Raw genomic sequence first — 57,671 nt, 5'->3', positions numbered from 1 at the left:
ATCAAGGAATCCCCATGGCTTTTACCGACCCGTTCATCCGCCGCCCGGTGCTCGCCACCGTGGTCAGCCTGTTGATTGTGCTGCTCGGCTTCCAGGCCTGGAGCAAGTTGCCGCTGCGCCAGTACCCGCAAATGGAAAACGCGCTGATCACGGTGACCACCGCCTACCCCGGGGCCAATGCCGAAACCATTCAGGGCTACATCACCCAGCCGATGCAGCAAAGTCTGGCGAGTGCCGAGGGTATCGACTATATGACCTCGGTCAGTCGGCAGAACTTCTCGGTGATTTCCATCTATGCGCGGATCGGCGCCAACACCGACCGCCTGTTCACCGAGTTGCTGGCCAAGGCCAACGAGGTGAAAAACAAGCTGCCGCAGGACGCTGAAGACCCGGTGCTGAGCAAGGAATCCGCCGATGCCTCGGTGCTGATGTACATCAGCTTCTTCAGCAAGGACCTGAGCAATCCGCAGATCACCGATTACCTGTCACGGGTGATCCAGCCAAAACTGGCAACCCTGCCGGGCATGGCTGAAGCAGAGATTCTTGGCAACCAGGTGTTCGCCATGCGCCTGTGGCTCGACCCGGTGAAACTCGCCGGTTTCGGTCTCAGCGCCGCTGACGTGACCAACGCGGTGCGCCAGTACAACTTTCTCTCCGCCGCCGGCGAAGTGAAAGGCGAGTACACAGTGACCAGCATCAACGCCAACACCGAGCTGAAGTCCGCCGAAGCCTTTGCGGCGATTCCGCTCAAGGTCGACGGCGACAGCCGCGTGCTGCTCAGTGATGTCGCACGGGTGGAGATGGGCGCGGAAAACTACGACTCGATCAGCTCGTTCGGCGGCACGCCATCGGTGTACATCGGCATCAAGGCCACACCGGGCGCGAACCCGCTGGACGTGATCAAGGAAGTGCGCAAGCTGATGCCGGAACTCGAAGCACAGCTGCCGCCGAACCTGAAAAGCGAAATCGCCTACGACGCCACGCTGTTCATTCAGGCCTCGATCGACGAAGTGGTGAAAACCCTGTTCGAGGCGGTGCTGATCGTCATCGTCGTGGTGTTCCTGTTCCTCGGTGCGCTGCGCTCGGTGGTGATCCCGGTGGTGACCATTCCGCTGTCGATGATCGGCGTGATGTTCTTCATGCAGATGATGGGTTATTCGATGAACCTGCTGACACTGCTGGCGATGGTCCTCGCCATCGGCCTGGTGGTGGACGATGCGATTGTCGTGGTGGAAAACATCCATCGACACATCGAGGAAGGCAAGACACCGTTCGATGCCGCACTGGAGGGCGCCCGCGAAATCGCCATGCCGGTGGTGTCGATGACCATCACCCTGGCGGCGGTGTATGCACCGATTGGCTTTCTCACCGGGCTGACCGGCGCGCTGTTCAAGGAGTTCGCCCTGACTCTGGCCGGTGCGGTGGTGATCTCGGGCGTCGTGGCCCTGACCCTGTCACCGATGATGTGCGCGTTCCTGCTGCGGCATGACCAGAACCCCAGCGGCCTGGCCCATCGTCTCGACCGGGTCTTTGACAGGCTCAAACGTCGCTATCAGAGCATGCTGCATGGCACGCTGAACACGCGGCCAGTGGTGCTGGTATTTGCCGTGATCGTGCTGTGCCTGATTCCGGTGTTCCTGAAGTTCACCAAGTCGGAACTGGCCCCGGATGAGGACCAGGGCATCATTTTCATGATGGCCAGCGCGCCGCAGCCGACCAACCTCGATTACCTGAGCACCTACACTGACGAATTCATCACGATCTTCAAGGAATTCCCCGAGTACTACTCCTCGTTCCAGATCAACGGCTACAACGGTGTGCAGGCGGGTATCGGCGGTTTCCTGCTCAAGCCGTGGAACGAGCGCAGCCGCACGCAAATGGAAATCCTGCCGGAGGTGCAAGGCAAACTCGAAAGCATTCCGGGTTTGCAGATCTTCGGTTTCAACCTGCCCTCCCTGCCCGGCACCGGCGAAGGGTTGCCGTTCGAATTCGTGGTCAACACCGCCAATGATTACGAGCTGCTGCTGCAAGTCGCCGACCGGATCAAGAAACGTGCGATGGAGTCGGGCAAGTTCGCCTTTGTCGATCTCGATCTGGCCTTCGACAAGCCGGAAGTGGTGGTCGATATCGACCGCGCCAAGGCGGCGCAGATGGGCGTGTCGATGCAGGACCTCGGCGGCACGCTGGCAACGTTGCTAGGCGAAGCGGAAATCAACCGTTTCACCATCGAGGGCCGCAGTTACAAAGTGATCGCGCAGGTCGAACGGCCCTACCGCGACAACCCGGACTGGCTCAACAATTACTACGTGAAAAACACCCAGGGCGAACTGTTGCCGCTGTCGACCCTGATCAAGGTGAGCGACCGCGCGCGGCCACGTCAGCTCAACCAGTTCCAGCAACTCAATGCGGCGAAGATTTCCGGTTTCCCGCTGGTGAGCATGGGTGAAGCCATCGACACCGTGTTGCAGATCGCGCGCGAGGAAGCACCCGCCGGGTTCGCCTTTGACTATGGCGGCGCCTCGCGCCAGTTCGTTCAGGAAGGCAGCGCCTTGTGGGTCACCTTCGCCTTGGCGCTGGCGATCATCTTTCTGGTGCTGGCGGCGCAGTTCGAAAGCTTCCGCGATCCGTTGGTGATTCTGGTAACGGTGCCGCTGTCGATCTGCGGGGCGCTGATCCCGCTGTTCCTCGGCTGGTCAAGCATGAACATCTACACCCAGGTCGGGCTGGTGACGCTGATCGGCCTGATCAGCAAACACGGCATCCTGATCGTCGAGTTCGCCAACCAGTTGCGCAAGGACAAAGGCCTTACCGCGCGCGAAGCGGTAGAAGAAGCCGCGGCGATTCGCTTGCGCCCGGTATTGATGACCACGGCGGCGATGGTGTTCGGCATGGTGCCGCTGATTCTCGCTACGGGCGCGGGGGCGGTCAGCCGCTTTGATATCGGCATGGTGATTGCGACGGGGATGTCGATCGGCACGTTGTTTACGCTGTTCGTGTTGCCGTGCGTTTATACCCTGCTGGCGAAACCCGACCCCAAGTAGTAAACATCTCCCCTGTGGGAGCGAGCCTGCTCGCGAAGGTGTGTCAGTCGCCATCAGTGCGACTGAGCCACCGCATTCGCGAGCAGGCTCGCTCCCACAGGGGTCTGCATTGATCGTTCCCACGCGCAGCAAAGGAATGCAGCCCGGGACGCTCTGCGTCCCATTGGAACGCGGAGCGTCCCTTGAGGCATTCCCACGCAGAACGTGGGAACGATCAATGTGTGAACCGATAAAGCCGGGCATAAAAAAAGGCCTCGCATCTGCGAAGCCTTTTATGTGGGCATCAATTTCAACTGGCTGGCCTCATCCCTTGAGAAAGCCCGAACATGAACAACAGCAAATCATGATCGGGCTGGGTCGCCACGGAGGCTTTCGCCACCCGTGGCAGTGTGCAATGAGCGTCCGTGGTGGACGCTCCGATGACCTGCATGCGTGGCTGCTCCCAGGCAGCCACCGCCAATGAAGCGACTGCCATGGCTCCGACCAGAAACAAACCTCGTGCAATTTCTAGTTTCATCGCTATAAACCTTTGATAGCGCTGCCAAACGCCGTCTCATAAAAATAGACGAGTTTTTTCCAGTCAGCATCGCGGAACGACGAATGGCGACGCAGTTGCTTCATGTCGTGCTGTGCGGCGCGATAGGCGGTCAGGCGCTGGCGGCATTTTTCCAGATCGATCAGTGCCACTTCGACCTTTGCCGACTCGCCTTCACCGGTCACCCGCACGAATACGTGCTTGATGTAGATGCAGCTGTGCTGCCAACGGCCTTTGTGCATGCGCGAGAGGTTTTCCGCCAGATCCTTGAGCACGCGTTCGTAGACCACGTCGCCACATTGATCGCGACCACCGGCAGCGGCCAGCCAGTGCTCCAGTTCCTGGAAACCGTCCAGGGACTTGGTCACCAGCAGCGCACGCCATTTGTGCTGCGGATCAGGCTGGGCGCCACAAAAAACGATTTGCGGCACACGTACACCGAGCTTGCTCACGCCAGTCAGCGCATCGAGTTCGCGCAATACGGTAGGACGACCGAACGGGTGCAACCAGCTGCGATAGATGTGTCCGGTCTGGCGCTTGGCGTACAGCAACTGGCCGTCGCGACCGACGATACGCTGTACTCCGCTTTCGCCACCGCGGCGCACGTTAGGTTCTTCAACCCATTCGCCACGCTGGGCCCAGTAATAATCGAAACCATCTTGCGAAGCGACGTTCGCTTCAACTGCTGCTTGCACTGCCATCCGTTACCTCTTGCGTAATACGTAAACCCGCCACATCGCATAGAGCGGTATAAAGTCCAGTTGTTCCTGAATGCGGAAACCGGCCTGTTCAAATTCTTTTTCGATCGTCGCCGCCGGAATCAGAAAACGATTCTGGTAATCACGATTCGGCCGGTCCAGCTCGGCGCGCTTGCGCTTCCAGGCCTTGAAATTGCCGTCTACCCACAATGAAACAATCACGCTGTCGCGGCTCACGCGCTCGAATTCGCGCAGGATCACCTGGCGATGCTCGGACTCACCGATGTGGTGCAGCAGACGCATGCAGAAGATGCTGTCGACCGAGTTGTCCGGCAAGGCAATGTCGAACGCCGAGGTGTGCAGCGGTTGTACCCGCTTGACCACGTCGGCCGGTTGACCTTGCATTGCCGTCTTGATCATCGACTCGGAATTGTCCGCGCCGATGATCACCCGGTTGGGTTTTTCCGCGAGCATTGGCCAGAAACGCCCGGCGCCGCAGGGTAAATCCAGCACCAGCCCGGGATCACCCGCTATCGACAACGCCTTGCGCGCCAACTGTTCATCGCGCCAATGCGACAGGCGACGGCCCAGACTTTCCTTGTGCTTGCGCAGATATCGCTGTGCGTGCTGGTCGTCATACTTCTCGGAAAAATCGAGCTTTATCGGGTCGGCCATGATCTGGACTCCTGAATGTCTGATGACGCCACCATAATCAGCGGCGTGTCAGCGTCAGGTCGTCCAATTGTGAAAAAAATGTCAGGTAAACCGGCAAAGTATTACAACGTTATACAGGATTTAGACAGGCAGGCGGGAGTAGCCTGAAGCGACTATTTGCGTCCATTAACGCCAAGATCTACTTCGAATCGGCAGCCATTGGGTTCCATCGTGCTCAAGTTGACGGTCCAGCCCTGGTTTTCACAGATGCGCTGCACCAGCGACAAGCCAAGCCCGAGGCCATCGCCGCGTTTTTCACTGCCGCGCACGAACGGTTCGAACATGGCTTCGCGTTTTTCCTCGGGGATACCTACGCCCGAGTCCTCGACGATAAAGCCGTGGGCCGTCAGGGTCAGGCGAATGAACCCCTCTTCGGTGTAGTGCAGGGCGTTGCGCAGCAGGTTGCCCATCACCGCATTCAGCAGGGTGGCGTTGTAGCGGTCGTCCGATGGGGCGCCAGGCTCGAAGTCCAGCGTCAGGCCCTTGCGCTCGATCGGCTCGCGCCACAGGCACAGCAGGCTTTGCGCCACTTGCGTGAGGTTGTGCTGCGGCGCCGCCCCAGGTTCTTCGTTTTGCGCGCGCGCCAGCATCAGGAACGTTTGCACCAGTTCGCGCATTTCCTCGCTGGCCCGGGCAATGCGCTCGACCTGCGAGCGACCGCGTTGATCGATGCCCGGATTCTCCAGCAGCAGCTCGCAGGAACTGGCCAGCACCATCAACGGCGTGCGCAATTCATGACTGACGTCGCTGGTGAACAAGCGTTCGCGGGTCAATGCCTGACGCAAGCGTCCCAGCGTGGCATCGAATGCCACCGCCAGTTCACCGACTTCATCCGCGGCATAATCCGGTGCCAGCGGCGGTGCCAGCCCGAGCAACTGATCGCGATGACGGACCTGCCTCGCCAGCCGTACCACCGGTGCCATCACCTTGCGTGCCAGCACCCAGCCGAGAAACACCGCCAGCGCCAGACTGAGCACAAAGCCCACCAGCACCACGGCAAACAGCACGCGCTCCCGCTCTTCGAAATCACTTTGATCCTGCAGCAGTACATAGCGGCGACCGTCGACGATCTCGACCATCGCGTGATACGACAGCTGCTCGCGGAACACTTCATGAAAACCGGCATCGAGGTGGCGCAGATCCTTGGGCAGATCGAAATCTCCCGGCCCGCCACTGAAATAGAACAGTTGATCCGGTTCAGGACGGTGGCTCCAGTCGGAAACGTTGTCCATCAACAGCAAACGTTGGAGGTCGCCGCCGAGTCCCGCCGAAATCAGTTTTTCCTCGACCAGATGCACGGTTGCGACAATGCCCATGGCAAACGCGCCGGCCACCAGTGCGCTCATCAAAGCAAAGGCAATGATGATCCGCTGCGAAAGGCTTTGCTTGAACTCCATTACACGTCGGCCAAGCGGTAACCCACCCCGTGCACGGTGTGCAGCAGTGGCTTGGCGAACGGCTTGTCGATCACCTGACGCAACTGGTGAACGTGGCTGCGCAGACTGTCGCTGTCCGGGCAGTCATCGCCCCACAGCGCTTCTTCGAGAATTTCCCGGCGCAACACGTGCGGGCTCTTCTGCATCAGTACCGCCAGCAGCTTGAGGCCGACCGGGTTGAGCTTGAGCAGCTTGCCCTCACGCGTCACCTCAAGCGTGTCGAGGTCGTAGCTCAGATCGGCGACCTGCAACGCGCGGCGGCCACCACCCTGAGCGCGACGCATCACGGCTTCGACCCGCGCCGCCAGCTCGGACAAGGCAAACGGTTTGATCAGGTAATCGTCGGCACCCGACTTGAAGCCCTGCAAGCGATCATCCAGTTGATCGCGCGCGGTGAGCATGATCACCGGCGTATCCCGCCGCGCATCTTCGCGCAGGCGTTTGCACAGGGTATAGCCGTCGATCCCCGGCAACATGATGTCGAGGACGATCAGGTCGTAATGCTCGGTGGCGGCCAGGTGCAGGCCCGACAGACCGTCCTGCGCGCAATCGACGGTGTAGCCCTTGAGGCCCAGGTAATCGGCCAGATTGGCCAGGATGTCGCGGTTGTCTTCGACCAGCAGAATTCGCATGGGCACCTCCTCCGAACGGGGTTACGGCCGTCTTGGCCCGCGCAGCTTACGGCCAAGTGTGGCTCACGGCTAGGCATGTGTCGGGTTGTTTGGCGATAAAAATGCTGATGCCGCCCGCCAACGTTTTTTTCACTTTCGATTAACGAATCGGCAACGCCTATGCGCGCAGACTCCGCGCGATTGCGCTCCCTCGAACACTCTTGCCGACCAAGGAATTGCCCATGGCGTTGACCTCTGCCCGTCCCGTTTCCCGGCCGCTGAACCTCTGGTTATGCCTGGGCATACCCGCGGTTGCGGCGATCATTCTGGTGTTGCTCGAATTGACCGACTTGGACATGGATCTGGCCCGATTGTTCTACGACCCGGTTGCCGGCGACTTCATCGGACGCCACAGCTACTTTCTCGAAGACATCCTGCATGACCGCGCCAAACAAGTGGTCATCGCCTTCTCGGTGTTCGCAATCCTTGGTTTCATCGGCTCGTTTTTCCTCGCCCGGCTCAAACCGTTCAAGCGTGAGCTGGGCTGTCTGGTGCTGTCGCTGGGCCTGGCCACTTCGTTCGTCACCCCGGTCAAAGCCGTGACGGCGGTGCAATGCCCGTGGAGCCTGGAGCAATTTGGTGGGCACGAAAAGTACAGCAAGTTGATGGACCATCGGCCGCCGACTGACAAGCCGGGGCGTTGCTGGCCGGGCGGGCATGCGGCGACGGGGTTCACCTTGTTTGCGTTGTTCTTTGTCCTGCGTGATCGTCGTCCACGTCTGGCGCGGCAGGCATTTGTGTTCGCCTTTGCCTTGGGCTCGGTGTTTTCGATCAGCCGGATGATGCAGGGCGCGCACTTCTTCTCGCATAACGTGTGGACGGCGATTTTCTGCTGGCTGATTTGCCTGGGGGCTTATTACTGGGTGCTGTATCGCCCGGCGGGCAAGGCTGCAACAGTTGTCAAAGCACGCCCCGTCAGCGCTTGATCGGACGCCATCGCTGGCAAGCCAGCTCCCACAGGGACTGAGAGTGTTCACACACTATGTGCCTGCCCTTGGATTCCTGTGGGAGCTGGCTTGCCAGCGATGGCCACACCTCGGTCTGTAGCCCACCCCAGAATTCGGGCAATAAAAAACCCCGCTGGCTCGCGCCGGCGGGGTTTTTCGTTACAGGGGTAAGGCTGGCTTACATCATGCCGCCCATGCCACCCATGCCGCCCATGTCTGGCATACCGCCGCCAGCCGAGCCTTCTTTCTTCGGTGCGTCAGCAACAGCTGCTTCGGTGGTCAGGATCAGACCGCCGATCGAGGCTGCGGCTTGCAGAGCCGAACGGGTTACCTTGGTTGGGTCCAGGATGCCCATTTCGATCATGTCGCCGTATTCGCCGGAAGCAGCGTTGTAACCGAAGTTACCCTTGCCGTTCTTCACTTCGTTGACGACTACGCTTGGCTCGTCACCGGAGTTGGCAGCGATCTGACGCAGCGGCGCTTCAACAGCGCGACGCAGTACAGCGATACCGACGTTCTGGTCAGCGTTGTCGCCGGTCAGTTCGGTCAGGGCTTCCAGAGCACGGATCAGCGCAACGCCACCGCCAGGTACCACGCCTTCTTCAACGGCTGCACGGGTTGCGTGCAGGGCGTCTTCAACGCGGGCCTTCTTCTCTTTCATTTCAACTTCGGAACCAGCGCCAACCTTGATCACTGCAACGCCGCCGGACAGCTTGGCCAGACGCTCTTGCAGTTTTTCACGGTCGTAGTCCGAGGAAGTTTCGGCAACCTGGGCACGGATCTGAGCGATACGGCCTTCGATGTCTGCCTGCACGCCAGCACCGTCAACGATGATGGTGTTTTCCTTGGACAGGGTCACGCGCTTGGCGTTACCCAGGTGCTCCAGGGTGGTGCTTTCCAGGCTCAGACCGATCTCTTCGGAGATCACGGTACCGCCGGTCAGAACAGCGATGTCCTGCAGCATGGCCTTGCGACGATCGCCGAAGCCTGGTGCCTTGACGGCAGCGACTTTAACGATACCGCGCATGTTGTTCACCACCAGAGTCGCCAGGGCTTCGCCTTCAACGTCTTCGGCAACGATCAGCAGCGGACGGCCGGCTTTTGCGACAGCTTCCAGTACTGGCAGCATTTCGCGGATGTTGGAGATCTTCTTGTCGACCAGCAGGATCAGCGGGCCGTCGAGCTCGGCAACCATGGTGTCCGGCTTGTTGACGAAGTACGGCGACAGGTAGCCACGGTCGAACTGCATGCCTTCTACAACCGACAGTTCGTTTTCCAGGCCCGAGCCTTCTTCAACGGTGATCACGCCTTCTTTACCGACTTTTTCCATGGCTTCGGCAATGATGTCGCCGATGGAGTTGTCGGAGTTGGCGGAGATGGTGCCGACCTGAGCGATGGCTTTGAAATCAGCGCATGGCTTGGACAGGGCCTTCAGCTCTTTGACAATGGCGATGGTCGCCTTGTCGATGCCGCGTTTCAGGTCCATCGGGTTCATGCCGGCAGCGACGGCTTTCAGGCCTTCGTTGACGATCGACTGAGCCAGAACGGTGGCAGTGGTAGTACCGTCACCGGCGTCATCGTTGGCACGGGAGGCAACGTCTTTGACCAGCTGCGCGCCCATGTTTTCGAAGCGATCTTCGAGTTCGATTTCTTTGGCGACGGACACGCCGTCCTTGGTGATGGTCGGAGCGCCGAAGCTCTTCTCGAGGATCACGTTACGGCCTTTCGGGCCCAGGGTCGCTTTTACCGCGTCAGCCAGAACGTTGACGCCTTTGAGCATCTTGGAGCGGGCGGCATCGCCGAACTTAACTTCTTTAGCAGCCATGATCGATATTCCTTAAATACTTTGTAGTAACGGGAAAATGAACGGGAGTATCAGCCTTCGATAACCGCGAGGATTTCGTTCTCGCTCATTACCAGCAGGTCTTCGCCATCGACTTTCACAGTGTTGCTGCCGGAGTAAGGACCGAACACAACCTTGTCGCCCACTTTCACGGACAGTGCGCGCACTTCACCGCTTTCCAGTGCTTTGCCCGGGCCTACAGCGAGGATCTCACCGTGGTTGGCTTTTTCAGCAGCCGAACCTGGCAGGACGATACCGCCAGCGGTTTTCTTTTCTTCTTCGCTGCGACGGATGACGACGCGGTCATGCAGAGGACGAAGCTTCATTGTCGATCTCTCCTAATTGTGGTTTTCATCGGCCGGTGTAGTCCCGGCGGGTTTAACAAATCCGGCCTGTGCCGGGTGCGGCTCGTCGAGCGAACCGCGCAAGTCTGTCCGGTGTAATCACCGGAAACCTTTCGGTGACCGATACATAGGGGCGTACAAGCTGATTACAAGGGCTGGGACAAAAAAAATTTTGACGCAGTCCGGCGATTTGGCCCCATAAACGAGCACGGCACCCGAAGGTGCCGTGTCGATGCTGACGTTACTTGTTGTCGCGATGTTCGTACTCGCCTTCGATCACATTCGGCTCACGGCCCAACGGCTCGCGCGGTGCCGGACCGCCACGCGGCTGCAGGTCGTCAGCGAAAGCGCGCTGGCGCATGGCCTGGTCTTCGGCGCGCTGGCGCATTTTGTTCGCCAGCAGACGTCGGGTGAACGGCAGCAGCATGACCAGACCGACCACGTCGCTGATGAAGCCCGGAATGATCAGCAGACCGCCGGCCAGCGCCAGCATCAAACCTTCAAGCATGGTCTGCGCCGGCAGTTCGCCGCGGTTCAGGCTTTCACGGGCACGCAGGGCGGTGGCGAGGCCGGCGACGCGCAGCACGAACACGCCGAACATCGAGCCGACGATAATCAGCAGCAGGGCCGGGAAAAAACCGATCGCCCCTGCCACTTTGACGAATACGAACAGCTCCAGCACTGGAAACAGCAGAAAGAGCAACAGAAAAGGGCGCATCAAAATTGTCCTCAACGCAAGAAATGCCTTGCAGTAAGCCTTAGATGACGTCGCCCTTGCGTGAATTCAACCTTAAGAATCCGCTTTTTTTGGCCAGACCTCGGCGTGAGCCAATGAAACCAAGGCTTCGCGCACTTGTGTCGGCGTATTGCAAGTACTTGGGAAGCCTAGCCAGTACAACGCCTGACCGATGCGCAAGTGCATGCCTTCGCTGTCGATCCCGGCCAGTTGCGCCGGCACGCTGTTCGGCAAACCGGCGAGTTCGACGTAATGGGCGATGGCCTTGGCGTGGTCGCTGTTCATGTGCTCGACCATGTTGATCTCGGCCTTGCCGGCGAACGGATTGGCCAGGGTCAACTGATCGATCCAGTGAATCGCACCGAAACCGCCGATATAGCGGTGACGCACCGGGTTGAGCACCCAGAAATCGAAATCGTGAGCCTTGTGATAGTTCTGCGAATCCGGGAAGTAGCGGTAGTAACGCTCAGCGGCGGCTTCGATGGCGGCAGTGTCTTCGAGCTTCTGCGCTTGGGCCAGATAAGTAAGACGCCCCACCGCTTGTACGTCATCGGCCTCGCGCTCGCCCACCAGCATCGAGCATTTCGGGTCTTTTTGCAGGTTGTGGGTGTGCTGGGCGATGCGGCTGATCAGGATCAGCGGCCGGCCCTGCTCGTCCAGGCAATAGGGGACCACGGAGCCGAACGGAAAACCGGGCATCGATCTGGAGTGGGTCGAGAGCACTCCACGGTATTCCTTGAGAAGCAATTCTCGGGCATTCTTCGCCACTTCAACGCTCAATTTATGACTCCTTGAATAGAATCCGTCGAAAAAACGGACAGGCGCGCGAAAACAGGTTTCGGCCACGCCATCGGGCAATGTTCCTGCGCAACCCGGTCACGGCCGGGGCGAAACGGGAGCCGCCAGGAATAAAAACCATCAGACCAGCAATCGGGGCACGCGCATGCAACTCAACGACAAAGTAATCATTATCACCGGCGGTTGCCAGGGTTTGGGCCGCTCCATGGCCGAGTACCTCGCCGGCAAAGGCGCGAAGCTCGCGCTGGTCGACCTGAATCAGGAAAAGCTCGACGACGCCGTCGCCGCATGCAAAGCCAAGGGCGTCGAGGCGCGCAGCTATCTGTGTAACGTCGCCAATGAAGAACAGGTCGAGCACATGGTCGCTCAGGTTGCCGCTGATTTTGGCGCGATTCACGGCCTGATCAACAACGCCGGGATCCTGCGTGACGGCCTGCTGCTCAAGGTCAAGGACGGCGAAATGAGCAAAATGAGCCTGGCCCAGTGGCAGGCAGTGATCGATGTCAACCTGACCGGCGTGTTCCTCTGCACGCGTGAGGTGGCGGCGAAAATGGTCGAGCTCAAGAACAGCGGCGCGATCATCAACATCTCGTCGATCTCCCGCGCCGGCAATGTCGGCCAGACCAACTATTCCGCGGCCAAGGCCGGTGTTGCGGCGGCGACTGTGACCTGGGCCAGGGAACTCGCACGCTACGGCATTCGCGTGGCCGGCATTGCACCGGGCTTCATCGAAACCGAAATGACCTTGGGCATGAAACCCGAAGCGCTGGAAAAAATGACCTCGGGCATCCCGCTCAAGCGCATGGGCAAACCGGAAGAGATCGCCCATTCGGCGGCATATATCTTCGAAAACGACTACTACACCGGGCGGATTCTGGAGATGGATGGCGGCTTGCGCATCTGATTGCCAACACAAAACAACTGTGGGAGCGAGCCTGCTCGCGAAAGCGGTGGGTCAGCCAACATCTTCGTTGACTGACACTCCCTCTTCGCGAGCAGGCTCGCTCCCACATTTTCATCCAGCGTTTATTCAATCGTCGCTGATGGTGATATTCGGCATCGCCGGCGTCGCCGCTTCCTGCAACACGATCCGCGCGCCGACGTGACGGGCCAGTTCCTGGTAGACCATGGCGATCTGGCTGTCCGGTTCGGCGATCACCGTCGGCTTGCCGCCATCGGCCTGTTCACGAATCAGCATCGACAACGGCAGCGAGGCCAGCAGTTCCACGCCGTACTGGGTGGCAAGCTTCTCGCCACCGCCCTCACCGAACAGATGCTCGGCATGCCCGCAGTTCGAGCAGATGTGCACGGCCATGTTTTCCACCACGCCCAACACCGGAATGTTGACCTTACGGAACATTTCCACGCCTTTGCGCGCGTCGAGCAGGGCCAGGTCCTGTGGCGTGGTGACGATCACCGCGCCCGCCACCGGGACTTTCTGCGCCAGGGTCAGTTGAATGTCGCCGGTGCCTGGCGGCATGTCGATGACCAGATAATCCAGATCGCCCCACGCAGTTTGCGTGACCAGTTGCAGCAGCGCGCCGGAGACCATCGGCCCGCGCCAGACCATCGGCGTGTTGTCGTCAGTCAGAAACGCCATCGACATGACTTCGACGCCGTGGGCCTTGAGCGGCACAAACCATTTCTGGTCCTTGACCTCCGGGCGGGTGCGCTCGGGAATGCCGAACATGATGCCCTGGCTCGGGCCGTAGATATCGGCGTCGAGAATGCCCACTTTGGCGCCTTCGCGAGCGAGCGCGAGAGCGAGGTTGGCAGCGGTGGTCGACTTGCCCACGCCGCCCTTGCCCGAAGCCACGGCGACCACGTTCTTGACGTTGGCCAGCCCCGGAATCTGCGCCTGCGCCTTGTGCGCGGCGATCACGCTGTTGACCTCAACCCGGGCGATGACCACGCCCTCGATGTTTTCGATGGCCAGTTGCAGCAATTGCGCCCAGCCACTCTTGAACAGACCGGCGGCGTAGCCGATTTCCAGCTGCACGTTGACGCGGTCACCGACGATCTCGATGTTTTTCACGCAACCGGCGCTGACCGGGTCCTGGTTCAGGTAAGGGTCGGTGTATTGGCTGAGGACGGCTTCCACCGCTGCGCGAGTGACGGCGCTCATGGGCAACTCCGATAACAAGACTGGAAAAGATGGCGGCTATCCTACCCCTTCTATCCTCCGGACGGCATGCCCGGCAACGATTTGCAGGGGTGAAATATCTTGTCCGGCGCTTTATAGTGGCCGACCTCCGTTTCATCAAGTAGCGAAGCCCTACATGTCCGAGCCACGCAAGATCCTCGTCACCAGCGCCCTGCCCTACGCCAATGGTTCGATCCACCTTGGCCACATGCTGGAATACATCCAGACCGATATGTGGGTGCGCTTCCAGAAGCATCGCGGCAACCAATGCATTTATGTCTGCGCCGACGACGCCCACGGTTCGGCGATCATGCTGCGCGCGGAAAAGGAAGGCATCACCCCGGAACAACTGATCGCCAACGTGCAGGCTGAACACAGCGCCGACTTTGCCGACTTCCTGGTTGATTTCGACAACTTCCACTCCACTCACGCCGAAGAAAACCGTGAGCTGTCGAGCCAGATCTACCTGAAGCTGCGTGACGCCGGGCACATTGCCCAACGCTCAATCACCCAGTACTTCGACCCGGAAAAGAAAATGTTCCTGGCCGACCGCTTCATCAAGGGCACCTGCCCGAAATGCGGCACCGAAGACCAGTACGGCGACAACTGCGAAAAATGCGGCGCGACCTACGCCCCCACCGATCTGAAGGATCCGAAGTCGGCGATCTCCGGCGCCACCCCGGTGCTCAAGGATTCCCAGCACTTCTTCTTCAAGCTGCCGGACTTCCAGCAGATGCTGCAGACCTGGACCCGCAGCGGCACTCTGCAAGACGCGGTCGCCAACAAGATCGCCGAATGGCTGGATGCCGGCCTGCAACAGTGGGACATCTCCCGCGATGCGCCGTACTTCGGTTTCGAGATTCCGGGCGAGCCGGGCAAGTATTTCTACGTGTGGCTGGATGCGCCGATCGGCTACATGGCCAGCTTCAAGAACCTCTGCAACCGCACGCCGGAGCTGGACTTCGACGCGTTCTGGGGCAAGGACTCGACCGCCGAGCTGTACCACTTCATCGGCAAGGACATCGTCAACTTCCACGCGTTGTTCTGGCCAGCGATGCTCGAAGGCGCGGGTTTCCGCAAGCCGACCGCGATCAATGTGCACGGCTACCTGACCGTCAATGGTCAGAAAATGTCCAAGTCGCGCGGCACCTTCATCAAGGCGCGTACGTATCTGGATCATCTGTCGCCGGAATACCTGCGTTATTACTACGCGGCGAAACTGGGCCGTGGCGTCGATGACCTCGACCTGAACCTCGAAGACTTCGTGCAGAAGGTCAACTCCGATCTGGTCGGCAAAGTCGTGAACATCGCCAGCCGTTGCGCCGGCTTTATCCACAAGGGCAACGCCGGCCTGCTGGTCGACAACAATGCCGCGCCAGAGCTGACCGAGGCCTTCCTCGCTGCCGCGCCGAGCATTGCCGACGCCTATGAAGCACGCGACTTCGCCCGCGCCATGCGTGAAACCATGGCCCTGGCCGACCGCGCCAACGCGTGGATCGCCGACAAGGCACCGTGGTCGCTGAACAAGCAGGAAGGCAAGCAGGATGAAGTCCAGGCGATCTGCGCCACCGGCATCAACCTGTTCCGCCAACTGGTGATCTTCCTCAAACCGGTGCTGCCGCTGCTGGCCGCCGATGCCGAGGCGTTCCTCAACGTCGCGCCGCTGACCTGGAACGACCACACCACGCTGCTGGCCAACCATCAGCTCAACGAATTCAAGCCGTTGATGACGCGCATCGACCCGGTAAAAGTGCAAGCCATGACCGACGCCTCGAAAGAAGACCTTACCGCCAGCCAGACCGACACCGGCGCAGCCGCCCCGGCCGGCAATGGCGAACTGGCCAAGGACCCGCTGTCGCCGGAAATCGATTTCGACGCGTTCGCCGCCATCGACCTGCGCGTGGCGCTGATCGTCAAGGCTGAGCACGTCGAGGGCGCCGACAAGCTGCTGCGCCTGACCCTCGATATCGGCGACGAGCAACGTAACGTGTTCTCCGGGATCAAGAGCGCTTACCCGGATCCGTCGAAACTCGACGGTCGCCTGACCATGATGATCGCCAACCTCAAGCCGCGGAAAATGAAGTTCGGCATCTCCGAGGGCATGGTGATGACGGCAGGTCCTGGCGGTGAAGAGATCTACCTGCTGAGCCCGGACAGCGGCGCCAAGCCGGGTCAACGTATCAAGTAAGACAGTGCGGTAAATCGATCCCACCGGCGTGCACTGCATGCCGGTGGGATTTTTCATAGGCGGCCGGATAAAGCCTAACCTTGAGAGACACCCGCCCGTTTCGCTGGCAGAACCATGACCGAATTCGTGCTAACGCTGATCAGTGCCGCGCTGCTCAACAACTTCGTGTTGCACTGGCCGCTGGGCGTCGATCCGCTATTGGCGGGCAACCGGCGCCAGGTGCATGCGTTGGGGCTGGCAACCTTGTGTCTGATGGTTGGTGTCGGCGTGCTCGGCTACGCGGTATGGAACTGGCTGCTGGTGCCGCTGCAACTCCAATCACTGCGCCTGTTTGTGTTTCTGCCGTTAAGCGTGTTGCTGATCGCGCCGTTGTTGAAAAGCCTGGCGCGCGGCTTGCCGAATCTGCCTTTCGACGGGTTATGGCCGCTGTTGCTGGGCAATGCCGGCGTTCTCGGCCTCGCGCTGATGAATACGCAATACGATCACGGCCTGCTTCACGCGATGGCGCTGAGCCTCGGCGCCGGGCTGGGTTTCTGGCTGGTGCTGAGCCTGTTCAGCGACCTGCGTGAACGCACGGCTGACAACGATATTCCCCTGCCCTTTCGCGGCCTGCCGATCGATCTGCTCGGTGCCGGATTGATCGCAGTGATTTTTCTCGGATTCAGTGGACTGATCAAAACATGAGTCTGATTCAACGCATCGATGCCCTCCTGCCGCAGACCCAGTGCGGCAAGTGCGGCCATCCCGGATGCAAACCTTATGCGCAAGGCATCGCCGCGGGCGAGCCGATCAACAAGTGCCCGCCGGGTGGCGAGGAAACCATCGCCGCGCTGGCCGAGCTGTTGAAAGTGCCGGTGCTCGAACTGGACGTCAGCCGCGGCTCGGCGCCGGCGCAGGTAGCGTTTATTCGCGAAGCCGAGTGCATCGGCTGCACCAAGTGCATTCAGGCTTGTCCAGTCGATGCGATTGTCGGCGCGGCAAAACTGATGCACACCGTCCTGATCGACGAATGCACCGGTTGCGACCTGTGCGTGGCGCCGTGCCCGGTGGACTGCATCGAAATGCACCCGCTGCCGCCCGAGACGTTGCCGGTGGTGGGCGGGCTGGCCTTCAGCCTCGACGAGCAACGCGCACGCGCCGCCAAACGCGATCACGCACGGCAACGCTTCGAGCGGCGCAATGAACGCCTGCGCCGCGAGGAACAACAGAAACAGGTTGAACGTGAGGCGCGGGCGAAACGGTCGGCGCATGCGCAAGTGAGCGCCACCGACCCGGTGCAGGCGGCCCTGGAACGGGTGCGTGCGCAAAAAGCGGCGAACGCCGATGCAGCCGTGAAGAAAGCCAAAGTCGATGTCGCGATGAGCCGCGCGCAACTGCACAAATCCTTGAAAGCGTTCGGCCATCCGCCGACTTTCGAGCAGCAGGCGCAATTGATCGTGTTGCAGCGCCAGTTCGAAGCGGCTGAACAGGCGCTGGCGCAATTGGAAAACAGTGCCGTCATTGAGCCAGCAGCCCCGGCGCCGGCCAAAGACGCCGATTTGAAACGAGCGAAGATCCAGCTGGCAATGTGTCGCGCCGAATACGGCAAGCTCGAACGTAATGCCGACACTCCTTCGGAAGTTCTGGATGAGGCCCGCGCGCGACTGCAAGCCGCCGAGCGTCAGGTGAACGAACATGCCGCCCTTTGAGGCAGCGGACGATCGCCTGCAACAGGCGATGAGAACCGTGCTGCTGGCCACGGTGCCAGGGCTGCTGACACTGTTGTGGTTTTACGGTTGGGGCGTGTTGATCAATCTGATGCTGGCGGCAACCACCGCGCTGATCGTCGAGGCGAGCGTCGCACGAATGCGTCGGCAGCCCCTGCGGCCAGCGCTGCGCGACGCCAGCGCACTGGTCAGCGCAACATTACTGGCGGCGGCATTGCCCGCCTATAGTCCTTGGTGGCTGACGGTGACAGCAACGGCCGCGGGCCTGCTGTTCGGCAAGCACGTGTATGGCGGCACGGGCAAAAATCCGTTCAATCCGGCGATGCTCGGTTTCGCTTTCGTAATGATCATGTTTCCGCGGGCGATGACGCAGTGGCCGGCGCACAGTCTGGATCTGGCGGCAGCCTGGCAGCAGATATCGGGTTCGGGGCAGGCGCCGGACGCTTGGGCGCAGGCAACGGCGCTGGACTCTTTGCGCTCCAACACCAGCCTGACCATGGACGAACTGTTTGCCAGCCATCCGGCGTTCGGCCACTTTGGCGGACGTGTTGCCGAGTGGGTGAATCTGGCGTTTCTGGCCGGTGGCGTGTTTTTGCTGCAACGTCGGGTCTTTAGCTGGCACGCACCGCTGGGCATGCTCGCCAGCCTGTTGCTGATCAGCCTGCTGTGCTGGAACGGCTCGGGATCGGATTCGCAGGGTTCACCGCTGTTTCATCTGCTCAGCGGCGCGACCATGCTCGGCGCGTTCTTCATTGTCACTGAACCAGTCTCCGGCGCCAAAAGCGCACTGGCCCGTTTGCTATTCGGTGTGGGGGTCGGGTTGCTGACATACATGATTCGTACGTGGGGCGGCTACCCGGACGGGCTGGCCTTTGCAGTGTTGCTGATGAATCTTTGTGTGCCGGCGCTCGAGCGATTCGATGCGCGTCGGCAGATCAAGGTGAGCCCGTGAGTCGTCGGGCCAGCGCAACGATCGTGCTGCTGGTGGCCATCAGCGGTCTCGCCGTGACTTACCTGCTGGCGCGTGCGAGCGCACCACAGATCGCCGCCGCACAGCACTTGCTCGACAGCCGCAAATGGCTCGACATGCTGGCGCCCGAGAGCTACGACAATCAACCGCTGCAGCAGCCACTGAGCTTGATCGATACCCGACTGGCCCACAGCCAGTTGAGCGCCGGCTATCGCGCGACCCTGAATGGCAAGCCCGCGGCAATACTGTTGCGCAGTCAGACTCAGGGCTATGTGGGCGCGATCGAATTATTGATCGCCATCGAGCCGAATGGCAGTTTGCTCGCGGTGAAAACCTTGGAACAGCGCGAAACACCGGGACTTGGCGGGCATCTGGCGGACCGGCCGAATGCCTGGCTGCAGGGGTTTGCCGGCAAATCGAGCGATGCCGGTTGGGCGCTGAAGAAGGATCAAGGCCAATTCGATCAGATCGCCGGAGCGACCGTCACGTCTCGCGCAGTCATCAATGCGGTGCATGACGCCCTGCGTTATTTTGATGATCATCGCGCCGCACTGCTGGGGAGCGGAACATGAAGCCAGCGCCGGGCCTCGCCCACTGCTTGATGCTGACATTGCTGCTGGGCAGCAGCGGTTCACTCGCAGGCGCAATCGGCGTTCTGTTGGCGTTCAGTGTTGTCGTGGGCCTGTATGGCCTGTGCATGCACTTGTTACGCCCGCCACTGACAGAAAGGGGCCGATTAGTGGTCAGCGTCTTGCTCGCCGCCACGCTCAGCAGTTGCGCTGATGTGTTGGCGCAACGCTGGTTTCTGTCGTGGCAGCAAGCTTTCGGCCTGTATGCCGGCCTGATCGCCTTGCAATGTGTAGTGCTGGAATACAATGGCTTCTGGCGCCAGACGCTGGTTGAGCGCGGCAAACTCTGCGCTCTGTTCGGCGCATTGCTGTTGCTGCTGGGGACATTGCGCGAGGTTGCAGGGAGCGGCAGTCTTGGCCGCAGCCCTTCGGAGACCTGGCAAGGTATTGTTCTGTTTAGCGAGGGACTGCCACTGATCGGTCTGATCCCCGGCGCTTTTATTGTATTGGCGCTGTTGCTGGCAGCGCGTCAGGCGTTGATTCGCCCGAAATTGAATTCAAAGGAAATGCATCGCCCATGAATGCCGCAAAACGTCTGGAGATTTTCCGCCGTCTGCACGAAGACAATCCCGAGCCGAAAACCGAACTGGCTTATTCATCACCGTTCGAGCTGTTGATTGCGGTGATTCTGTCGGCGCAGTCGACTGACGTGGGCGTCAACAAGGCTACGGCCAAGCTGTTCCCGGTAGCGAATACACCGGCCGCGATCCATGCCTTGGGCGTTGAAGGCCTGTCCGAATACATCAAGACGATCGGCCTCTACAACAGCAAGGCGAAAAACGTTATCGAAACCTGTCGTCTGCTGGTCGAACGCCACGGCGGCGAGGTACCGCAAACCAGTGAAGAACTGGAAGCCCTTCCCGGCGTGGGCCGCAAAACCGCCAACGTGGTGCTTAATACCGCGTTCCGGCAACTGACCATGGCGGTCGACACGCATATCTTTCGGGTCAGCAACCGCACCGGCATTGCGCCGGGCAAGAACGTGGTTGAAGTTGAAATGAAATTGATGAAGTTTGTGCCCAAGGAGTTTTTGCTCGACTCCCACCATTGGCTGATTCTGCACGGACGTTATGTGTGTCTGGCGCGCAAGCCGCGTTGCGGCAGTTGCCGGATAGAAGACCTGTGCGAGTACAAAGCGAAAACTTCGGACGATTGAGCGGCTATTGGGAAAATTGATAAGCCGATTGAAAAAAACTTTTTTACCCGCCACCGGAATATCGATATAAGGAGCGCCAAAGGCAATCTTGGCCGGGAGCTAACCTTATGAGCGACGACAAAGTACCCGTGGATGAAGACGACGATTTTATTCCCGTTGAGTCCGACGATAGTGAGCCCGTGGTCGAAGTTGCAAAGACCAACCTGAGCAAGCGCCGCACCATCGATAACCTGCTTGAGGAGCGCCGACTGCATAGGCAATTGGCTGATTACGATTTTGATCTTTGATACCTGAAAGCCTCCCGAACCGGAGGCTTTTCACTTTCTGCAGCTCGCTGAATCCGTCCTGCCCATGACCCGTCAGCTTTCGAGATATTCAGACCAGACCATTTCGCTGCGCCAACTCGATCAGATCGACCAGCGAGCGCGCATTGAGCTTCAATAACAAGCGCGTCTTGTAGGTGCTCACGGTCTTGTTGCTCAAAAACATACCGTCGGCAATTTCCTTGTTGGTCTTGCCGCGCGCCAACTGCTGCAGCACCATCATTTCCCGCCCGGACAAACGATCGACCATGTCGGCTTCGCTAGCGTTGCCTAGGCTGGTGCGCACGGTATGCAAGGCCTGGTTGGGGAAATAGCTGTAGCCGGACAACACGGCCTTGATTGCACTGAGCAACTCGGTCAGGTCCTGCTGTTTGCAGACGTAACCGGCTGCACCCGACTGCATGCAGCGCATCGAAAAATGCCCGGGCGCCTGCGAAGTCAGCACCAGCACTTTGATCGGCATGGCGGTTGAAGTCAGCCGCGCAATAACTTCCAGACCATCCAGTTTCGGTATGCCGATATCCAGAATGACAATATCCGGCATTTGTTCTCGAGCAAGTTGTAACGCATCCACTCCGTTATCCGTCTCTGCAATGACTTCGTAGCCATGCCGCTCCATCAGCATACGCACCGCAAGACGAATGACAGGATGATCATCCACGATCAGCACTTTATTCATGGGCAAGTCCAGTTTCGCTGTTCGAATTTTTAGAGCACGCACAATATCCCAGTCACTTGCTTGATGGCATGCCAGGGTTGACATGCACTTGCATCCAGAGACATGCCCTACAGCGATCGCGGATTAATCCTACAAAAAACCGTTAACGCCCTAAACATCTGACGCTTTTTGCCGTTGTGCTCGCAGCAATATTTCACCTTTCCCCTTGTTACAGGTTACGACTAAAAGCGTCTTGAGCAGAATTCATCGCCAGGAATGCCTGCGTGTGGCAGCGCGGTGAGGCGTTGCAATCTGCATTGGAAACTTATCGCTCAACGATTGGAAACATCACGAAATCACCGTTGCCCTGCCAGGTAATAACCCGTGGCCACCCTAAACACTTGAAACAAGATATTTATACCAAAACCAATCAAATTTCTATAAATATGGATGCTCGCCGTTCAACTAAACACTTACCCATATAAATAACCATCATGAGAAAAAACAAACCGAAGAGCACAAAGATGATCAAACTTAAAAACAAGATTGCCAATCCGATGACGGTCATCGCCATATTCGCAGCCATTTCGGAAACATCTGCAGCCGTATCCCTGCCTTTCCTCGACAACAAGGACAGGGAGATTTATGTGTGGTTTCTTATAAGTTTTCCGTTCTACTTGCTGTTTCTTTTCTTTATCACGCTAAACTTCAACTATCGCTCGCTCTATTCACCTTCAGACTTTGATAAAGACAAGAACTTTCTTAAAGTGATAGATACCAGTGAGCGCGATAACAAGCGAAACACCTCAGCACTCGAGCCTGGCGATCAAGCTACATTCGGGCTGACCAGCTGTATCGTTCCCAGCGAGTCAGGCAATGTCGAGCGCAAAGACGCGTGCAAAGTCCACAATGCGGCCGACCCCCGACAGTTGGCAATGCAAGATCCAGTCAGATCGTTCAGCACAATATTCAACTGCCGGCATGGGTCAGTTATCTGCACCTGATCGATGCGCGGGATGTCGATGCCGCAAAAGAACTGGCGACGATTCTGCACAACATCCGCAACCTTGATCGCAAGACAGCGCGGGTGATTGTATTTCTCTCCAATCACGTATCGGATGTGTTGCTGACGCAACATGCACTGTGGCAGGCCCGGCAGGTAAAGAAAGGCCCCGGCAAAACGCTGTGCATCGTCTATAACCTCTGTTCACGAGCAGTGACGTTGTTGGGAAGAGTCTGAACATGAGGCATTGCCAAGCGCGAGGATCCGGAACAATGCCCGGCCGCAGCAGACAACCATTGATGCAAAAAAGGGCGACCTGTCTCGAAGACAAGTTCGCCCTTTTTATTTCGCGTCAGCCTGTGAGGCTTAGAACAGCTTGCGGCCCTTGTTGGCAGCAATGCGCATGCGCAGCGCGTTGAGCTTGATGAAGCCCGCCGCGTCGGCCTGGTTGTAAGCACCGCCGTCTTCTTCGAAGGTCGCGATGTTGGAATCAAACAGCGAATCGTCGGACTTGCGGCCAGTGACGATCACGTTGCCTTTGTACAACTTCAGGCGCACAACGCCGTTCACGTTGACCTGCGAAGCGTCGATCATCTGTTGCAGCATCAGACGCTCAGGGCTCCACCAGTAGCCGGTGTAGATCAGGCTGGCGTATTTCGGCATCAGCTCGTCTTTGAGGTGCGCGACTTCACGGTCCAGGGTGATCGATTCGATGGCGCGGTGCGCGCGCAGCATGATGGTGCCGCCCGGGGTTTCGTAGCAGCCACGGGACTTCATGCCGACATAACGGTTTTCGACAATGTCGAGACGGCCGATACCGTGAGCACCACCGATCTTGTTCAGCGTCGCCAGCACGGTGGCCGGAGTCATTTCAACGCCGTCCAGCGCAACGATGTCGCCGTTACGGTAGGTCAGTTCCAGGTATTGCGCCTTGTCAGGAGCGTTCTCCGGGGAGACGGTCCATTTCCACATGTCTTCTTCGTGCTCGGTCCAGGTATCTTCCAGCACGCCGCCTTCATAGGAGATGTGCAGCAGATTGGCGTCCATCGAGTACGGGGATTTCTTCTTGCCGTGACGCTCGATCGGGATCGCGTGCTTCTCGGCGTAGTCCATCAGCTTCTCGCGCGACAGCAAGTCCCACTCGCGCCAAGGGGCGATCACTTTTACGCCTGGCTTGAGCGCGTAGGCACCCAGTTCGAAACGCACCTGGTCGTTGCCCTTGCCGGTCGCGCCGTGGGAAATGGCGTCGGCACCGGTTTCGTTGGCAATTTCAATCAGACGCTTGGCGATCAGCGGACGTGCGATGGAAGTACCCAGCAGGTACTCGCCTTCGTAAACGGTGTTGGCGCGGAACATCGGGAAGACGAAATCGCGCACGAACTCTTCGCGCAGGTCGTCGATGTAGATTTCTTTGACGCCCATGGCCTGGGCCTTGGCGCGGGCCGGCTCGACCTCTTCGCCTTGACCGAGATCAGCGGTGAAGGTCACCACTTCACAGTTATAAGTATCCTGCAGCCACTTGAGGATCACCGAAGTGTCCAGGCCGCCGGAATACGCCAGAACGACCTTGTTTACGTCCGCCATGCCATCACTCCACGGGGTTCTACGGAAAGCCGGGGAGTCTACCGCTCCAACGCGATAATTTACAGAGGCGCGACAGCTTAAGACGACAAAGCGACAGAATCTGTCGAGAGCGCGACGATGACCGGCGAGTCAGGAAGTCGTTGCCGCCGTGGCTGGCGTACTCGCCTGCGGTGCCGGAGCCGGGGCTGTCGTCGGTGCGACGCGCGCCAGTTTCACGTTGACACGACGGTTCTTCGCACGGTTGGCTTTGTTGGTGTTCGGCACGATCGGATACTGCTCGCCGTGGAAACGCACAGTGATCTGCGACTCCTGAATACCATTGGCCTTGAAGAAGTCGACCACCGCCAGCGCCCGGCGGCGCGACAGTTCGCGGTTGGTCAGGCGATTGCCGCTGTTGTCCGAGTGGCCGTCGAGTTCGATGTGGTTCACCGTCGGGTCAGCCTTCATGTATTCGAGCATCACTTGCAGTTTGGCTTTGGCCGCCGGGTCGAGGTCAACGCCTTCGCCGGGGAAACCGATCTGCGATTGCTTGATCTGATCAAAATTCTGCGGCAGCAACTTCGCCACACAGGTCTGATAATCGTTGAATGCCTTGCTGAACTTGACCGGCAGCAGGCGCACCTCCGAGACCCGACCGTCGCCCGATGCGCGGCGTACAACCGGACTGCGACCGTCCAGCAGACCGCTGATCAGCCCGCCAGCCTGCGACTGCGAACTGTTGAACAACACGTTGCCGCTGCCCAGGCGGACTGAGCCCAGATTGATGTCGCCACGTCCCGGCTGCCACGGTGCAGCGGCAGCGAGCAACGTCGCCGAGCCGCCGCCAAGCATGGCGTTGTAGGCATTAAGCCGGAAGATCGCCTGTTCACCCGCTTTGCGCACGAACTCGCCTGAGCCGAAATCGGTGATCGGCTGGGTCAGACGGCACTCGAACTTGTCGCCGGCGACCGTCCACTCAATGTTCTCCAGACGGGTCTGGTAGGTAAGCGCCATCGCAGGGAGGCTGGCAAACACACTGAGCAGGGCTAGATAACGCTGGCGCACGGGAGGCTCCATTGGCTTGTGAAACACAAACACCGATTCACACAATGTTTACGGCATACCTTCGGGATATCGGACGCTTGTGGCAAAACTTGATAGCGGGTGCCTGCAAGAGTCTTTTCCGGTAGCATTCGCCTCAGTTTGACCCGCCTGGAAGCCCCTCATGTCTGACCGCCTGACCCTGCTGCGTCCCGACGACTGGCACATTCATCTTCGCGATGGTGCCGTGTTGACCAATACCGTTGCCGATGTGGCTCGCACCTTCGGGCGTGCGATCATCATGCCCAACCTGGTGCCACCGGTGCGCAACGCCGCTGAAGCCGACGGCTATCGTCAGCGCATTCTCGCTGCCCGCCCGGCCGGCAGTCAGTTCGAGCCGTTGATGGTGCTGTACCTCACCGACCGCACCCAACCGGAAGAAATCCGTCAGGCCAAGGCCAGCGGTTTTGTGTACGCCGCCAAGCTGTACCCGGCCGGCGCGACCACCAACTCCGATTCCGGCGTGACCAGCATCGACAAGATTTTCCCGGCGCTGGAAGCCATGGCCGACGTCGGCATGCCGCTGTTGATCCACGGCGAAGTCACCCGTGGCGACGTCGACGTGTTCGACCGCGAAAAGATTTTCATCGATGAACACATGCGCCGAGTGGTCGAGCGGTTCCCGACGCTGAAAGTGGTGTTCGAACACATCACCACCGGCGATGCCGTGCAGTTCGTCAACGAGGCCTCGGCCAACGTTGGCGCAACCATCACCGCACATCACCTGTTGTACAACCGCAACCACATGCTGGTGGGCGGAATTCGGCCGCATTTTTACTGCCTGCCGATCCTCAAGCGCAATACGCATCAGGAAGCCTTGCTCGACGCAGCCACCAGTGGCAGCGCCAAGTTCTTCCTCGGCACCGATTCTGCTCCGCACGCCCAGCACGCCAAGGAAGCCGCCTGCGGCTGCGCCGGCTGCTACACCGCGTACGCCGCCATCGAGATGTACGCCGAAGCGTTCGAACAACGTAACGCGCTGGACAAGCTTGAAGCCTTCGCCAGCCTCAACGGCCCGCGCTTCTACGGCCTGCCGACGAACACCGACCGCATCACCCTGGTTCGTGAAGAATGGACCGCCCCGACCAGCCTGCCTTTCGGCGAGCTGACCGTTATCCCGCTGCGCGCCGGTGAAAAACTGCGCTGGCGCCTGCTGGAGGAACACGCGTGAGTGAAGAGCATTTCGACGACGAGCTGGACGGTCAAAATGGCGGCGGCGGTCCCCGCCATCCGATGGCAGCACGTTTTCGCGGCTACCTGCCGGTTGTCGTCGACGTAGAAACCGGTGGTTTCAACGCGGCCACCGATGCCTTGCTGGAGATCGCTGCGACCACCATCGCCATGGATGAAAAGGGATTTGTATACCCGGATCACACCTACTTCTTCCGCGTCGAGCCGTTCGAAGGCGCTAACGTCGAGGCAGCGGCGCTGGAGTTCACCGGGATCAAACTCGATCACCCGCTGCGCATGGCCGTCAGCGAAGAAACCGCGCTCACCGACATTTTCCGTGGCATTCGCAAGGCGCTGAAGGCCAACGGCTGCAAGCGGGCGATTCTGGTCGGGCATAACAGCAGTTTCGATCTGGGCTTCCTCAACGCGGCAGTTGCGCGTCTGGACATGAAGCGCAACCCGTTCCACCCGTTCTCCAGTTTCGACACCGCGACCCTGGCCGGTCTGGCCTACGGTCAAACCGTGCTGGCCAAAGCCTGTCAGGCCGCCGGTATCGATTTTGATGGCCGCGAGGCGCACTCGGCGCGTTATGACACCGAGAAAACCGCTGAGCTGTTCTGCGGCATCGTCAACCGCTGGAAGCAGATGGGCGGCTGGGAAGATTTCGACGACTGATCCTCGTCGATCAAATCCCGCGCATGAAAAAACCGGCCACGTGAGCCGGTTTTTTTGTACCTCGACGTTGCGCCTTACAGGGCAGCAGCGTTCTCGGTCAGGTAAGCCGCAACGCCTTCTGGCGAAGCGTTCATGCCTTTGTCGCCTTTCTTCCAGTTGGCCGGGCAGACTTCGCCGTGCTCTTCGTGGAATTGCAGTGCGTCAACCAGACGGATCAGCTCTTCCATGTTACGGCCCAGTGGCAGGTCGTTGATGATCTGCGAGCGGACAACGCCCTTGTCGTCGATCAGGAACGCGCCACGGAACGCTACGCCGCCTTCCGACTCAACGTCGTAAGCCTTGGCGATGTCGTGCTTCATGTCGGCTGCCATGGTGTATTTCACCTGGCCGATGCCGCCATTGTTGACCGGGGTGTTGCGCCACGCGTTGTGGGTGAAGTGCGAGTCGATCGACACAGCGATCACTTCAACATTGCGTGCCTTGAAATCGGCCATGCGGTTGTCCAGAGCGATCAGCTCGGACGGGCAGACGAAGGTGAAGTCCAGCGGATAGAAGAACACCAGGCCGTATTTGCCTTTGATGGCCGAGGACAGGGTGAAGCTGTCAACGATCTCGCCATTGCCGAGTACGGCCGGGACGGTGAAGTCAGGGGCTTGTTTGCCTACGAGTACGCTCATTGATATCTCCTGGTGTAAAGACTTGAAGTTCAGGGTCCGGGCCAGCCTGCCACCCTCAGGCGACAGCCCTGTGACACGAACCCTCTTCGCAAGGGACGACCATCATACACTGCGTTTTTGACCTGTCCTCAACGGATTTTCCACGTCGGCTGTCCGTTGAGCATTTATAAGGACAGGCAATCGACGCTCAAACACCGTTCGTCAGTCATGAGCCAAATAAGCTCAAAACCTGCCGGAAAGCACTTTGACAATCATTCTCGTTAACATTAAGATCCATCGCAATTGAGTCACAACCAGCGACGGTTCTTACTTATGTATGTTTGCCTCTGCACTGGCGTCACCGACGGACAGATCCGCGAAGCGATCTATGAAGGTTGCTGCAGCTACAAAGAAGTTCGCCAGGCGACCGGCGTCGCCAGCCAATGCGGCAAATGTGCGTGCCTGGCCAAGGAAGTAGTACGTGAAACCCTGACCAAGCTGCAAACCGCTCAGGCCGCGATTCCCTACCCTGCAGAATTTACTGCCGCCTGATCAGCCCAATTTCAAAGAACCGGACTTATGTCCGGTTTTTTTATGCCTGAAAATCAATCGCTTAGCGTCAAGACGCGGAACACAAACATTCTTATTCCGATTAATTTTCATATATTATTCAATAACTTAGGTTTGACACTTATAAGTGTGAAGCTCAAACTCCGCCTTATATACCGCGATTACAGGGCAGGACTCCGATCATGAAAGGCGACATTACCGTCATCCAGCATCTCAACAAGATCCTCGCCAATGAGCTGGTCGCGATCAATCAGTACTTCCTGCATGCGCGCATGTACGAAGATTGGGGTCTGAACAAGCTCGGCAAGCACGAATACAAAGAATCCATCGACGAGATGAAGCACGCGGACAAGCTGATCAAGCGCATCCTGTTCCTTGAAGGCCTGCCGAACGTGCAGGACCTGGGCAAGCTGCACATCGGCGAGCACACCCGTGAAATGCTCGAGTGCGATCTGCGTATCGAGAAAACCGGCCACGCCGACCTGAAAGCCGCCATCGCCCATTGCGAAACCGTTGCCGACTTCGGCAGCCGTGAACTGCTCGAAGACATTCTCGAGTCCGAGGAAGAACACATCGACTGGCTGGAAACCCAACTGGGCCTGATCGACAAGATCGGTCTGGAGAACTATCTGCAATCGCAGATGGGCGAAGAGTAAGTCAGCGCCCGCTGAACGCCAGATACGAAAAAGCCCCGCCCTCTTTTGAGGTGCGGGGCTTTTTGTTGCCTGGCGCGATTCAAGCAACGCCACACATCCGTTGTAGGAGCGAGCCTGCTCGCGATGGCGGTGGATCAGTCAATACTTAAATCAACTGACAGAACGCTATCGCGAGCAGGCTCACTCCTACAGAAAAGCGCTTAGGCTTCGGACTTGTTCGCCGCAGCGGCTTCGACCGCCGACTTGATGGTGCTTTGCAGCGAACCGTCTGCTGCCATCTCGGTCATGATGTCGCTGCCGCCGATCAGCTCGCCACCCACCCACAGTTGCGGGAAAGTCGGCCAGTTGGCGTACTTCGGCAGGTTGGCGCGGATTTCCGGGTTCTGCAGGATGTCCACGTACGCAAACTTTTCGCCACAGGCCATGACAGCCTGCGCAGCTTTAGCGGAGAAGCCGCACTGCGGGGCATTCGGCGAGCCTTTCATGTAAAGCAGAATGGTGTTGTTGGCAATCTGCTCTTTAATCGTTTCGATGATATCCATGGAGCACCTCGGCTGAACTTTCCGACTCATGGGTCGGCACGGTGGCGCATTGTAACGGAATCCCGAGCGCGCTGCTCGGTCTCCCCGACAGACACATGCTCAAGCCGCCACCACCGTGACCGGCACCCCATTGAGCGCCGCGTTGCCGGACAACTCATCGAGCTGGCATTCATCGGTCAGGTCGTTGGCGCTTGAGCCCGGCTGGCCGCTGGCAATTGCCATCTGCACGCCAGGTCGCGCATGGCCCCAACCGTGCGGCAGGCTGACCACCCCTTGCATCATGTCCTCGCTGCCCAGCACCTCCACTTCGATCTGCCCGACCCGCGAACTGACGCGTACTCGCTGGCCGTCACTGAGGCCTCGGCTGGCGAGGTCAGCCGGATGCATCAGCAACTGATGACGCGGCTTGCCCTTCACCAGACGATGGTAGTTGTGCATCCACGAATTGTTACTGCGCACGTGACGACGGCCGATCATCAGCAGTTGATCGATGGCGGGCGCCTGCAACGCGGCGAAGCGTTGAAGATCGGCGAGTATTTCCGCTGGTGCGGCCTGAACTCGCTGACTCGGGGTTTTCAGACGTGCTGCCAGATTCGGCTTCAGAGCGCCCAGGTCAATTCCGTGTGGATGATCGAACAGTGTCGCCAGCGACAGTTTGTGTTCGGACGCATCGCCATAAAGGCCCATGCGCAGGCCCATGTCGATCATCATCGACGGCGGCATGGTCGGTTTCAGTTCTTTGCCGGTCTGCGCCGCGAAGGCTTTGGCAAGGCCGACGAAGATTTCCCAATCGTGCAGCGCGCCTTCAGGTTTGGCGAGGATTGCGCGATTGAAGCGGGTGACATTGCGCACCGCAAACAGATTGAACGTGGTGTCGTAGTGATCGTTTTCCAGCGCCGAAGTCGACGGCAGGATCAGGTCGGCGTAGCGCGTGGTTTCGTTGATGTACAGGTCAATGCTGAGCATGAACTCCAGCCCGTCCAGCGCCTGCTCCAGTTGCCGCCCGTTCGGCGTCGACAAAACAGGGTTGCCAGCCACGGTGATCAACGCGCGGATCTGCCCTTCGCCTTCGGTGAGCATTTCCTCGGCCAGTGCCGACACCGGCAGCTCGCCACCGTATTCCGGCCGGCCCGACACGCGACTCTGCCATTTGTTGAAATGCCCGCCCGAGGTCGAGGCCACCAGATCGACAGCGGGTTCGGTGCACAACGCACCGCCGACCCGGTCGAGGTTGCCGGTAACAAGATTGATCAACTGCACGAGCCAATGGCACAGCGTGCCGAACGCCTGAGTCGAAACGCCCATGCGTCCGTAGCACACCGCACTTGGCGCAGCGGCAAAGTCGCGTGCCAGTTGGCGGATCTGCTCGGCCGGAACTGCACACAACGGGCTCATCGCCTGCGCAGTAAACGTCGCCACCGCAGCGCGCACCTCGTCGAGACCATCGACCGGCAGATGACTGTCGCGGGTCAGACCTTCGCTGAACAGGGTATTGAGCACACCGAACAACAGCGCCGCATCGCCGCCCGGGCGCACGAACAGATGCTGATCCGCCATCGCGGCTGTTTCGCTGCGGCGCGGATCGACCACCACCACTTTGCCGCCGCGCGCCTGAATCGCTTTGAGGCGCTTCTCGACATCCGGCACGGTCATGATGCTGCCATTGGAAGCCAGCGGGTTGCCGCCCAGGATCAACATGAAATCGGTGTGATCGATGTCCGGAATCGGCAGCAGCAAGCCGTGGCCGTACATCAGGTAACTGCTCAGGTGATGGGGCAACTGGTCAACCGACGTCGCCGAGTAGCGATTACGGGTTTTCAGCAAGCCGAGAAAGTAATTGCTGTGGGTCATCAGCCCATAGTTATGCACGCTCGGGTTGCCCTGATACACCGCCACGGCGTTTTGCCCATGACGCTCCTGAATTGCCGCCAGCTTCGATGCCACCAACGCAAACGCTTCATCCCAGCCGATCGGCAACCACTCGCTACCGACCCGCCGCATCGGTTGGCGCAGGCGATCCGGGTCGTTCTGGATATCCTGCAATGCCACCGCTTTGGGGCAAATGTGGCCGCGACTGAAAGTGTCGAGGGCATCGCCCTTGATTGAGGTGATCGCGACCTGGCCATCGGCTTCAGTGGTCTCGATGGTCAGGCCACAGATGGCTTCACACAGGTGGCAGGCACGGTGATGGAGAGTCTTGGTCATGGCCAGTCTCTGTCTTGTTCGGGACGGGCGATCGCGCCCGCGGGAACAAAACTATGGCCCCGGCAGGACCACGGCGCCAGCGACGTTCGTCTTGTGAATCGGGGCGTATCAGGCGGGCCGATAGCGCCGCAGTCGTCAGTTCGACGGCAACTGGGGTGGCGGCGCCAGCTGGATTTCCTGAATGGTTTCGATCTGCTCGTGGGCGACGTGTACGCCGGTCAGCTCGCCGATCAACCGCCAATGCTCGTCGAGTCCGGCGCTGATGGTGGCCATGCGGTCGATCATGTGGCGACCGGCCGTCTTCACCACTTCGTCTTCACTGCGCAGCAGTTCGAACGACATCGAGGTGACCGACGCGGTGAGATGGGTCAAGGAGCGAGCCGTGTGGCCCAGCAGTTCCATTAACAGTTGTTCTTTCGATTCCATGCGGAGGCTTCCTGCGTCGCTCGAATGTTATTTATAACCCAGCACTTTGCTTTAGCAAATGTTTCAACCCGGCCATCCGACCAAGAGAATCCGCCGCGCCCACCCCGCGAACCGACCAAAGCCATGCCGGGTGCGGCGCGGCGCATTGCCAAGCGCGGCGGGGCCAGTGTACAAAGAGGCTCGCTGCTGCCCCTGAACCCGGCTTCAAATGCGCGACTGCGATGCGCAGTGCGCCCTTCGATTCCCGCGTAAACCGTAGCCTATTGGCGTAACGCGACATTTAATGTCAATATCGCGCCTTCCCCTATTCCGTCGCCCCGTGCGGCTTACGCCGCAGGTCTCGCCCGTTGTTCCGTTAAACAAGGCTTTGAGCATCTGCGGTTGGTAGCAAAAAGGTAGTCAATGATGAGCGCAAGGCACTTTCTCTCCCTGATGGATTGCACGCCCGAAGAGCTGGTCAGCGTGATCCGTCGAGGCGTTGAGCTCAAGGACCTGCGTAAGCGCGGCGTACTGTTCGAGCCTCTGAAAAACCGTGTGCTGGGGATGATTTTCGAAAAGTCCTCGACCCGCACCCGCATCTCTTTCGAGGCCGGGATGATCCAGCTCGGTGGCCAGGCGATTTTCCTCTCGCCGCGCGACACCCAACTGGGCCGTGGCGAGCCGATCGGCGACTGCGCCATCGTCATGTCGAGCATGCTCGATGCGGTGATGATCCGCACCTTCGCCCACAGCACCCTGACCGAATTCGCCGCCAACTCGCGCGTGCCGGTGATCAACGGCCTGTCCGACGACCTGCACCCGTGCCAGTTGCTGGCCGACATGCAAACCTTCCTCGAACATCGCGGCTCGATCCAGGGCAAGACCGTGGCGTGGATCGGCGACGGCAACAACATGTGCAACAGCTATATAGAAGCGGCCATCCAGTTCGACTTCCAGTTGCGCGTTGCCTGCCCGCAGGGTTATGAACCGAATCCCGAGTTCGTCGCCCGTGCCGGTGACCGTGTGACCATCGTCCGCGATCCGCAGGATGCCGTGCGCGGCGCGCATCTGGTGAGCACCGATGTCTGGACTTCGATGGGTCAGGAAGAGGAAACTGCCAAACGCCTCAAGCTGTTCGCGCCGTTTCAGGTCAACCGTGCGCTGCTCGACCTCGCCGCCGAGGACGTGCTGTTCATGCATTGCCTGCCGGCGCACCGCGGCGAAGAAATCAGTCTCGACCTGCTTGATGACCCGCGCTCCGTTGCCTGGGATCAGGCAGAAAACCGTCTCCACGCACAGAAGGCCCTGCTCGAGTTCCTCGTCGAACCGGCATATCACCACGCATGAGTCATGAATTACTGCTGAACCTGCGCAACCTCGCTTGCGGCTATCAAGATCAACGTGTGGTGCAGAATCTCAATCTGCACCTCAACGCCGGCGACATCGGTTGCCTGCTCGGCTCGTCCGGCTGCGGCAAGACCACCACACTGCGCGCCATCGCCGGTTTCGAGCCGGTGCATGAAGGCGAAATCACCCTCGGTGGTGAAACCCTGTCCAGCGCCGGGTTCACCCTGGCGCCGGAGAAACGCCGGATCGGCATGGTGTTCCAGGATTACGCGCTGTTTCCGCACCTGAGCGTGGCCGACAACATCGCCTTCGGCATTCGCAAGCACCCGAACAAGCAACGCGTCACCGAAGAGCTGCTGGAGCTGGTCAACCTGAAAAACCTCGGCAAGCGTTTCCCGCACGAGTTGTCCGGCGGTCAGCAACAGCGCGTCGCCCTCGCCCGCGCCCTGGCGCCTGAGCCGCAATTGCTGCTGCTCGATGAGCCGTTTTCCAACCTGGATGGCGAACTGCGGCGCAAGCTCAGCCACGAGGTGCGCGACATTCTCAAGGCGCGTGGCACCAGCGCAATTCTGGTGACCCACGATCAGGAAGAAGCCTTCGCCGTCAGCGATCACGTCGGCGTATTCAAGGAAGGTCGGCTGGAACAGTGGGACACGCCATACAACCTCTACCACGAGCCGGCGACGCCTTATGTGGCCAGTTTCATCGGTCAGGGTTATTTCATTCGCGGGCAACTCGCCAGCCCGGAGTCGGTGCAGACCGAACTCGGTGAGCTGCGCGGCAACCGTGCTTATACCTGGCCAATTGGCGGAGCGGTCGATGTGCTGCTGCGGCCGGACGACATTGTCTATGCGCCGGACAGCGCACTGAAGGCGCGGATTGTCGGCAAGACGTTCCTCGGTGCTTCGACGCTGTATCGCTTGCAGTTACCGACCGGTGCGCAGCTGGAATCGATATTCCCCAGCCATGCGGACCATCAGGTCGGTGCCGATGTGGGGATTCGGGTAGTGGCCGAGCATTTGGTGCTGTTCCAGGCATCCGGCAGCACGGCGGCGCAGGTTCCTGCAGTGGAAAATGGGGTTCGCCGGCATAGCACGGCCCTCTGATCCAGACCGGGTAAAAATGTGGGAGCGAGCCTGCTCGCGAAAGCGGTGTATCAGTCAAAGATGCTTTGACTGGCCTACCGTATTCGCGAGCAGGCTCGCTCCCCACAGTCTGTTTTGTATCAGCCTAAAATCAGTGTTCCGCTTGCCACCAGCGTCGCATTGCCGCCGATCTTCACCCGCTCACCTTCCAGTCGACAGAACAGCTCCCCACCCCGAGCCGAGCGCTGGCACGCGGTCAGACTGGATTTGCCCAGTCGCTTCGACCAATACGGAATCAAGCTGCAGTGAGTCGAACCAGTGACCGGATCTTCATTGATGCCAATCGCCGGAGCGAAATAGCGTGAGACGAAATCATGCTGGTTACCGCGCGCGGTAACGATCGCGCCCAGCCACGGCAGCTTCGCCAGCGCCGCCATGTCCGGCGTGCAATCAAGCACCGCCTGCTCCGATTCCAGCACCACGAACAGTTCGTTGGAGCCGAGCACATCAACCGCTTCGACACCCAATGCGCGCTCTACGTCCAGTGTCACGCCAATCTCGCTCGGCACAATCGTCGGGAAATCCAGCCACAACCGATCGCCCTCACGGCTGACGCTCAGCGGCCCGGATTTGCAGATGAAGTCGATACGCTCGGCGGTTTCGCCGTAGATCTCGAACAGCACATAGGCGCTGGCCAGTGTCGCGTGCCCACACAGCGGCACTTCGGTGGTCGGGGTGAACCAGCGGATGTGCCAGGCCTGGCCTTCGCGCACCAGAAACGCGGTTTCCGCCAGATTGTGCTCGGCGGCGATCTTCTGCATCAACTCCTCGGCGAGCCACGCATCGAGCCGATAGACCATGGCCGGATTGCCACTGAACGGCCGGTCACTGAACGCGTCGACCTGATGAAACGCAAGCTGCATAACCTTCTCCTTTAAGTCAGTCGACACAGCATGCGACCACGCGGCGGGCGGCGCCAGTGACAGAACCGGCGATTTTCTTTCATACAGTACCGTGGCCGTTCATGGCCGGCCGATGTCGGCGAATGTCGCCTGGGTGTGCTCGGCAAGCACTGCCGGCGCCAGCTCGACTTCCAGTCCACGGCGCCCGGCGCTGACATAAATAGTGGCAAAGCCTTGCGCCGAGTTATCGATGAACGTGCGCAGGCGCTTCTTTTGTCCCAGCGGACTGATGCCACCCAACAGATAGCCGGTGGATCGCTGTGCCGCTGCCGGGTCAGCCATTTCGACTTTTTCACCCCTGCCGCGTGCGCCAGTCCTTTGAGATCAAGGCTTCCGACGACCGGCACCACCGCTACCAGCAACTCGCCTTTTTCGCTCGCTGCCAACAACGTCTTGAACACCTGCGCTGGCTCGAGCGCCAGTTTCTCTGCGGCCTCCAGCCCATACGAAGCGGCTTTGGGGTCATGTTCGTAACTGTGCACGCGATGTTCGGCACGAACTTTTTTCAACAAGTCCAACGCAGGGGTCATGGCAGCTCCGGGTTCGGCAGTCTTTGAAAAAACCTGCGGCGGATTCTAGGTCATCGTTGGGCAAAAGGCTCTATTCCAGGCCGCGAATCCCGTGGCTTCGCGCTGTATTCAAGCTGATCGCCGCGCTGATCATTCACACAGCGAATAGTTTTATTGTGACCGACGGTTCACTTTCGACCTTTGACAGGTTTGTTTCTTGTCTATATTTTTTCGAATCTGAATAATGTAAGAATCATGCTTAATGCAGTACCCAGCAGTAACCCGGGAACCGAATGGGGATTCCGACCCGGTGAAGATCGCGCCCTGCTCCGTTGGCAAGGCGCTACACAAGAAAAAGAACCGAGGTTTTCAATGACAGCTGCTTTACCGCAACCATCGCTTTCCGGCCAATGCATGGCCGAATTTCTGGGCACTGCCCTTCTGATCTTCTTCGGCACCGGTTGTGTCGCCGCGCTCAAAGTCGCGGGTGCCAGCTTCGGCCTGTGGGAAATCAGCATCATCTGGGGCGTCGGCGTGAGCATGGCGATCTACCTGACGGCCGGGGTTTCCGGCGCGCATTTGAACCCCGCCGTAAGCATCGCCCTGGCGGTTTTCGCCGATTTCGAAAAGCGCAAACTGCCGTTCTACATTCTTTCGCAGATTGCCGGCGCCTTCTGTGGCGCGCTGCTGGTCTACACGCTGTACAGCAATCTGTTCTTCGATTTCGAACAAACTCACCAAATGGTTCGTGGCTCGGCCGCCAGCCTTGAATTGGCGTCGGTGTTCTCGACGTTCCCCAATCCGGCGCTGTCGACCGCTCAGGCCTTTCTGGTCGAGATGATCATCACCGCGATCCTGATGGGCGTGATCATGGCCCTGACCGACGACAACAATGGCTTGCCGCGCGGCCCGATGGCGCCGCTGCTGATCGGCTTGCTGATCGCCGTGATCGGCAGCTCGATGGGCCCGCTGACCGGTTTTGCGATGAACCCGGCGCGCGATTTCGGTCCGAAACTGATGACTTTCTTCACTGGCTGGGGTGAAATTTCCTTCACTGGCGGCCGTGACATTCCGTACTTCCTGATTCCGATTTTTGCACCGATTGTCGGTGCCTGCCTCGGCGCTGCCGGGTACCGTGGGCTCATCGCCCGCCACCTGACCGGCGCCACACCTGCTACAAAGGATGCAGAACCGGCCATTGACGGCAAACCCAGAACGTCCTGAAACAGTCGGCGCCGGCTCCTGCCCGTCCGAGCCTGCGCCACGGCCCACACTCCCTTATTTCGTCCAAGGCAATCGACATGACCGACATTCAGAACAAGAACTACATCATTGCCCTCGATCAGGGTACGACCAGCTCGCGCGCGATCATTTTCGACCGCGATGCGAACGTGGTCTGCACCGCGCAGCGCGAATTCGTCCAGCACTACCCGCAGGCCGGTTGGGTCGAGCACGATCCGATGGAAATCTTTGCCACCCAGAGCGCGGTGATGGTCGAAGCGCTGGCCCAGGCGGGTCTGCATCACGATCAGGTGGCCGCCATCGGCATCACCAACCAGCGTGAAACCACCGTGGTGTGGGACAAGACCACTGGCCGGCCGGTGTACAACGCGATCGTCTGGCAGTGCCGCCGCAGCACCGAGATCTGCCAGCAGCTCAAGCGTGATGGTCACGAAGACTACATCCGCGACACCACCGGCCTGGTCACCGACCCGTACTTCTCCGGCACCAAACTGAAGTGGATTCTCGACAACGTCGAAGGCAGCCGCGAGCGTGCGCGCAACGGCGAGCTGCTGTTCGGCACCGTCGATAGCTGGCTGATCTGGAAATTCACTGGCGGCAAGGTACACGTCACCGATTACACCAACGCCTCGCGCACCATGCTCTTCAACATCCATTCGCTGGAATGGGATTCGAAGATGCTGGAAATTCTCGACATCCCTCGCGAGATGCTCCCGGAAGTCAAAGCCTCGTCAGAAATCTATGGCCGCACCAAAAGTGGCATCGCCATCGGCGGTATCGCTGGCGACCAGCAAGCGGCGTTGTTCGGGCAGATGTGCGTCGAGCCGGGCCAGGCGAAAAACACCTACGGCACCGGCTGCTTCCTGCTGATGAACACCGGCGACAAAGCGGTGAAATCGCAGCACGGCATGCTCACCACCATCGCTTGCGGCCCACGCGGCGAAGTGGCTTACGCACTGGAAGGCGCGGTGTTCAACGGCGGTTCGACCGTGCAGTGGCTGCGTGACGAACTGAAAATCGTCAACGACGCCCACGACACCGAATACTTCGCCAACAAGGTCAAGGACAGCAACGGCGTCTATCTGGTACCGGCCTTCACCGGTCTCGGCGCGCCGTACTGGGACCCGTATGCCCGTGGCGCGCTGTTCGGCCTGACCCGCGGCGTACGCGTGGATCACATCATCCGCGCCGCGCTGGAATCGATTGCCTACCAGACCCGCGACGTGCTCGACGCCATGCAACAGGACTCCGGCGAACGTCTCAAGGCGTTGCGTGTGGACGGCGGCGCAGTGGCGAACAACTTTCTCATGCAATTCCAGGCCGACATCCTCGGCACCCAGGTCGAGCGCCCGCAAATGCGCGAAACCACCGCCCTTGGCGCGGCGTATCTGGCCGGTCTGGCGTGCGGTTTCTGGGGCAGCCTGGAAGAACTGCGCGGCAAAGCAGTGATCGAGCGCGAGTTCGAACCGAGCCTGGACGAAGCGGCGAAAGAGAAGCTCTACAAAGGCTGGAAAAAAGCCGTCAGCCGTACCCGTGACTGGGCGCGTGAGGACGCTGAATAAGCCAAGGTTCAGTTACAGACAGGCATCAAACTGGTCGGGAGCGGATTCCTGCGGCATCATGGGCAAATTTTGCACGGCAGCCCAAAGGAAGCCCCATGAATCTGCCTCCCCGTCAGCAGCAAATCCTCGAACTGGTCCGCGAACGCGGTTATGTGAGCATCGAGGAAATGGCCACGCTGTTCGTTGTTACCCCGCAAACCATTCGCCGCGACATCAATCAGCTCGCGGAAGCCAATTTGTTGCGTCGCTATCATGGCGGCGCGGCTTATGATTCCAGTGTCGAAAACACCGCCTATGCGATGCGCGCCGACCAGATGCGCGATGAAAAACAACGCATCGGCGAAGCCATCGCCGCACAGATTCCGGATCACGCCTCGCTGTTCATCAACATCGGTACCACCACCGAATCGATTGCCCGCGCTCTGCTCAACCACAGCCATCTGAAAATCATCACCAACAACCTGCATGTGGCTTCGATGCTCAGTGCCAAGGATGATTTCGACGTGCTGCTGACCGGCGGCAATGTACGACGCGACGGCGGCGTGGTCGGTCAGGCGAGCGTGGATTTCATCAATCAGTTCAAGGTCGATTTCGCCCTGGTCGGGATCAGCGGCATTGACGAGGACGGTAGCCTGCTCGACTTCGATTATCAGGAAGTGCGGGTTTCCCAAGCGATCATTGCCAATGCGCGTCAGGTGATTCTGGCGGCGGACTCGAGCAAGTTCGGGCGCAATGCGATGATCCGGCTGGGGCCGATCAGCCTGATCGATTGCCTGGTGACCGATCAGCAACCGGTGCCAGCGCTGGCGCAGTTGCTGAGTCAGCACAAGATTCGCCTGGAAGTCGTTTAACCTCTCGCTTGCTCGTTCCCACGCTCCGCGTGGGAACGATCTGCACAAGCAGCACACCTCTGGCGCTTTTGCGCGCATCCCATGTTCGATAATTTTCCTTTCCCCGCCCTTCGATGAGTTTTTTCAATCGAAGGCGACTGGCTGTGTGCGTGTTTATGGGCTACCATTTTCGCAAATGAACATTCATGTTCGATTTCAAATATAGAAAATCAAAAAAGCCCGAGGCCCGCCAATGTCCACCTCTACCTTGCGAACGCCCCCAATCTCCGAGATCTACGATATCGCCGTCATTGGTGGCGGGATCAATGGCGTCGGGATCGCTGCGGATGCCGCCGGTCGCGGGCTCTCGGTGTTCCTTTGCGAAAAGGATGATCTGGCCAGCCACACCTCGTCGGCCAGCAGCAAACTGATCCACGGTGGCTTGCGCTATCTCGAACATTACGAATTCCGTCTGGTACGTGAAGCACTGGCCGAACGCGAAGTGCTGCTGGCCAAGGCGCCACATCATCGTCAAGCCGATGCGCTTCGTGTTGCCGCACCGCCCGCACCTGCGCCCGGCGTGGATGATCCGTGCCGGCCTGTTCCTGTATGACAACCTCGGCAAGCGGGAAAAACTGCCGGGCTCGAAAAGCCTGAAGTTCGGCGCCGACAGCGCGCTGAAAAGCGAGATCAAGAAAGGCTTCGAATACTCCGATTGCTGGGTAGACGATGCCCGCCTCGTGGTGCTGAACGCCATGGCCGCCCGTGAAAAAGGCGCCCACGTGCACACCCAGACCCGTTGCGTCAGTGCCCGTCGCGCCAAAGGCTTGTGGCATCTGCACCTGGAACGCGCTGACGGCAGCCTGTTTTCGATCACTGCCAAAGCCTTGGTCAACGCGGCCGGTCCGTGGGTCGCCAAGTTCATTCGCGACGATCTGAAAATGGAATCGCCGTATGGCATCCGTCTGATTCAGGGCAGCCACATCATCGTGCCGAAGCTGTACGAAGGCGAGCATGCGCACATTCTGCAAAACGAAGATCAGCGCATCGTTTTCACTATTCCGTACCTGAACCACTTCACGCTGATCGGCACCACTGACCGCGAGTACACCGGTGACCCGGCCAAAGTGGCGATTACCGAAGCTGAAACCGATTATCTGCTGAAAGTGGTCAACGAACACTTCAAGAAACAGCTCAGCCGTGACGACATCCAGCACAGCTACTCGGGCGTACGTCCGCTGTGCAACGACGAGTCGGATAATCCGTCAGCCGTGACCCGCGACTACACCTTGGCGCTGTCGGGCAACGCGCAGGAAGCCCCGTTGCTGTCGGTGTTCGGCGGCAAGTTGACCACCTACCGCAAGCTCGCCGAGTCGGCGATGGCGCAGTTGATGCCGTTCTTCACCCAGATGCGCCCAAGCTGGACCGCCACGGCGACCCTGCCCGGCGGTGAAGACATGACCACCCCGCAGGCACTCAGCGCACTGATCCGCGACAAGTTCGATTTCGTCCCGACAGAAATCGCCCGGCGCTGGTCCGTCACCTACGGCAGCCGCACCTGGCGCATGCTCGAAGGTGTGGAAAGCCTGGCGGACATGGGCGAACACATCGGCGGCGGGCTTTACACCCGTGAGGTCGATTATCTGTGCAGCGAAGAGTGGGCGACCACCGCGCACGACATTCTGTGGCGCCGCACCAAGCTCGGGCTGTTCACTACGACGGAGGAGCAGCAGAAGCTGGCGACGTATCTGGGCAAGGTTGAGCAGAACCGCAAGATCGAAGCGGCGTGATGTGAGCATTGTTTAAATGAGAAGCCCCTGAATTGAGAGATTCAGGGGCTTCTCGTTTTGTGGGTTCTGTTGAACCTGATTGTGTCAGTTAGATCTTTCCCCCTCACCCCAGCCCTCTCCCCAGGGGGTAGAGGGAGAAAGGGAGCCGATCTTCATGGGGTTCTAAACTTGAGTTCGACTCGGTATCTCACGTAGGCGGGACTTGCCCAAACAACGCGGTCGGTCCCCTCTCCCTCCGGGAGAGGGCTAGGCGGGCGGCGTTCCGATGAGGGGCTTTTAGCCGTTCGGTTTTCCGAACGAGACTCTTCGGTCAATTCGGGAAACCGGATCAGCCACATCGCCAAATACCATCATAAAACTTTAATAACGTTATAAAACAGTCACTTAACCGTCGGCGACCGCTCTGGCACGACTCATGCTCTACACTCTCTCGACGAATGCCTGCTGTGCCGACACTTCAGGAGCCGTCAGGCATTCGAAGCACAAAAAGGGCCGACAAACTGGCTCCATAAAAAAAACAATGTCGAGGAAAATTTGATGCGCATCGTTCCCCATATCCTGGGCGCAGCCATTGCTGCCGCTCTGATCAGCACGCCAGTTTTCGCCGCCGAACTCACCGGCACCCTGAAGAAAATCAACGATTCGGGCACCATCACGCTCGCTCACCGCGACAGCTCAATTCCGTTTTCCTACATTGCAGATGCTTCTGGCAAACCAGTGGGCTACTCCCACGATATTCAGGTGGCGATCGTTGAAGCCCTGAAAAAAGACCTGAACAAGCCAGACCTGCAGGTCAAGTACAACCTGGTGACCTCGCAAACCCGTATTCCGCTGATCCAGAACGGCACCGCGGATATCGAGTGTGGTTCCACCACCAACAACACCGAACGCGCCCAGCAGGTCGACTTCACGGTCAACATCTTCGAAATCGGCACCCGTCTGCTGGTCAAGAAAGACAAGGAAGGCAAGCCGTCCTATAACGACTTCGCTGACCTCAAGGGCAAAAACGTCGTGACCACCGCTGGCACCACGTCCGAGCGCATCATCAAAGCGATGAACGCCGACAAGCAGATGGGCATGAACATCATCTCCGCCAAAGACCACGGCGAATCCTTCAACATGCTCGAAAGCGGCCGCGCCGTGGCCTTCATGATGGACGACGCGCTGCTGGCCGGTGAAGAAGCCAAGGCCAAGAAGCCGACTGACTGGGTCATCACCGGTACGCCGCAGTCCTTCGAAGCCTATGCCTGCATGGTTCGCAAAGGCGACGCGCCGTTCAAGAAAGCTGTCGATGACGCCATTGTCGGTCTGTACGAGTCGGGCGAGATCAACAAGATCTACAGCAAGTGGTTCGAAAGCCCGATCCCGCCAAAAGGCCTGAACCTGAACTTCCCGATGAGCGACAAGGTGAAGGATCTGATCGCCAACCCGAGCGACAAGCCGGCGCCTGACGTAAAAATCTGATTCCTGACTAACCTTATCGTCTGAGGGAGCGACCCTCCCTCAGACGTCTGTTACTGCCTGCTGGCTTTGCTGTGGAACACTCGACCTGGCGGTTTTCGAGCCGATCGCGTGTGTCCGGCGTTCCGCGTCGGACGGGAAAGGAACTTCCCCAAGCGGGTGCTTGTACATCGATCGATTTCGAGGGGAGACCCTAATGAATTACAACTGGGACTGGGGCGTGTTCTTCAAGTCCACCGGCGTTGGCAGCGAGACTTATCTCGACTGGTACATCGCCGGCCTGGGCTGGACCATCGGCATCGCTGTCGTGGCGTGGATCATCGCTTTGCTGCTGGGCTCCATTCTGGGGGTCATGCGCACTGTGCCAAACCGCATCGTAGCCGGCATCGCGACCTGCTACGTGGAACTGTTTCGCAACGTGCCGCTGCTGGTTCAGCTGTTCATCTGGTACTTCCTGGTACCCGACCTGCTGCCGCAGAACCTGCAGGACTGGTACAAGCAAGACCTTAACCCGACCACCTCGGCATACCTGAGCGTCGTCGTGTGCCTGGGTCTGTTCACCGCTGCCCGTGTTTGCGAACAGGTGCGCACCGGCATCCAGGCGCTGCCACGCGGCCAGGAATCCGCTGCCCGCGCGATGGGTTTCAAGCTGCCGCAGATCTACTGGAACGTGCTGCTGCCGCAGGCGTACCGGATCATCATTCCGCCGCTCACCTCGGAATTCCTCAACGTCTTCAAGAACTCCTCCGTGGCGTCCCTGATCGGCTTGATGGAATTGCTGGCACAAACCAAACAGACCGCCGAGTTCTCGGCCAACCTGTTTGAAGCCTTCACCCTGGCCACGCTGATCTACTTCACCCTGAACATGAGCCTGATGTTGCTGATGCGCATGGTCGAGAAGAAAGTCGCCGTGCCCGGCCTGATCTCCGTGGGGGGTAAATAAATGGACTTCGATTTCAGCGGCATCATCCCCGCGATCCCGGGCCTGTGGAACGGCATGGTCATGACCTTGCAGTTGATGGTCATGGGTGTGATTGGCGGCATCGTGCTCGGCACAATCCTGGCGCTGATGCGCCTGTCGTCGAGCAAACTGCTGTCGAACATTGCCGGCGCGTACGTCAACTATTTCCGTTCGATCCCGTTGCTGCTGGTGATCACCTGGTTCTACCTGGCGGTGCCGTTCGTGCTGCGCTGGATCACCGGTGAAGACACACCGATCGGTGCATTCACCTCGTGCGTCGTGGCCTTCATGATGTTCGAAGCGGCGTATTTCTGTGAAATCGTCCGGGCCGGCGTGCAGTCGATTCCCAAAGGCCAGATGGCCGCCGCGCAAGCGATGGGCATGACCTACGGCCAGACCATGCGCCTGATCATTCTGCCCCAGGCGTTCCGCAAGATGACGCCGTTGCTGCTGCAACAGAGCATCATCCTGTTCCAGGACACCTCGCTGGTCTACACCGTGGGCCTGGTCGACTTCCTCAACTCCGCGCGCTCGAACGGCGACATCATCGGCCGTTCCAACGAGTTCCTGATCTTCGCCGGTGTCGTCTACTTCATCATCAGCTTTTCCGCCTCGCTGCTGGTCAAGCGTCTGCAAAAAAGGTTCGCCGTATGATCTCTATCAAGAACATCAACAAGTGGTATGGGGACTTCCAGGTGCTGACTGATTGCAGCACCGAGGTCAAGAAAGGCGAAGTGATCGTCGTCTGCGGCCCGTCGGGCTCGGGCAAATCGACGCTGATCAAGTGCGTCAACGCGCTGGAGCCGTTCCAGAAAGGCGACATCGTCGTCGACGGCACCTCGATTGCCGACCCGAAGACCAACCTGCCGAAACTGCGCTCGCGCGTTGGCATGGTGTTCCAGCATTTCGAGCTGTTCCCGCACCTGACCATCACCGAAAACCTGACCATCGCGCAGATCAAGGTGCTGGGCCGCAGCAAGGAAGAGGCGACCAAAAAAGGTCTGCAACTGCTGGAGCGCGTCGGCCTCTCGGCACACGCCCACAAGCATCCGGGGCAATTGTCCGGCGGTCAGCAACAGCGTGTGGCAATTGCCCGTGCACTGGCGATGGACCCGATCGTCATGCTGTTCGACGAACCGACCTCGGCGCTCGACCCGGAAATGGTCAACGAAGTGCTCGACGTGATGGTGCAACTGGCCCACGAAGGCATGACCATGATGTGCGTGACCCACGAAATGGGCTTCGCCCGCAAAGTGGCCGACCGCGTGATCTTCATGGACGCCGGCAAGATCATCGAAGACTGCCCGAAAGAGGAATTCTTCGGCGACATCAACGCCCGCTCCGAACGCGCGCAGCACTTCCTCGAGAAAATCCTGCAGCACTAAGTAAACACCGCTATCCCTGTGGGAGCGGGCTCGCCCGCGATGGGGTCGTGTCAGTCGCTACTGCAGTGACTGACAGACCGCTATCGCTGGCAAGCCAGCTCCCACAGGAACGGTGGCAGCTTTCAGTAAGTGTGGTGGTTGACCCAAGGCAACTGTGATGAAATGCGACCCCAATCTCTATCGCGCCGCGCCGCCATCACTTGCCGTGAAGCCCCGTCTGATTCGTCATCTGTTCCTGCCGCCGCTGGTCATCGCCTTGATGATCGGTCTGGGTTTCATCGGCTTCTGGACCAGTGAGCATTTCGGCATCCGCAGCCTCGGCGAGAACGGCCAGCGTCAGCTCGAACTGCACGCCCGCGCGGTCGAAAGCGAGATCAGCAAATACACCTACCTGCCCAGCCTGCTCGAACTCGAAACCAGTGTTTCGCAACTGCTGGCCGACCCGACCCCGGAAACCCGCCGCACGGTCAACGATTACCTTGAAGGTCTGAACCGGCGCAGCCGCAGTCGGGCCATCTACGTCATGGACACCACCGGCCGCGTCATGGCCACCAGCAACTGGCGCGATGTCGACAGCTACCTCGGTGAAGACCTGTCCTTTCGCGCCTACTTTCAGAAAGCCGTTCGCGGCGAGCCGGGGCGCTTCTACGGCATCGGCAGCACCAGCGGCGAGCCCGGTTATTATCTGGCCCACGGCCTCGAAGAACACGGCAAGATCATCGGCGTCGCGGTGGTCAAAGTGCGCCTGGAAGCCATGGAAGAACGCTGGCAGCGCGCGCGCCTGGAAGCGTTTGTCAGCGATGAAAACGGCATCATCATTCTCTCCAGCGATCCGGCCCGACGCCTCAAGTCGGTGATCCCGCTGAGCGACGAGGTTAAAGAGAAGCTGGCGCGCAGCCTGCAATATTACTGGTTCCCGCTCAACGAACTGCAACCGCTGGCCCGCGAAACGCTGGACGAAGGCGTGGAAAAACTCACCTTCCCGGCCAACAGCGAAGTGCAGTCCGACGAAGACGACATCAGTTATCTGGCGCAAACCCGGCCGCTGAGCGACACGCCGTGGAATTTCACCCTGCTCACTCCGCTACAGGACCTGCGCCGCGAAGCGATCAACCAAGGCATTCTGGTTGCCGTGGCGTTCGCCTTCCTCGCGTTCCTGCTGATCGCCTGGAACGAGCGGCGCAAAGTCATCGCCACCCGCCTCGCCGCCCGTGAAGCCCTGCAGGAAGCCAACAATCAACTCGAGCGTCGGATTACCGAACGCACCACTGATCTGCGCGCCAGCAACGAACGGTTGAAGAGCCAGATCCGCGAACGCCGTCAGGCCGAAGAGACTTTGCGCCGCGCCCAGGATGAACTGGTGCAGGCCGGTAAACTCGCTGCCATCGGCCAGATGTCGACCAGCATCGCTCACGAACTGAACCAGCCGCTGGCGGCGATGCGCACGCTGTCAGGCAACACGGTACGGTTCCTTGAGCGTGGGCAACTGGACGTCGCCAGCACCAACCTGAAAACCATCAACGACCTGATCGATCGCATGGGCCGCATCACCGCCAGCCTGCGGTCGTTCGCCCGGCGCGGCGACAATCACGGCCAGGCCAGCCTCGGCAAAGCCGTCGAGGCGGCGCTGCAATTGCTCGGCGCGCGCCTGGAACATTCAACGCTGCAGATTCATCGGCAATTCAACGATGCGCAGTTGCACATCGACCAGACCCGTCTGGAACAGATCCTGGTCAACCTGATCGGCAACGCCCTCGATGCCATGCACGCGCAAACGCAACCCGAGTTGTGGCTGGAAGGCGAAGAATTCGACGGAAAATACCGCCTGCGCGTGCGCGACAACGGCCACGGCATCGACGCCGAAGCGCGCAAGCATCTGTTCGAACCGTTTTTCACCACCAAGCCCGGCGCGCAAGGCCTGGGCCTGGGCCTGACACTTTCTGCGAGCCTCGCGGCCGCCACTGGCGGGCATCTGGGTGTCGAACACCCGGCCAGCGGTGGCACCACTTTCGTCCTCAGTTTACCGTTGGTAAGCCCTACTCCTGCCGAGCCAATATGAATAACGATCTCAGTGTGCTGATCGTCGAAGACGACCCCCATGTGCTGCTCGGCTGCCAACAGGCGCTGACCCTGGAAGACATTCCCTGCATCGGCGTCGGCAGTGCCGAAGAAGCGCTGGAGCAGGTCGGCGACAATTTTGCCGGTATCGTCATCAGCGACATTCGCCTGCCGGGCATCGATGGCCTGGAATTGCTGACCCGCCTCAAGGCCCGCGATCGCAGCCTGCCGGTGGTGCTGATCACTGGCCACGGCGACATTTCCATGGCGGTGGGTGCGATGCAGAAAGGCGCCTATGACTTCATGGAAAAACCGTTCTCGCCGGAGCGTCTGGTCGATGTCGCGCGGCGAGCGCTGGAACAACGCAGCCTCGCCCGCGAAGTGTCGTCGCTGCGTCGACAACTGGCCGAACGCGACTCGCTGGAAGGACGGATCATCGGCCGTTCGCCGGCCATGCAGAACCTGCGCGAGCTGATCGCCAATGTTGCCGACACCTCGGCCAACGTGTTGATCGAGGGCGAAACCGGCACCGGCAAGGAACTGGTCGCGCGCTGCCTGCACGATTTCAGTCGCCGCCACAGCAAACAGTTCGTTGCGCTGAACTGCGGCGGCCTGCCGGAAAACCTGTTTGAAAGCGAGATCTTCGGCCACGAGGCCAACGCCTTTACCGGAGCCGGCAAGCGCCGCATCGGCAAGATCGAACACGCCGACGGCGGCACGCTGTTCCTCGACGAAGTGGAAAGCATGCCCTTGCCGTTGCAGATCAAACTGCTGCGCGTGCTCCAGGAACGCACCCTCGAACGCCTCGGCTCGAACCAGAGCGTGGCGGTCGATTGCCGGGTGATCGCGGCGACCAAATCCGACCTCGACGCCTCGAGCAAGGCCGGCGAGTTTCGCAGCGACTTGTACTACCGCCTCAACGTCGTGACCCTGGAACTGCCACCGCTGCGCGAACGCCGCGAAGACATCCTGCAACTGTTCGAACATTTCACCCAGCAATCGGCGCTGCGCTTCGACCGCGCCTTGCCGGAGCTGGACAACCAGACGCTGTCGAACCTGATGAGCCACGACTGGCCGGGCAACGTGCGCGAACTGCGCAACGTCGCCGAACGTTTCGCCCTTGGCTTGCCGGCATTCAAGAAATCCGGCGCCAGCAGCGGCCAGGGCCTGGCGTTTGCCGAAGCGGTGGAAGCCTTCGAACGCAACCTGCTCAGCGACGCCCTGCAACGCAGCGGCGGCAACCTGACCCAGGCGAGCCAGGAACTGGGCATGGCCAAGACCACGCTGTTCGACAAAGTGAAAAAATACGGGCTGAGCCACTGATGGACCTGATTCTCAAAGCCGCGATCGGCGCTGCCGTGGTGCTGATCCTCGCGGCGCTGTCGAAAACCAGAAACTATTACATCGCAGGTCTCGTGCCACTGTTTCCGACCTTTGCGCTGATTGCGCACTACATCGTTGGCAAGGGGCGCTCGGTTGAGGATCTGAAAACCACCATCGTGTTCGGCATGTGGTCGATCATTCCGTACTTCGTTTATCTGGCGACGTTGTATGTGATGGTGGACCGGATGCGGCTGGAGGCTTCGCTGGCCGTGGCGGCGGTGGCGTGGTTAATGGCGGCGACGGTGTTGGTGAGCGTTTGGGTGCGTATTCACAGTTAAGATCAAAAGCCACCCTCATCGGAACGCCGCCCGCCCAGCCATCTCCCAAAGGCAGAGGGGGCCGACCGCAGGGTTCTTGAGGGTTTCGTCGAGCTGAAAAACCGGATCGATTGTGGATTCGGTAAAGCATTTCCAGGTCGATGCAACTTTCAAATATCCCCCATTCAGTCCCCTCTCCCTCCGGGAGAGGGCTAGGGTGAGGGGCTCTTGATCTTCGCCACCTAAAGCACATCCCCACCCGCCACCGGCTCAACCCGCGCCCAATGCGAAGTGTCTTCACGATGCGCCTGCAAATACGGCAGCACCGCCGCCAGCAACGGTTCCTTGAATGCCTCCTGAAACCGATGCGCCAACCCCGGAATCAACTTCAACTGGCTGCCCTGAATGTGCGCCGCCAGATGCACGCCATGCATCACCGGCAGCAGCGGATCGGCCGTGCCGTGCACCACCAGCGTCGGCACGCGCAACTGGTTGAGCAGCGCCACCCGGCTCGGTTCGGCAAGAATGGCCATGATCTGCCGCTTCACACCTTCCGGATTGAACGCACGGTCATAGGAAGCCGCTGCCTGTTGCAACAGTGCCTGACGATCATCGGTAACGTTGGGGCTGCCCAGCGCCGCCAGCAGATCCGCTTGTTGCTCCAGCGCCGCCTGACGATTGGGTGCGCCGCGGCGCGACAGTAACTGCACCAGCGCCGCGCTCGGTGCTGGCAACCCTTCGGCGCCGGAAGTGCTCATGATCAATGTCAGGCTCTCGACCCGCTGCGGCGCCATCGCCGCCACATGCTGAGCAATCATCCCGCCCATGCTTGCGCCAAGTACGTGGAATTGCTCGATATGCAAGGCGTCCATCAAACCCAGTGCATCGCCGGCCATATCGGTCAGGCTGTAGGGCGCCGCCACCGGCAGGCCGAGTTTGTAGCGCAGCACTTCAAAGGTCAGGTTGGCTTCGACCGGCGCCTGACGCCAGCTCGACAGACCGACATCGCGATTGTCATAGCGAATCACCCGAAAGCCCTGCTGACACAGCGCGACCACCACTTCATCCGGCCAGTGGATCAACTGCCCGCCCAGGCCCATCACCAGCAACAGCGCCGGGTCCGAGGCACGGCCGATGCTCTGATAGGCGATGCTCACCTGCGGCAGATCAGCCCGCTCAGTCGGCACATTGACATCGCAACGCGCCGCCGCCCCTGCCGACGCGCCGAATAAAAGCGCGGCCAACATGGCCGCGACAGAAAGAAAATGCTTACCCATGAAAAACACCGAAACGCAGAACCCCAGTAAGCCGCGAGTCTGATGATGTTTGTTCAAGCGCGCTGCCACAGTTCGATGACAGTTTGATGAAGAGTGCCAAGCGGTCATCCAGCCTGTGCAAACAATATCCATGTACCGCCTGGGCCCGGCGCGAACGCTTTCTAATCAATCGCACCGGAGCGGATGTCCCGCTCTCCCTTGCGAGTCGCCCACCATGCTCGACCCCCTTACCCTCAATTTGCCGCCCTCGCCCTCAGAGTCGTTCGCGAAGACCCTGGCACTGCCTCCAACCATCGACGACAGTTTGTTGTCACAGGCCAATCAGCGCTGGCGCGACAGCAGCAATGGCTTGCGCGAATTGTTCGCCAGCAGTCCAGCGCTGCGCGATACGATCAATGCGTCGCTGCGACAACAGCTGCAACTGGACGGCGAAAAAACCGGATTCGGCTTCACTGCCAGCCAAACGCAGGCTGAGCATTTCGTCAGCCTTACCGATGCCTGCGCGTTTGTCGTTCAGCATCCAGCAGCGGATTTCTCACTTGACCAGCGCTGCCACGTCATCGGTCTGATGCCAGGCCATCCTCTGTACACACTGAGGCCGTCGCAACTGCTGGAAAAGCTCAAGCGGCTCGACCCGCAGAACGCCCACGCCACACGCTGGGCCGAATTCTGGGAAGCACGTGCACCGGGCACGCCGGTTTCGCGACGCACACGCGCCATCGCCCTGTACCGAGCGCATTTCGAAGCGAGCGCTGACGCTGCTTACGCCAGTAAAATCATCAACGCCGAAGAGCTCGACTTGCTTCAGCGAATCGTCGATTCAGATTCCACTCCATTGATGTTCAAAGATCAGCCCGTTCACCTGGAAAAACCGGCTCTGGTGTTGAGCAACCACAGCAAAGTCAAACTCCCCGGAGCGTGGGTGATCCGCGCAGGTGACCCGGTCACCGCGCGAACGCTGCTTTACCTGCCCTGCCGCCCCCTGTGTACCCAGGCGTTCGACAATCGAGCGGATATGCAAACGTGGCTGGCCGGCCAGGTGCAGATTCCCACGGGCCTGCCACGTACGATCCAGCGCTTCGATTACAGCGCAGCGACAGACCCGATGATCATCGGCGCCAGCGATCTGTTCGCCGACCGGCAACAGGCGCAAATCAGTGCGTTGCGCAATACCAACCGGGGCAAGCCCGGGTTGAGCGAACACGGCGCGCAAGCGCTGCTGCATGTCGATCTGATTGACCATCAACGCAGTACAACAAACATCGTCGCAGCGCCGGCCAAGGCGGCCATTGCCCCGGATACGCTGGCGAGTGACGACCGTCCGTTGTTCGGCAGCCTGTCCGCTGGCATTCCGCTCGCCCTGAGGCATGCCGCGCTCAAGCGCGAGCGCGAGGCACTCGAACACCTGCTGGCCAACGACCGCGACGGCGCCCGATTCCGACAATGTCAGGACGCACTGAGCACCCTGGAAACTGCCGAGCAAGCCTGCGAGACCGCCTGCACCTCGTGGCTCGACGATTCCCCTCCCCCGCCACGACGCTCGCTGCGATTTATCAGGCTCACAAAAACGGCTTGTATGCCGAGGCGAAGCTGCAATCGCTGCTGGGGCAAGTCGACAGCGCTGAACACGAGCTGCTCACAGCCGTGCTGGACAACCCCGTGGCGGGCACACGCGACGCAGATCTGGTCGCGGCCAGCCTGACCCTGTCGCTGAGTGAAACCCTAGATGCCACCACCACGGTGCAGCGCGAAACGCTCAAGGGCGCACTGGTCTTCACCCGGCAAGCGGCACTGACAGACAGCACGTCCGACACGAGCCTGCTGCTTTACTGTCCTGGCAGCAGCGGTGGCCTGCAGCGCTTCAGCGATCGCCGGGCATTGGCGCTTGCCCTGTTGAAAGTGGACGATCAGGACCGCCAATCCGCTTTGCAACTTGACCCCATTACCACGGACCCGCTGCAGCATTGCCTCAACACGTTGATCGCCGATTGCGAAACGCAAGCAACCAGGCTGCGCGCCACACCCGAGCACGCCGATGCACTGGCAATTTTCCGTCAGGATTGCATGGCGGCTATTCAGGTCCCGGTCAGCGCGGCCAGAAACCTGATGTTTGCGCATGTGCAGGAACAGGAGCGCAGCGGCGCGCTCGCCACTCATCTGCCGGGCTGGCTGGTGCGTCTGCAGAAAAGCGAGCGAATCGCGCTCAAACAACACATCCAGGCGTACATCGAGGCGATGCGTAAAAGTCATGCACTGATGACCTTGGCACTGGAACCGCGCGACGACTTCACCCGCAAACATCTGCACGCGCGCCTGCGCAAGGATTTCGCCCTCGAGGGCTATTTTTCCGTGCAGGTCGAATTGCCTGATTCGACCACAACCGAAACGGTGGTGGAGTCCGGTCCCGCCGGCCAGCGCCGTAATACCGTCATCGTGCCGGGCGCCACGCGCAGCCGGATGTCCCTTGAAGATCTGGCCCAACTGAATATCGACAACGTTCAATCCGTGCTCAATGACGCCTTGTCGCAGCGCCTGATTTTCATGCGCCTGGACGTCAATGCCGCGCGCCGAAAGGATCGCAGCCGTCTGCTCAACGGCATCAACCTGAGCTATCTGCGCAAAGTCCTGCCAGAGCTGGACCTGCCCAAGGCCTATGAGCGCAGGATCCATGAAGCCTTCCATGGCGCACCCGACGAGGCGCTGTTCGTCAGACAGCATCGACGCGAAAGCCTGATCGAACCCTGGCGTCTGCTGCTGAAAATCCAGTGTGACAATGCGCGGGCACAGAAACACCTCGCTCATGATGAGGCTGAGGTGGTGAACATCGCGATCGACGCCAATACCACAGCCGCTTGGCTCGTCCAAGGCAAGCGCATCGTGCTATTGCCGGTTGCGCTCAAAACCGGCGGCAAAGACACCCCGCGTGAAGGCCCCGTCACCTTGTCCGGCGTGACCTTCATTGAAGAGCAGATCAGCGGCACTACGGTGCTGTACCTGCCGGACAGCCCTGATCAGCGTTTTTTCCGCCGCTACGACAGTCTCGAGTCAGCGCGCAAAGGGCTGTTCAGATTGTGCGCGAGCGATCATTGGATCGACTACCTGGCGGGCAAGGCCCTGCACGGCGATGTCCGCGCCCATGTCAGCCGCATCGGTCAAGCAGTGGAAAAGAATTTCGACGCCATTATCGACATTGGCCCGCGCTGGCCGGCGAGCACTTCGCTGGCCGCGCACCTGCTCGACGCGCACAAGGGGCGTTTGATCGAAGCTCATCGCGGCAGCTCGCGCTCCAATGATGAATTGTTCTTCGAGCGCTACGCACTGAAAGGGCCACGCGCGTTCAACTACATAAAAATGGCGCTGGGCATGGTGCCTTTCGTCGGTACCGTCGTGGCGCTGTACGACGCCTGGACGGCCGCCAATCAAGCCGTGGCAGCATTTTTGCGCGGTGAGGTGGCGGATGGCCTGGCGGAAATCGAGACAATGCTTCTCTCGTTGATCGACGCGTTCATGGATCTGCTGCCGGGCGAAGCGCTGGCGTCGACCCTCTCGCGCACCACCCGCGCGCTGACACGTTCACGCCAGCTGCATACGCTGCTGGGCAATGTCGCGGCTTTGCACGGTAAAACGCAGCGGCAGGCCCGGCATGTGCTAGCCCGTTTCCAGGGTTACGACTACGAACAACCGCTGTCGCTGGCCGGAATCGAGCCAGCCACTCATGGTCTCTACCGTGGCGTCTACCGGCATGCCGACGGTGATTTCATCGAACGTCAGGGGCGCATCTATCAGGTGGAACTGGGTACGGGCTCGCGCCACTGGCGCCTGTTCGGCAATTCGCGCAAGACCTACAAACAGCCGATCGCGCTGGATGAAACCGGCCGGTGGGACACCTGGCATGGCGTCTACGGCAGCGCCAGCGCGGATGGCTTGCGTGGCGGCGGCAACGTCGCCGGGCATCTGGCCGATGCGCTGGACCCGTACTGGCCACCGGTGATTCGCCAGCACTTGCCACGCTGGTGGGCAGAGCGCACGTTCCGTCGGCATCAGCAGCTGGAATTCGAGACTGAACGCCTGGCCAATCTCATCGACAGCAAGGTCGAGGCACACAAGACCGCGATACTGGCTTTCCAGAACGCCAGCCCCGCCAACCAGCGCGCCCTGTTGCCTGCAGCCGAAACCGCATGCCTTGAAGATATCCGCTTGTCTGCTCAACGCTATCAGGCGTTGACGGAGTTGAAGCCGCTCACCAGCGGCAATAAACAAGCGGCCGTGAGTCGCGTGCAAAGCTCCCTGGCCTTACGCCTGACCTCCCGATATGCCATGCGCTCCGGCCAGATGTCAGCAGGCACAGTCATGGTGCTGGAGGACATCAGGCGCTTGAACGGCATCGCCAATGCCCTTCCGCCGAGCGCACGTTCGCGACGGTCAGCGTTGCTTGCACAGGTCCGCGAGTTGCAACTCGACTATGTGAAGAAATTCGAAGAGCTGGAAAGCTCAAGGCACCAGCTCAATCATTGGTACGAGCGCATCACCTCGAGATCCGACAAGGTTGGCCGGGTCGAAAGCGTGAACCTTATCAATCGTCAACACAGCGACGCGCGCCTGCTCTTTCATAAAACCTACATGCGCCTGGAACTGGTCAAGGATTACCGCTATGACAATGACGTGTCCTGGATGTACTTCCGTGAACGCACAGAGGAAATGTGGAAGCAGGTCAGACAGGCCGTGACCACCCAGTACGACCTGCCGAACCTGCAGACCTCTGCGCAGAATCGCAGCCTGATGCTTGAGCAATGTCTGGATGTCTACACCCGGTTCCGGCGGCAGATGACCATTTGGATGACGGACTATCCAGAGCATTTTCATCTGGATGTCAGCGAACCGCTGCTTGACGGCCTGGAGCAGATGGCCGGTCATGCCCGCCGAGGCGTCATTGAGCCTGCGGTGCCGAAAACGCCCGGCCAGCCTGCCCAGCGTGTCTTCACCACCGAGGACGGCGACCTGCTGTATGGCACCGAACGCTTCGACTCGAGGTCGCAGCGCCGGGTGTATGAACGCCAACTCCGCGATGGCGAAGTGCAAATCTGGGAGCAAGGCGCAGACGGCCGCTCGCGTCAGATCGGCCCACAGGCTCCAAGACCCCAGGCACCCCAGGTAAGCCTTGCCGCTCTGGTAAAGGATGCGCGACAGCGTCTGGACAGGGTCCCTGCCTACCGGGCCAGCGTGCTTGGCAATGCCGACCGGGGCATGCTGCCGATCGATCTGCAACACATGATGGACACCCAGGCCAGTGAGCTCAATACCCGCGCTGACCGCATCGCCGGCAGATCCGCGCAGCATCCGCTGATCCAGCAATTGCGCGATCAGGCCGCCGAGCTGAGTGTGGCCGGGCGCACCCTGCGCACCGAGCGTTCATTGACCAGCCAGAAGCCCACCGATGGCATGCTCGATGACCTGATCGGTCAAGGCGCCGTCGAAATACGCCGAAGGCAGCCGATTGCATTGCTCGGCATGTATGACGACCATCCGGACTACATGCAGGAATACGAGATCTGGAACATTACGCGCGAACCCGAGCAGTTGCTGTGGTACGCGCACTTTCACTACCGCAACGCGACACCGGTGTTCGAAAGCTTTGAAACCGCGCACTTGAAACTGCCGCAGCACCGCCTTCTGACCCACGCCGATGATGCGACGCTGCCCTATTCGAAAATCAGCAAACAGTCGGTGGTCATTGGGCATTTCGAGCGGGTTCGGACCCAAGCCCCCGAACGTGCTACAGCCAGTAGTGACAGCAAGTAAACGGGACGGTCGCTGAACCGAAGTGCGCCGAGGTCGACAACCTGACAACCATGAGACAAACTCAACAGAATTCTGCTAATCACAAGTTTTGTTCATGGAGCCACACGGGTGCTTGAGATCCGCCACTTGAAGACTCTTCACGCTTTGCGTGATGCCGACAGCCTCGTCGATGCCGCCGACCGCCTGCACCTGACGCAGTCGGCGTTGTCGCACCAGTTCAAGGAACTCGAAGAGCGCCTGGGCATGGCGCTGTTTGTGCGCAAGACCAAACCGGTGCGTTTCACCAGCGCCGGTTTGCGCTTGCTGCAACTGGCCGATGCGACCCTGCCACTGCTGCGCGCCGCCGAGCGCGACATCGGCCGTCTGGCCGGTGGCACGGCCGGGCGCCTGCACATGGCGATCGAATGCCACAGTTGCTTTCAGTGGCTGATGCCGACCATCGACCAGTTCCGCGATGCCTGGCCCGAGGTTGAACTTGATCTGGCTTCGGGCTTCTCTTTCGCGCCACTGCCGGCCCTGGCTCGCGGCGATCTGGATCTGGTGGTGACGTCGGACCCGCTGGACATTGCCGGCATCACCTATGTGCCGCTATTCACCTACGAAGCCATGCTCGCTGTGGCCAATCAGCATGCGCTGGCGAGCAAGCCGTACATCGTCCCGGAAGACTTGCTCAGCGAAACGCTGATCACCTATCCGGTGGAGCGCGACCGCCTCGACATCTTCACGCGGTTTCTCGAACCGGCCGATATCGAACCGGCGCAAGTGCGCACCTCGGAACTGACGGTGATGATGATGCAACTGGTCGCCAGCGGCCGCGGCGTCTGCGGCATGCCGCACTGGGCGCTGCATGAATACAGCTCGCGCGGCTATGTGAAGGGCAAGCGGCTCGGCGAGAAAGGCCTGTTCGCGACGCTGTACGCGGCAATTCGCACCGACATGCTCGATGCGCCGTATATGCGCGACTTCCTGCTGACGGCGAAAGACACTTCGTTTTCGACGCTGGATGGCGTCAGTGCCGTGCGCTGAACCGCCTGAGCTGCAGGCTCGTTCCTGCATTCGATCGTTCCCACGCTCCGCGTGGGAATGCAGCCCGGACGCTCCGCGTCCCTTCTCAAGCCGAACGCAGAGCGTCCGTAGAGGCATTCCCACGCAGAGCATGGGAACGATCATCTGCTCGGCTCAGATTTCCCGCCACATATGAATCTTGTCGAAGTAATCCTCACCGACGCGTACGGCCAGCGGTTCGAGGCCGTACTGGATAAAACCGCAGCGCTGGTAGAGATTGAATGCCGCATCGTTGCCGGCGGTGACCGTGAGCTGCAGAAGTTTCAGCGCCGGATGCTTCTGCGCCTCGCCGAGCGCCGCTTGCACCAGCGCGAAACCGAGCCCGTGCTGGCGAAAATCAGTCGAAACATACATGCCGAACAGCGTCGCTTTGTGCCGGGCTTTTTCCCTGGGTTCGAAGGCGAGGCCGACGATCCCAGCCAGCGAACTGCCCTCGAACGCACCCAAGACCACGTCGAGCTTGCTGGTCAGGCGCCCTTCCCACCAGCTCAACGGCATCACCGCGCGCTCGCGCACGCTTGAAGTGAACGCTTGCGGGTGGCGGTCGTAGGCTTCGAGCATCAGTTCGCGATAGGCCAGCGCGTGGCTGGCGTCCAGCCGTTCGATCCACATGCTC

The 57,671-nt window shown here is 59.8% G+C and carries 52 protein-coding genes and 3 pseudogenes (2 of these 55 cut by a window edge); 33 read left to right on the top strand and 22 right to left on the bottom strand.

Annotation, left to right across the window (positions count from 1 at the left end):
• A protein-coding gene (locus M0746_RS03030; RefSeq protein WP_258448158.1) for an efflux RND transporter periplasmic adaptor subunit crosses the window boundary here: on the top strand, position 1 shows a 1-nt sliver of it. It extends 1,148 nt beyond the left edge of the window; only 1 of the gene's 1,149 nt is visible here; the start codon falls outside the window, past its left edge; the stop codon is cut by the window's left edge — 1 of its three bases falls inside, at position 1.
• Between the two features lie 13 nt (positions 2-14).
• A complete protein-coding gene (locus M0746_RS03025; RefSeq protein WP_258448157.1) occupies positions 15-3,041 on the top strand; it encodes a multidrug efflux RND transporter permease subunit in 3,027 nt (1,008 codons plus the stop codon).
• A 289-nt stretch (positions 3,042-3,330) separates the two neighbouring features.
• Here the strand turns inward: M0746_RS03025 and M0746_RS03020 are convergent, their stop codons facing one another.
• From M0746_RS03020 to colR, 5 genes are all read right to left on the bottom strand, one after another.
• Positions 3,331-3,558, bottom strand: coding sequence for a hypothetical protein (locus tag M0746_RS03020; protein WP_258448156.1), 228 nt, complete (start codon positions 3,556-3,558; stop codon positions 3,331-3,333).
• A 2-nt stretch (positions 3,559-3,560) separates the two neighbouring features.
• Positions 3,561-4,277, bottom strand: a complete 717-nt coding sequence (locus tag M0746_RS03015) for a lipopolysaccharide kinase InaA family protein (RefSeq protein ID WP_258448155.1) — start codon at positions 4,275-4,277, stop codon at positions 3,561-3,563.
• 3 nt (positions 4,278-4,280) lie between these two features.
• Positions 4,281-4,949, bottom strand: a complete 669-nt coding sequence (locus M0746_RS03010; protein WP_258448154.1) for a class I SAM-dependent methyltransferase — start codon at positions 4,947-4,949, stop codon at positions 4,281-4,283.
• Positions 4,950-5,101: 152 nt separating this feature from the next.
• Entirely contained in the window at positions 5,102-6,385 is a 1,284-nt protein-coding gene (locus tag M0746_RS03005) for a sensor histidine kinase (RefSeq protein WP_258448153.1), read from the bottom strand.
• Positions 6,385-7,056 carry a response regulator transcription factor gene (gene colR / locus M0746_RS03000; RefSeq protein WP_203419308.1) on the bottom strand — a complete coding sequence of 224 codons (672 nt, stop codon included), beginning with the start codon at positions 7,054-7,056 and terminating at the stop codon, positions 6,385-6,387. Before colR ends, M0746_RS03005 begins: the two co-directional genes overlap by 1 nt.
• A gap of 221 nt (positions 7,057-7,277) precedes the next feature.
• Here colR and M0746_RS02995 point away from each other — a divergent pair, with 221 nt between their 5' ends.
• Positions 7,278-8,021, top strand: a complete 744-nt coding sequence (locus tag M0746_RS02995) for a phosphatase PAP2 family protein (protein ID WP_258448152.1) — start codon at positions 7,278-7,280, stop codon at positions 8,019-8,021.
• A 199-nt stretch (positions 8,022-8,220) separates the two neighbouring features.
• Here M0746_RS02995 and groL read toward each other — a convergent pair whose 3' ends face one another.
• From groL to M0746_RS02975, 4 genes are all read right to left on the bottom strand, one after another.
• Complete coding sequence (groL, locus tag M0746_RS02990) at positions 8,221-9,867, bottom strand: chaperonin GroEL (RefSeq protein WP_090285825.1); 1,647 nt, start codon at positions 9,865-9,867, stop codon at positions 8,221-8,223.
• A gap of 50 nt (positions 9,868-9,917) precedes the next feature.
• Positions 9,918-10,211, bottom strand: coding sequence for a co-chaperone GroES (locus M0746_RS02985; RefSeq protein ID WP_011335724.1), 294 nt, complete (start codon positions 10,209-10,211; stop codon positions 9,918-9,920).
• A 259-nt stretch (positions 10,212-10,470) separates the two neighbouring features.
• Positions 10,471-10,947 (bottom strand): FxsA family protein, encoded by a 477-nt coding sequence (locus M0746_RS02980; protein WP_208939942.1) that lies wholly within the window; start codon positions 10,945-10,947, stop codon positions 10,471-10,473.
• 72 nt (positions 10,948-11,019) lie between these two features.
• Positions 11,020-11,745, bottom strand: coding sequence for a HugZ family pyridoxamine 5'-phosphate oxidase (locus M0746_RS02975; RefSeq protein ID WP_258448151.1), 726 nt, complete (start codon positions 11,743-11,745; stop codon positions 11,020-11,022).
• A 163-nt stretch (positions 11,746-11,908) separates the two neighbouring features.
• Between M0746_RS02975 and M0746_RS02970 the strand changes: the two genes are divergently transcribed.
• The gene (locus M0746_RS02970) at positions 11,909-12,667 is read left to right on the top strand and encodes an SDR family oxidoreductase (RefSeq protein ID WP_208939940.1); all 759 of its coding nucleotides are present in this window, start codon (positions 11,909-11,911) and stop codon (positions 12,665-12,667) included.
• 126 nt (positions 12,668-12,793) lie between these two features.
• Here the strand turns inward: M0746_RS02970 and apbC are convergent, their stop codons facing one another.
• Positions 12,794-13,888 carry an iron-sulfur cluster carrier protein ApbC gene (gene apbC, locus M0746_RS02965; RefSeq protein WP_208939939.1) on the bottom strand — a complete coding sequence of 365 codons (1,095 nt, stop codon included), beginning with the start codon at positions 13,886-13,888 and terminating at the stop codon, positions 12,794-12,796.
• 154 nt (positions 13,889-14,042) lie between these two features.
• Between apbC and metG the strand changes: the two genes are divergently transcribed.
• From metG to M0746_RS02925, 8 genes are all read left to right on the top strand, one after another.
• Positions 14,043-16,094 (top strand): methionine--tRNA ligase, encoded by a 2,052-nt coding sequence (gene metG, locus M0746_RS02960; RefSeq protein ID WP_258448150.1) that lies wholly within the window; start codon positions 14,043-14,045, stop codon positions 16,092-16,094.
• Positions 16,095-16,208: 114 nt separating this feature from the next.
• Entirely contained in the window at positions 16,209-16,778 is a 570-nt protein-coding gene (locus M0746_RS02955; protein ID WP_258448149.1) for an electron transport complex protein RnfA, read from the top strand.
• Positions 16,775-17,782 carry an electron transport complex subunit RsxB gene (rsxB, locus tag M0746_RS02950; protein WP_258448148.1) on the top strand — a complete coding sequence of 336 codons (1,008 nt, stop codon included), beginning with the start codon at positions 16,775-16,777 and terminating at the stop codon, positions 17,780-17,782. Before M0746_RS02955 ends, rsxB begins: the two co-directional genes overlap by 4 nt.
• Positions 17,769-18,752 (top strand): RnfABCDGE type electron transport complex subunit D, encoded by a 984-nt coding sequence (locus tag M0746_RS02945; RefSeq protein ID WP_258448147.1) that lies wholly within the window; start codon positions 17,769-17,771, stop codon positions 18,750-18,752. The genes rsxB and M0746_RS02945 overlap by 14 nt, the downstream gene beginning before the upstream one ends.
• Positions 18,749-19,342, top strand: coding sequence for an RnfABCDGE type electron transport complex subunit G (locus M0746_RS02940; RefSeq protein WP_258448146.1), 594 nt, complete (start codon positions 18,749-18,751; stop codon positions 19,340-19,342). Before M0746_RS02945 ends, M0746_RS02940 begins: the two co-directional genes overlap by 4 nt.
• A complete protein-coding gene (locus tag M0746_RS02935) occupies positions 19,339-19,920 on the top strand; it encodes an Rnf-Nqr domain containing protein (RefSeq protein ID WP_258448145.1) in 582 nt (193 codons plus the stop codon). Before M0746_RS02940 ends, M0746_RS02935 begins: the two co-directional genes overlap by 4 nt.
• Entirely contained in the window at positions 19,917-20,555 is a 639-nt protein-coding gene (gene nth / locus M0746_RS02930; RefSeq protein WP_258448144.1) for an endonuclease III, read from the top strand. Before M0746_RS02935 ends, nth begins: the two co-directional genes overlap by 4 nt.
• A gap of 107 nt (positions 20,556-20,662) precedes the next feature.
• Positions 20,663-20,842, top strand: a complete 180-nt coding sequence (locus tag M0746_RS02925) for a PA3496 family putative envelope integrity protein (RefSeq protein ID WP_258448143.1) — start codon at positions 20,663-20,665, stop codon at positions 20,840-20,842.
• A gap of 88 nt (positions 20,843-20,930) precedes the next feature.
• Here M0746_RS02925 and M0746_RS02920 read toward each other — a convergent pair whose 3' ends face one another.
• A complete protein-coding gene (locus tag M0746_RS02920; RefSeq protein ID WP_007916656.1) occupies positions 20,931-21,557 on the bottom strand; it encodes a response regulator transcription factor in 627 nt (208 codons plus the stop codon).
• A gap of 503 nt (positions 21,558-22,060) precedes the next feature.
• Here M0746_RS02920 and M0746_RS29105 point away from each other — a divergent pair.
• On the top strand, positions 22,061-22,540 hold the full coding sequence (locus M0746_RS29105; RefSeq protein WP_342454950.1) for a hypothetical protein: 480 nt from the start codon (positions 22,061-22,063) through the stop codon (positions 22,538-22,540).
• A gap of 365 nt (positions 22,541-22,905) precedes the next feature.
• Here the strand turns inward: M0746_RS29105 and M0746_RS02910 are convergent, their stop codons facing one another.
• Positions 22,906-24,123, bottom strand: a complete 1,218-nt coding sequence (locus tag M0746_RS02910) for an argininosuccinate synthase (RefSeq protein ID WP_007916658.1) — start codon at positions 24,121-24,123, stop codon at positions 22,906-22,908.
• A 129-nt stretch (positions 24,124-24,252) separates the two neighbouring features.
• Positions 24,253-25,167, bottom strand: coding sequence for a flagellar protein MotY (locus tag M0746_RS02905; RefSeq protein ID WP_090285856.1), 915 nt, complete (start codon positions 25,165-25,167; stop codon positions 24,253-24,255).
• 160 nt (positions 25,168-25,327) lie between these two features.
• Between M0746_RS02905 and pyrC the strand changes: the two genes are divergently transcribed.
• The gene (gene pyrC, locus M0746_RS02900; protein ID WP_090285858.1) at positions 25,328-26,374 is read left to right on the top strand and encodes a dihydroorotase; all 1,047 of its coding nucleotides are present in this window, start codon (positions 25,328-25,330) and stop codon (positions 26,372-26,374) included.
• Positions 26,371-27,048 (top strand): ribonuclease T, encoded by a 678-nt coding sequence (rnt, locus tag M0746_RS02895; protein WP_208939928.1) that lies wholly within the window; start codon positions 26,371-26,373, stop codon positions 27,046-27,048. The genes pyrC and rnt overlap by 4 nt, the downstream gene beginning before the upstream one ends.
• A gap of 74 nt (positions 27,049-27,122) precedes the next feature.
• Here rnt and M0746_RS02890 read toward each other — a convergent pair whose 3' ends face one another.
• On the bottom strand, positions 27,123-27,725 hold the full coding sequence (locus M0746_RS02890) for a peroxiredoxin (RefSeq protein WP_003227723.1): 603 nt from the start codon (positions 27,723-27,725) through the stop codon (positions 27,123-27,125).
• Between the two features lie 312 nt (positions 27,726-28,037).
• Here M0746_RS02890 and M0746_RS02885 point away from each other — a divergent pair, with 312 nt between their 5' ends.
• Positions 28,038-28,256 carry a bacterioferritin-associated ferredoxin gene (locus M0746_RS02885; RefSeq protein ID WP_007953193.1) on the top strand — a complete coding sequence of 73 codons (219 nt, stop codon included), beginning with the start codon at positions 28,038-28,040 and terminating at the stop codon, positions 28,254-28,256.
• A 200-nt stretch (positions 28,257-28,456) separates the two neighbouring features.
• On the top strand, positions 28,457-28,930 hold the full coding sequence (gene bfr, locus M0746_RS02880) for a bacterioferritin (protein ID WP_039758367.1): 474 nt from the start codon (positions 28,457-28,459) through the stop codon (positions 28,928-28,930).
• A 200-nt stretch (positions 28,931-29,130) separates the two neighbouring features.
• On the opposite strand, the gene grxD is transcribed toward bfr, so the two are convergent.
• From grxD to M0746_RS02865, 3 genes are all read right to left on the bottom strand, one after another.
• Positions 29,131-29,472 carry a Grx4 family monothiol glutaredoxin gene (grxD, locus tag M0746_RS02875; RefSeq protein ID WP_130912021.1) on the bottom strand — a complete coding sequence of 114 codons (342 nt, stop codon included), beginning with the start codon at positions 29,470-29,472 and terminating at the stop codon, positions 29,131-29,133.
• Positions 29,473-29,571: 99 nt separating this feature from the next.
• Positions 29,572-31,677 (bottom strand): molybdopterin oxidoreductase family protein, encoded by a 2,106-nt coding sequence (locus M0746_RS02870; protein ID WP_258448142.1) that lies wholly within the window; start codon positions 31,675-31,677, stop codon positions 29,572-29,574.
• Between the two features lie 135 nt (positions 31,678-31,812).
• Positions 31,813-32,103: a hypothetical protein gene (locus M0746_RS02865; RefSeq protein WP_090285872.1), complete on the bottom strand. Its 291-nt coding sequence runs from the start codon at positions 32,101-32,103 to the stop codon at positions 31,813-31,815.
• A 405-nt stretch (positions 32,104-32,508) separates the two neighbouring features.
• Between M0746_RS02865 and argF the strand changes: the two genes are divergently transcribed.
• On the top strand, positions 32,509-33,429 hold the full coding sequence (gene argF / locus M0746_RS02860) for an ornithine carbamoyltransferase (protein ID WP_093098769.1): 921 nt from the start codon (positions 32,509-32,511) through the stop codon (positions 33,427-33,429).
• The gene (locus tag M0746_RS02855) at positions 33,426-34,535 is read left to right on the top strand and encodes an ABC transporter ATP-binding protein (protein WP_258448141.1); all 1,110 of its coding nucleotides are present in this window, start codon (positions 33,426-33,428) and stop codon (positions 34,533-34,535) included. Before argF ends, M0746_RS02855 begins: the two co-directional genes overlap by 4 nt.
• Before the next feature lie 119 nt (positions 34,536-34,654).
• Here the strand turns inward: M0746_RS02855 and M0746_RS02850 are convergent, their stop codons facing one another.
• Together M0746_RS02850 and ybaK are read right to left on the bottom strand one after the other, a co-directional pair.
• Positions 34,655-35,437, bottom strand: coding sequence for a PhzF family phenazine biosynthesis protein (locus M0746_RS02850; RefSeq protein WP_258448140.1), 783 nt, complete (start codon positions 35,435-35,437; stop codon positions 34,655-34,657).
• Between the two features lie 99 nt (positions 35,438-35,536).
• A pseudogene (gene ybaK, locus M0746_RS02845) lies at positions 35,537-36,006 on the bottom strand (Cys-tRNA(Pro) deacylase).
• 351 nt (positions 36,007-36,357) lie between these two features.
• Here ybaK and M0746_RS02840 point away from each other — a divergent pair.
• The 11 genes and pseudogenes from M0746_RS02840 (at position 36,358) to M0746_RS02790 (ending at position 48,935) form a co-directional block, all read left to right on the top strand.
• Positions 36,358-37,209, top strand: a complete 852-nt coding sequence (locus tag M0746_RS02840; RefSeq protein ID WP_258448139.1) for an MIP/aquaporin family protein — start codon at positions 36,358-36,360, stop codon at positions 37,207-37,209.
• Between the two features lie 77 nt (positions 37,210-37,286).
• Complete coding sequence (gene glpK, locus M0746_RS02835; protein ID WP_126366033.1) at positions 37,287-38,789, top strand: glycerol kinase GlpK; 1,503 nt, start codon at positions 37,287-37,289, stop codon at positions 38,787-38,789.
• 95 nt (positions 38,790-38,884) lie between these two features.
• Positions 38,885-39,640: a DeoR/GlpR family transcriptional regulator gene (locus M0746_RS02830; protein ID WP_007953179.1), complete on the top strand. Its 756-nt coding sequence runs from the start codon at positions 38,885-38,887 to the stop codon at positions 39,638-39,640.
• A gap of 232 nt (positions 39,641-39,872) precedes the next feature.
• A pseudogene (gene glpD / locus M0746_RS02825) lies at positions 39,873-41,409 on the top strand (glycerol-3-phosphate dehydrogenase).
• 537 nt (positions 41,410-41,946) lie between these two features.
• The gene (locus tag M0746_RS02820) at positions 41,947-42,873 is read left to right on the top strand and encodes a glutamate/aspartate ABC transporter substrate-binding protein (RefSeq protein ID WP_258448138.1); all 927 of its coding nucleotides are present in this window, start codon (positions 41,947-41,949) and stop codon (positions 42,871-42,873) included.
• 193 nt (positions 42,874-43,066) lie between these two features.
• On the top strand, positions 43,067-43,813 hold the full coding sequence (locus M0746_RS02815; protein WP_039758393.1) for an amino acid ABC transporter permease: 747 nt from the start codon (positions 43,067-43,069) through the stop codon (positions 43,811-43,813).
• Complete coding sequence (locus M0746_RS02810) at positions 43,814-44,485, top strand: amino acid ABC transporter permease (protein WP_039758394.1); 672 nt, start codon at positions 43,814-43,816, stop codon at positions 44,483-44,485.
• Positions 44,482-45,216, top strand: a complete 735-nt coding sequence (locus M0746_RS02805) for an amino acid ABC transporter ATP-binding protein (RefSeq protein ID WP_007927141.1) — start codon at positions 44,482-44,484, stop codon at positions 45,214-45,216. The genes M0746_RS02810 and M0746_RS02805 overlap by 4 nt, the downstream gene beginning before the upstream one ends.
• 157 nt (positions 45,217-45,373) lie before the next feature.
• Positions 45,374-47,275, top strand: coding sequence for a sensor histidine kinase (locus M0746_RS02800; RefSeq protein WP_258448137.1), 1,902 nt, complete (start codon positions 45,374-45,376; stop codon positions 47,273-47,275).
• Positions 47,272-48,597 carry a sigma-54-dependent transcriptional regulator gene (locus M0746_RS02795; protein WP_258448136.1) on the top strand — a complete coding sequence of 442 codons (1,326 nt, stop codon included), beginning with the start codon at positions 47,272-47,274 and terminating at the stop codon, positions 48,595-48,597. Before M0746_RS02800 ends, M0746_RS02795 begins: the two co-directional genes overlap by 4 nt.
• Positions 48,598-48,605: 8 nt before the next feature.
• Positions 48,606-48,935, top strand: coding sequence for a GlpM family protein (locus tag M0746_RS02790; RefSeq protein WP_206415210.1), 330 nt, complete (start codon positions 48,606-48,608; stop codon positions 48,933-48,935).
• Positions 48,936-49,156: 221 nt separating this feature from the next.
• Here M0746_RS02790 and M0746_RS02785 read toward each other — a convergent pair whose 3' ends face one another.
• Positions 49,157-50,191 carry an alpha/beta fold hydrolase gene (locus tag M0746_RS02785; RefSeq protein ID WP_258451426.1) on the bottom strand — a complete coding sequence of 345 codons (1,035 nt, stop codon included), beginning with the start codon at positions 50,189-50,191 and terminating at the stop codon, positions 49,157-49,159.
• 130 nt (positions 50,192-50,321) lie between these two features.
• Between M0746_RS02785 and M0746_RS29100 the strand changes: the two are divergent.
• From M0746_RS29100 to metR, 3 genes and pseudogenes are all read left to right on the top strand, one after another.
• A pseudogene (locus M0746_RS29100) lies at positions 50,322-51,212 on the top strand (dermonecrotic toxin domain-containing protein); the annotation flags it as partial.
• A gap of 422 nt (positions 51,213-51,634) precedes the next feature.
• Positions 51,635-55,990, top strand: a complete 4,356-nt coding sequence (locus M0746_RS02780; protein WP_342454949.1) for a dermonecrotic toxin domain-containing protein — start codon at positions 51,635-51,637, stop codon at positions 55,988-55,990.
• A 108-nt stretch (positions 55,991-56,098) separates the two neighbouring features.
• Positions 56,099-57,016, top strand: a complete 918-nt coding sequence (gene metR, locus M0746_RS02775) for a transcriptional regulator MetR (RefSeq protein ID WP_090285902.1) — start codon at positions 56,099-56,101, stop codon at positions 57,014-57,016.
• Between the two features lie 153 nt (positions 57,017-57,169).
• Here metR and M0746_RS02770 read toward each other — a convergent pair whose 3' ends face one another.
• A complete protein-coding gene (locus M0746_RS02770; protein ID WP_208939916.1) occupies positions 57,170-57,667 on the bottom strand; it encodes a GNAT family N-acetyltransferase in 498 nt (165 codons plus the stop codon).
• Between the two features lie 2 nt (positions 57,668-57,669).
• A protein-coding gene (locus M0746_RS02765; RefSeq protein WP_208939915.1) for a LysE family translocator crosses the window boundary here: on the bottom strand, positions 57,670-57,671 show a 2-nt sliver of it. 637 nt of this gene lie beyond the right edge of the window; a 2-nt sliver of its 639-nt coding sequence is all that appears in the window; its start codon lies off the right edge, out of view — the gene reads right to left on this strand; the stop codon is cut by the window's right edge — 2 of its three bases fall inside, at positions 57,670-57,671.

Source organism: Pseudomonas sp. S11P7 (genome assembly GCF_023195435.1).
In the GTDB taxonomy this organism is placed as follows: domain Bacteria; phylum Pseudomonadota; class Gammaproteobacteria; order Pseudomonadales; family Pseudomonadaceae; genus Aquipseudomonas; species Aquipseudomonas fluorescens_G.
The sequence above is the reverse complement of the archived record's forward strand: the minus strand, read 5'-3'. Positions and strand labels throughout refer to the sequence as shown.

Excerpts from the sequence above, each read along its gene's own strand:
- M0746_RS02935 (WP_258448145.1), top strand. The coding sequence starts at position 19,339 with ATGAAGCCAGCGCCGGGCCTCGCCCACTGCTTGATGCTGACATTGCTG.
- M0746_RS02785 (WP_258451426.1), bottom strand. The coding sequence starts at position 50,191 with ATGGGTAAGCATTTTCTTTCTGTCGCGGCCATGTTGGCCGCGCTTTTA.
- groL (WP_090285825.1), bottom strand. The coding sequence starts at position 9,867 with ATGGCTGCTAAAGAAGTTAAGTTCGGCGATGCCGCCCGCTCCAAGATG.
- M0746_RS02865 (WP_090285872.1), bottom strand. The coding sequence starts at position 32,103 with ATGGAATCGAAAGAACAACTGTTAATGGAACTGCTGGGCCACACGGCT.
- M0746_RS02850 (WP_258448140.1), bottom strand. The coding sequence starts at position 35,437 with ATGCAGCTTGCGTTTCATCAGGTCGACGCGTTCAGTGACCGGCCGTTC.
- M0746_RS03010 (WP_258448154.1), bottom strand. The coding sequence starts at position 4,949 with ATGGCCGACCCGATAAAGCTCGATTTTTCCGAGAAGTATGACGACCAG.
- M0746_RS02955 (WP_258448149.1), top strand. The coding sequence starts at position 16,209 with ATGACCGAATTCGTGCTAACGCTGATCAGTGCCGCGCTGCTCAACAAC.
- M0746_RS02770 (WP_208939916.1), bottom strand. The coding sequence starts at position 57,667 with ATGTGGATCGAACGGCTGGACGCCAGCCACGCGCTGGCCTATCGCGAA.
- colR (WP_203419308.1), bottom strand. The coding sequence starts at position 7,056 with ATGCGAATTCTGCTGGTCGAAGACAACCGCGACATCCTGGCCAATCTG.
- M0746_RS02820 (WP_258448138.1), top strand. The coding sequence starts at position 41,947 with ATGCGCATCGTTCCCCATATCCTGGGCGCAGCCATTGCTGCCGCTCTG.
- rsxB (WP_258448148.1), top strand. The coding sequence starts at position 16,775 with ATGAGTCTGATTCAACGCATCGATGCCCTCCTGCCGCAGACCCAGTGC.
- nth (WP_258448144.1), top strand. The coding sequence starts at position 19,917 with ATGAATGCCGCAAAACGTCTGGAGATTTTCCGCCGTCTGCACGAAGAC.
- M0746_RS02885 (WP_007953193.1), top strand. The coding sequence starts at position 28,038 with ATGTATGTTTGCCTCTGCACTGGCGTCACCGACGGACAGATCCGCGAA.
- glpK (WP_126366033.1), top strand. The coding sequence starts at position 37,287 with ATGACCGACATTCAGAACAAGAACTACATCATTGCCCTCGATCAGGGT.
- M0746_RS03005 (WP_258448153.1), bottom strand. The coding sequence starts at position 6,385 with ATGGAGTTCAAGCAAAGCCTTTCGCAGCGGATCATCATTGCCTTTGCT.
- M0746_RS02970 (WP_208939940.1), top strand. The coding sequence starts at position 11,909 with ATGCAACTCAACGACAAAGTAATCATTATCACCGGCGGTTGCCAGGGT.
- M0746_RS02985 (WP_011335724.1), bottom strand. The coding sequence starts at position 10,211 with ATGAAGCTTCGTCCTCTGCATGACCGCGTCGTCATCCGTCGCAGCGAA.
- M0746_RS02920 (WP_007916656.1), bottom strand. The coding sequence starts at position 21,557 with ATGAATAAAGTGCTGATCGTGGATGATCATCCTGTCATTCGTCTTGCG.
- M0746_RS02925 (WP_258448143.1), top strand. The coding sequence starts at position 20,663 with ATGAGCGACGACAAAGTACCCGTGGATGAAGACGACGATTTTATTCCC.
- M0746_RS02815 (WP_039758393.1), top strand. The coding sequence starts at position 43,067 with ATGAATTACAACTGGGACTGGGGCGTGTTCTTCAAGTCCACCGGCGTT.
- M0746_RS03015 (WP_258448155.1), bottom strand. The coding sequence starts at position 4,277 with ATGGCAGTGCAAGCAGCAGTTGAAGCGAACGTCGCTTCGCAAGATGGT.
- M0746_RS02780 (WP_342454949.1), top strand. The coding sequence starts at position 51,635 with ATGTCAGGACGCACTGAGCACCCTGGAAACTGCCGAGCAAGCCTGCGA.
- argF (WP_093098769.1), top strand. The coding sequence starts at position 32,509 with ATGAGCGCAAGGCACTTTCTCTCCCTGATGGATTGCACGCCCGAAGAG.
- M0746_RS02805 (WP_007927141.1), top strand. The coding sequence starts at position 44,482 with ATGATCTCTATCAAGAACATCAACAAGTGGTATGGGGACTTCCAGGTG.
- M0746_RS02795 (WP_258448136.1), top strand. The coding sequence starts at position 47,272 with ATGAATAACGATCTCAGTGTGCTGATCGTCGAAGACGACCCCCATGTG.
- apbC (WP_208939939.1), bottom strand. The coding sequence starts at position 13,888 with ATGAGCGCCGTCACTCGCGCAGCGGTGGAAGCCGTCCTCAGCCAATAC.
- metG (WP_258448150.1), top strand. The coding sequence starts at position 14,043 with ATGTCCGAGCCACGCAAGATCCTCGTCACCAGCGCCCTGCCCTACGCC.
- M0746_RS02870 (WP_258448142.1), bottom strand. The coding sequence starts at position 31,677 with ATGACCAAGACTCTCCATCACCGTGCCTGCCACCTGTGTGAAGCCATC.
- M0746_RS29105 (WP_342454950.1), top strand. The coding sequence starts at position 22,061 with ATGATCAAACTTAAAAACAAGATTGCCAATCCGATGACGGTCATCGCC.
- pyrC (WP_090285858.1), top strand. The coding sequence starts at position 25,328 with ATGTCTGACCGCCTGACCCTGCTGCGTCCCGACGACTGGCACATTCAT.
- M0746_RS02890 (WP_003227723.1), bottom strand. The coding sequence starts at position 27,725 with ATGAGCGTACTCGTAGGCAAACAAGCCCCTGACTTCACCGTCCCGGCC.
- M0746_RS02810 (WP_039758394.1), top strand. The coding sequence starts at position 43,814 with ATGGACTTCGATTTCAGCGGCATCATCCCCGCGATCCCGGGCCTGTGG.
- M0746_RS02840 (WP_258448139.1), top strand. The coding sequence starts at position 36,358 with ATGACAGCTGCTTTACCGCAACCATCGCTTTCCGGCCAATGCATGGCC.
- M0746_RS03020 (WP_258448156.1), bottom strand. The coding sequence starts at position 3,558 with ATGAAACTAGAAATTGCACGAGGTTTGTTTCTGGTCGGAGCCATGGCA.
- M0746_RS02910 (WP_007916658.1), bottom strand. The coding sequence starts at position 24,123 with ATGGCGGACGTAAACAAGGTCGTTCTGGCGTATTCCGGCGGCCTGGAC.
- M0746_RS02995 (WP_258448152.1), top strand. The coding sequence starts at position 7,278 with ATGGCGTTGACCTCTGCCCGTCCCGTTTCCCGGCCGCTGAACCTCTGG.
- M0746_RS02855 (WP_258448141.1), top strand. The coding sequence starts at position 33,426 with ATGAGTCATGAATTACTGCTGAACCTGCGCAACCTCGCTTGCGGCTAT.
- M0746_RS03025 (WP_258448157.1), top strand. The coding sequence starts at position 15 with ATGGCTTTTACCGACCCGTTCATCCGCCGCCCGGTGCTCGCCACCGTG.
- M0746_RS02980 (WP_208939942.1), bottom strand. The coding sequence starts at position 10,947 with ATGCGCCCTTTTCTGTTGCTCTTTCTGCTGTTTCCAGTGCTGGAGCTG.
- M0746_RS02945 (WP_258448147.1), top strand. The coding sequence starts at position 17,769 with ATGCCGCCCTTTGAGGCAGCGGACGATCGCCTGCAACAGGCGATGAGA.
- M0746_RS02830 (WP_007953179.1), top strand. The coding sequence starts at position 38,885 with ATGAATCTGCCTCCCCGTCAGCAGCAAATCCTCGAACTGGTCCGCGAA.
- grxD (WP_130912021.1), bottom strand. The coding sequence starts at position 29,472 with ATGGATATCATCGAAACGATTAAAGAGCAGATTGCCAACAACACCATT.
- bfr (WP_039758367.1), top strand. The coding sequence starts at position 28,457 with ATGAAAGGCGACATTACCGTCATCCAGCATCTCAACAAGATCCTCGCC.
- M0746_RS02800 (WP_258448137.1), top strand. The coding sequence starts at position 45,374 with ATGAAATGCGACCCCAATCTCTATCGCGCCGCGCCGCCATCACTTGCC.